Here is a 57,671-nt window from a genome sequence, read left to right on the forward strand (position 1 = left end):
CGTGTCGACACGACCCGCGCACGATGGATCAGCGCCGTGCTGATGCGGTCGGTGCAGTGTTCGGGAAAGGCCTGTTCTTCCTCGCGTGCCAGTGCCCCGATCCGGACTGCAAAGCCAAAATCGATGACGGCCGGGTTTCTTCGATCGTGATCAATGTGATCGCCGAACAGGATTCCCTACACGCTGATCCCGATCCCGAGATGCACGGCGAAGCACCACGCCGTTCCAGGACTTCGGCGAAGCCCGCGACTGCGAAGCCAACCCCGGCCCCGGCCGAGCCCGCGGCCGCCGGGCCAGACTCAGAGCCGGTCAATGGTGAGCCTGCTGCTGCGCAGGCCGAGCCCGCGGCGGAAGCGACCGCCGTTGAGGTTGAGCTCGTCGTCGCGGACGCCGAGTCGGAGGTTGATCCTGTCGTCGACGCCGTGGCAGATTCGCAGGCTGAGGGCGCTGAGCCGTCCAAGCGGTTCAAGGCGGCGCTGATTCCGAGTTTCAAGTCCTCGATCGTGCCGGCCCCGCTGCTGGCCGAATTGATCATCGGCGGCGCCCGCATCCGGGTTGTCGACCCGTCCTGCCTCACAACCGAGCCGGGCTATCGGCCCTCGGCGGCGCTGCAACGCTTCGTCCACGCCCGCGATATCACCTGCCGCTTCCCCGGCTGCAACCGTCCCGCCACCCACGCCGACATCGACCACACCAAGCCCTGGCCCGCCGGAGCTACCCACCCCGCCAACACCAAGGCCTACTGCCGAACCCACCACCTGATCAAAACGTTCGTGCCCGGTTGGAAAGACCGTCAACACCCCGACGGCACCGTGACCGTCACCACCCCCGCCGGGCTCCGCTATACCACAAAACCGTTGAGCACCTTGCTGTTTGCCGACTGGAACATCACCACCCCACCCGCACCGCCACCCCCCACGCAGGCAACACCGTCACCGACCCCGCAGGGCCGGCACCTCAAGATGCCCACCCGCCCAACCAGCCGCGCCCAGAACCGGGCCGCCTACATCGCCACCGAACGACGCCTCAACCGCCTCGACCGCCAAGCCCAAACCGAAACCCCGCCAACAGCCATACCAGAGCACCGCGGACACCCGCCAAGACCAGCCGACCACGACGACGACCCACCACCCTTCTAGCTGAGGTATTCGACTTTGCTGCGTAAGCCTAGAAGCATTTACGGCAGCGACATCAATTTTGCCCAGGAACTCTTTTTGGTGGCCGAGATGCGCAATCGGCAAGCGCCTGTGACGCTGCATCGTTCGCTGTAGCGAATCTTGGCGTGGGCGACCTCGGTGTTCAAAGTTTTGACAATCGGGTGAGTGCCTAGTTCGCTAGGCACACCTGGAGGGCCATTGGGTGGCGAATCGGAGGCGTTCGCCAACCGTGGGGATGGGCCCTGTGTAAAGCAGATTTACACAGGTAAATCGACTAACAATGCATTCTCGGCACCATTTGCACGGGTGTAGTCCGTCCGGCGCGGCCTGTGTCAGTAACCGTTGCTTGACGTGCCGACGAGACTGGTGTTCTATGCATTTCGAAGCCGTCAATTTCACCTTCGCAACCTTGGACGGTATTAGCCACAGCCCCACGGGCCGCGGGCCATGGATGGATGGGAGTGAGTTGCTGATGGGTTATGGAAGATTTGTGGGTCGTGTCGGAGTGTTAGCTGTAGCCCTCGGCATCGGGCTGGCCGGGCCGGCCGTCGCGGCAGCCGACACCTCCGAAGACGCCACCGCAGGTGACTCCCGGTCGGAAACGACCGCCGAGACGCGAGGTACGACCAAGAGGGATGTGTCGCCGTTGGAAACGCGCGATGCCGCAGCGGACGAACAGTCCGAGGACCCAGGCCACGCCGACGACGCCGACGACGAACCCGCGGAATCCCCGGCGGACACAGACGCCGAACCTGAAGCCGAGTCCGAAGCAAGTTATGGCGCAACGGATATGGAAGAACCCGACGGCAGGGTCGTAGAAGACACGGAAGACACGGAAGACACGGAAGACACGGAAGACACGGAAGACACGGAAGACACGGAAGACACGGAAGACACGAGAACCGTCGTCGACGATATCGCTCCCGACGCCGCAGACGCGGAAGTTGAGGCCGAGCCGGAACCCGACGGTTCACCCGCGAAACTCGCCGCGACGGACCCGACCGACGAGCCGACGTACGAACTTGACGACACCGTCGCGGTGTCGTTCCCCGAGTCGGCGCCCATCACGCAGACCACGCAGACCAGCGGAATCGCAAGCATCGTCTCGAAATTCCTGGATCTCCTCGGCATCGGAACGACAGCCGGCAACGGCACAGCACCTCTGCCGGCGTTCGAGTTCGTGACCGCCGTGTTCGGCGCGATCCGCCGCGAAATGGACAAGCTCTTCGCCAACAACGGCCCGTCGGCTGCCCTCGCGTCGACAAGCCAGACCACTCCCGGTGTTGTCACCGGCCTCCTGACTGCGACCGACCCCGAAGGGGACAAGCTCGTCTACTCGATCATTCAGCAGCCCACCCGTGGCACTGTGGAGGTCGACGGCGCCGGAAAGTTCACCTACACCGCCGATCCCCGAATGGGCGCAGGCGCAGACACGTTCGTCATCCAGGTGCGCGACGCCGGCTTCCACCTCATCTCGGTCACACCGACCAAAACCCAGGTGCCCATCACGGTTGCCCTGGACGCCAACGGATTTGTCACACAAACCATGTCGCGGCCGAGCGCGCTCAGGAGCGCGACGGCCACCGCCACCGCCGCCACGACGGGAACGGTCTACCACATAACGACGTCGGGTTCCGACATCGTCGGCTTCGATCCGGCCAAGGACAAACTCGACCTCGGCGACGTGTCCGTCCACAACTTCATCGTCGTCGACACCCCCGAGGGTGTCGGCTTCCGAAACCCGTGGTCCGGCGAAACGGCAGTCCTGCAGGGTGTTTCGTTGAGCCAACTCACCGTCGACAGCTTCACCCCGATCATCAACGACCACCTGCGCCAGGACCTCTCCGGTGCGCTGGCCTGGGAGCAGGGCATCACCCCGAAGTCGAACACCGTGTACGCGCGTTCCCACGAGGTCGGCCAGATCGATCGCGTGACGTTCAATGCGGCCACCGACGTGGTGGATTTCCGTTACTTCGGGACCCGTGAGCAACTCTTCATGAACGACACCCCCGACGGTGTGGTCATTTCCAACGCGGGCACCGGGCAGGCGCTGATCCTGCAGGGCGTCACCACAAGCCGCCTCACCGCCAAGAACTTCATCTTCCACAGCGCTCAGGTCCGCGAGGACCGCCTGCATCAGCAACTCGGCATCGGTACCGTTCCCGACTCCCAGGTGCTACCCCAGGGTGTGGCCATCGCCGGCACCGACAAGTGGCCGACGACCGCAGGCACCGGTCAACCACCGACAGGCCAAACCGGCACCACCACCAAGATCGACTGGTTGTACGGCAGCCACATCGCGCTGAACTTCGACCCCGGCAAGGACAAACTCGACTTCGGCTGGTTCAAAGCGCACGAGTTCGACGTCACCGAGGTCAGCGGCTCGACCAAGATCGCGATCACCGCGAACAACCAGTCCTACACACTCACCGGCGTCGCGATCGGTGAGCTCACGACGAGCAACATCGTGGCGCTCGACGACGGGGCCCGCACCAAGTGGGCCAACCTCATCTACGGTGCAGGACAGACAGTTACGCAGCCGAAGCTCTCCGTCAGCGACGCGAGCGTGTCGGAAGGCAACAGCGGCACGACGTTGATGACGTTCACCGTCACCTTGTCGAAGGCCTCCACCGAACAGGTGACGGTCAGTTACAGCACCAGCAATGGCACCGCCACCGCGGCGGGCGGGGACTACGCGCCGGCGGTCGGGTCGCTGACCTTCACGCCCGGCCAGACCTCGAAGACGGTCAACGTCACGGTCAACGGCGACACCCTCGTCGAACTCGACGAACAGCTCACCCTCATGCTGTCCTCGCCGGTCAACGCCACCATCGCCGACGGCTCGGGCACGGGCACGATCCGCAACGACGACGTCGACCAGATGCCCACCACCCCGCCGAGCATCTCTATCGCCGATCTGTCGGTGGCCGAAGGCAACGGTGAGCACAGCCATTTCATGTTCGTCGCCTCGTTGAGCAAGGCCTCGACGCAGACCGTGACGGTCACCTACACGACCTCCAACGGCACCGCGATCGCCGGGGTCGACTACAGCGCGACCACCGGAACGATCACCTTCGCGCCGGGCGTCACCTCGCAACTGGTGCACGTCGATGTCATCGGCGACAGCGTCGTCGAGCCCAACGAGACATTCTTCGTGACGTTGGCGAACCCCGTAGGAGCGACCATCGGCGACGGCTCCGCGACCGGGACCATCACCAACGACGACACCGTCGTCACCCCGGGCGTCGGCGGCATCAATTCCGGGAACCCGGGCGACGAGCTCTGGGGTGAGGCCTTCTTCGCGCCGTACGTGGACATGGGAGCCTGGCCGGTGCCCAACCTGTTGGCCATCGCGCAGCAGCGCGGAACCTCGCTTCTCACACTGGGTTTCCTGCAGGCGACGCCGGACGGCAGGTTGGCCTGGGCCGGACTGTCGGCGCTGACCCCCGATTCCACGTTCGATCAGGCCAAGGCGATCAACCAATCCATCGCGGCTCTGCAGGCCGCGGGCGGTGATGTGATGATCTCGCTCGGCGGAGCTTCGGGCACCAGCCTGGCGCAGTGGTACGCCGCCCGCGGACTCGGAGCCCAGGCTTTGGCCACCGCGTACGCCGGCATCGTCACCACCTACCGCCTCAACCGCATCGACTTCGACATCGAGGGCTCGGCAGTGGCCGAGCCGGCGTCGATCGCTCTGAACGCCCAGGCGCTCAGGCTGCTCCAGCAACAGATGCCCGAGCTCGAAATCTGGTACACCCTGCCCGTCCTGCCCACCGGGTTGACCGCCGACGGCGTGAACGTCGTCCGCAAAGCTCTCGAAGCGGGGGTGAAGCTCGACGGCGTCAACATCATGGCGATGGACTACGGCGAGTCAGCTGCGCCGACCAGCGGTCCGAACGCAAAGACCATGGGTGCCTACGCGATTCAGGCCGCCGAGTCGACCCAGGCGCAACTGGCCACGCTGTATGCGAGCCATGGTCAGACATTCGGCTGGAACCAGCTCGGCGTCACCCCGATGCTCGGCGTCAACGACGTCCTCACCGAGGTGTTCACCACGGCCGACGCGCAAGCGCTCGAGAACTTCGCCCGCGCCAAAGGCGTGGGCATGCTGTCGATGTGGTCGATCAACCGGGACCAGCCCGGCACTATCGGCCAGGCCACGACGAACACGTCGGGCACGAACACGCCTGCTGGCGGCTACAGCGCGGTTTTCAACGACTACGGGACGGTGAACCCCATCGCGGGTCCGCCGCCTGCGATTTCGATCGCCGACCTCGCGGTGTCCGAGGGCAACGGCGACCATGCCCACTTCATGTTCACCGTCACACTCGACAAGCCCTCCACCGAGGCGGTGACGGTGCGCTACACCACGTCGAACGGAACGGCCCTCGCCGGCACGGATTACACCGCATCGTCGGGTGTCATCGAGTTCGCGCCCGGCGTGACGTCACGTACCGTGCACGTCGACATCATCGGCGACACGCTCGCCGAATCCAATGAGACGTTCATCGTGACGCTGTCGACCCCGATCGGTGCGACGATCGCCGACGGCACCGCCACCGGCACGATCACCGACGACGACCGCACCACGCCGACGCCCGGCGCTGTCGCGGTGAAGTACACCGTGAACGACAACTGGGGCTCGGGCTACACCGCGACGGTCGAGGTGACTGCGGGGACGTCCGGATTCAGCGGCTGGACAGTCGAATTCGACACGCCGGCCCAGATCGGCAACATCTGGAACGCCGAGATCGTGAGCCGGGTCGGCAACCCCACCGGATACCACTATGTGGTCCGCAACGTCGCGTACAACCCGCAGGTCGGAGCCGGACAGACGGTGAGCTTCGGCTTTCAGGCCTCCCCGGGCGGCGGCTCGGCCACGGCCACCAACTTCGTGGTCAACGGTGTGGCGGTCGGACAGAACCCGACGACGGTGCTGCCGAAGGCCTCCGTCGCCGACGCGACGATCACCGAAGGGGCCGGCGGTAGCAAGAATCTGGTGTTCACGGTGACGTTGGACAAGGCCGCCACGACGCCGGTCACCATCGCATACGCGACATCGAACGGAACCGCCACGGCCGGCACTGATTACACGGCCACATCGGGAACGCTGACGTTCGCTGCGGGGGTCACCTCCCAACAGATCTCGGTGGTCATCCTCGGTGACACCGTCGTCGAGCAGAACGAGACGTTCACGCTGACGCTGTCGAATCCCACCGGGGTGACGATCGCCGACGGCTCTGCCACCGGCACGATCACCAACGACGACATCACACCGACACCAGGCAACCCGTCGGCCGCCATGATCGTCAACGACAACTGGGGTTCGGGCTTCACAGCCACCATGACGGTGTCCGCGGGAGCCTCGGCCCTGAACGGATGGACGGTGGAATTCGACACCCCGGCGCAGATCGGCAATATCTGGAACGCCGAGATCGTCAGCCGGGTCGGCAACCCCGCCGGATACCACTATGTGGTGCGCAACGCTACGTGGAACGCCGCAGTCGCAGCGGGCCAGACCGTCACGTTCGGATTCCAGGCGTCTCCTGGAGGCGCCTCGGCGACCGCGACCAACATCAAGGTCAACGGACAGAGCGCCCCCACACCGCCGCCGTCCCTCTCGGTCGCCGACGCCACGGTGAACGAAACCAACAGCGGCACAACTCAAATGACGTTCATCGTCACACTGTCGAAGGCATCGGCCACGCCCGTCACGGTCTCGTACGCGACGTCGAACGGCACCGCCACCGCGGGTGTCGACTACACCGCCAAGTCGGGGACCGTGACGTTCGCCCCCGGCGTGCTGTCACAGCAGATCCAGGTCGCGATCACCGGTGACACCACCGTGGAGTCCAACGAGACGTTCACGCTGACGCTGGCGACGCCCAGCGGTGCGACGATCGCCGACGGGTCCGCCCTCGGAACCATCACCAATGACGACATCCCGCCGAATGTGTCGCTGAGCATCTCCGATGCCTCGGTGACCGAGGGCGCGCCCGGAACCGGTGTCGCTCCGGGCTGGTTCTCGACGTCGGGCAATCAGATCCTCGACTCGGCAGGCAATCCGGTGCAGATCGCCGGCGTCAACTGGTTCGGCATGGAGAGCGAGACGTTCGCACCGCACGGCCTGTGGACGCGCAACTACAAAGACATGATGAACCAGATGGCCGCGCTGGATTTCAACACCATCCGGCTCGCCTACTCCAGCGAGATGCTGCACACCACCGCCGCGCCCAACGGCATCGACTTCGCGAAGAATCCCGACCTGGCCGGTCTCACGCCCGTGCAGATCATGGACAAGATCGTCGCCTACGCCGGTCAGATCGGAATGCGGGTCATCCTCGACCACCACCGCAGCAGCAAGGGCGCAGGCCCGAACAGCAACGGCCTCTGGTACGAGGGCTCCTACACCGAGGCCGCATGGATCAGCGACTGGAAGATGCTCGCGCAACGGTATGCGAACAACCCCACGGTGATCGGAGCGGACCTGCACAACGAACCCCACAGCGGAACGTGGGGCGGCGGGGGCGCCACCGATTGGGCAGCCGCCGCCGAGCGGGCGGGCAACGCCGTGCTGTCGGTGAATCCGAACTGGCTGGTCATCGTCGAGGGCGTCGCAGACTATCAGGGCCAATCCTATTGGTGGGGAGGCAATCTGATGGGTGTCAAAGATCGTCCGATCGTGCTGAACGTGCCCAACCGTGTCGTGTACTCACCACACGACTACCCGAACTCGGTGTACGCACAGCCGTGGTTCCAGCAGGCGAACTTCGGTGCCGCGTTGCCGGACAAGTTCGAGCAGATGTGGGGCTACATCTACGAGCAGAACATCGCCCCGATCTACCTGGGTGAGTTCGGCACCAGGATGGCTGATCCGAAGGACGTCGTCTGGTACGAGGCCATCACGTCATACCTGTCCGGCGATTTCGACAACAACGGCACGGTCGACATCGCGGCCGGCACCCAGGACATGTCGTGGACGTTCTGGTCGTGGAACCCGAACTCCCGTGACACCGGCGGAATCCTCGCCGATGACTGGAACACCGTCAACACGAACAAGTTGGCCTACCTCCAGTCGATCCAGTTCGACTTCGACGACAGCAGCCCCGGCGTGCTCGCACAGTTCGTGGTGTCGCTGGCCGCTCCGTCGACCCAGCCCGTCACCGTCCGGTACGCCACGTCGAACGGCACCGCCACCGGGGGAAGCGATTACGCGTCGACGGCAGGCGCGCTGACCTTCGCACCCGGTGAGACCCGCAAGACGATCACCGTGGTGGTGTTCGGGGACACACAACTCGAAGGCAACGAAAGCTTCTTCGTGACGCTCTCCAGCCCCACCGGTGCCACCATCGCCGACGGCACCGGTGCGGGCACCATCGTCGACAGGCCGACCCCCGTCTAATTTGCGATCCGGTACCGGCGCTCGGGGCGTCCGACTCCATACTGGAGACGGAGCTCCAGGGCGCCGGTACCGAGATAATGCTCGAGATAGCGCCGAGCGCTCACCCGGGAAATCCCCACCAGGTCGGCGCATTCGGCTGCCGAGACCTCACCGGCGTCGCGCACCGCGGCCAGCACCAGATCACCGGTCTCGGCGCCCAGACCTTTGGGCATCACCTTCGCCGGTGTCACGGACGGGCCGCCGAACAGCGAGTCGATCAGATTCTGGTCCGCGCCGCCCGCAGACTGGAGCGCGTCGGCGCGGGACGCGAATGCCAGCAGCTTGGCCTCCAGCTGCGGGAACTCGAAGGGCTTGATGAGGTAATCCGCGGCGCCGCCGTCGAGCGCGCCACGGACGGTGTCGAGCTCACGCGCCGCGGTGATCATGATGACGTCCACGCGATCCGCCTCAGAACGTAAGCGCTGCAACACATCCAGGCCTGTCATATCCGGCAGGTAGACATCGAGCAAGATGAGGTGCGGGCGCAGGTCCCGTGCCGCCGACAGCGCCTCCTCGCCGGTGCGGGCGACACCGACCGCCTGGAAACCGTCGACGCGGTCCACGAACCGGCGGTGGATCTCGGCGACCATGAAGTCATCGTCGACGACGAGCACGTCACGCATGGCCCGGCACCGCGCTCAACCGCACCAGGAACTGGGCGCCGCCATCCGGGGTGTCGCTGACGTCGATGGTGCCGCCGTGTTGCGCCGTCACCAACCGCACCAGTGCCAGACCTATGCCGCGCCCGCCGGGAACCTCCGGCTTGGAGGTGACCCCGCGGGCGAAAATGGCCTCCCGAAGATGTTCTGGCACACCGGGTCCGGTGTCGACAACCGATATCGTGAGTCCGTGCCGGTCGTCGATGCAGACGGTGACGGACGCGTCCGGCGCGCCCACGGAGACGTCCACCGCGTTGTCGATCAGATTGCCCAGCAGGGTGATCACGTCGGTGGCCATTGCCGGGTCGAGAGCTGCCAGGTGCGAGTCCGGGTCCAGCCGCAGCACGACGCCGCTCTCGGCAGCCAGCGATGTTTTCGCGATCAGCAGGGCCGCGACAGCGGGATCGGAAATCCGTTGCGTCACCGCATCACTGATCTCGGCACGCCTACGCGTCAACGTGCCCACCAGATCACGCACCGAATCGTACTCGCCGAGCTGTACCAGACCCGAGATGGTGTGCAGCTGATTGGCGAACTCGTGGGTCTGGGCGCGCAACGTGTCGGTGACGCTCTTGTGTGACGACAGCTGGCTCTGCAGTGCCGCGAGTTCGGTGCTGTCGCGCATCGTGGTCACGGTCCCGATCCGCATGCCCTGACTGGTGGCGGCGCGACGGCTCAGCGCCAGCACTCGTGTGCGGGTCGCAATCACCGTGTCCTTCGCGGCATGGGCGTCATCGGAGGACATCAGCAGCGACACCACCGCCGGGTCGATGCCCACCGCGTCCACCCGGCGCCCGACCGCGCTTCCCGGCACCCCGAGCAGATCCTGGGCGCTGTCGTTGAGAAGCGTGATCTCGCCGTCGTTGTTCACGGCGATCACCCCTTCCCTGATGCTGTGCAGCAGTGCTTCCCGGTGATCGGCGAGGCTTGCGATCTCGGCGACCTCCAGGCCGCGCGTATGACGCTTGATGCGCCGCGACAGCAGCCATGACGCCACCAGCCCGAGGGCTGCGCCGAGCCCCAGGTAGACCAGAAGCCCTTCGCCCGCGCCGCTGAGCAAGGCCCACACCGACGGGTACTGCTCGCTGACCGAGGCGACCGCCAGGACGTCGCCGTCGATGGAGAGGATGGGCACCTGGCCGACGAGGCTGTGGAGCCCGTCGATGTCGGAGTCGCCGTACCAGGCGCGGCCCTCGTCGGCCCGGCTCGCATCCAGATCGGCGGTGGCGCCGACACGGGACGGATCCGACGACGCGCGCACGCTGCCGTCGGGACCGAGAATCTCGGCGAGGCTGGCACCCGACAGTGCGACGGCGCGGTCGACCTCCGGAGCCAGCGTCCGAGATGCGAACGGATCGTTGTACCGCTCGCGCACGATCGGCGTCGACGCCATGTTCTCGGCGACGGTGATCATCCGCTGCCCGCGTACCTCGCGGAATTCGCCCTCGGACTGCGCCACCGACACCGCAGCCACGGCAATTAGGACCACGGCGACGACGACGAGCTGGAACACCAGGAACTGGCCGGCCAGGCTCCGTCCCCGCAGCAGGCCGACCACCGCGTTCCGCATGTTCTTAATGACCAATATTTCCTTTGCGTCCACATGGGTGACGTAGGTCACTGCTCGGGTCCAGTATTGCTGAGCATCACAACCAAGTGATTGGGGACGACATGTTCGCATCCGGCAGAGGGCGCGCGATCATCGGCTTGACCATAGCGATCATCACCGCGCTGCTGCTCTCGGCCTGCGGGGTCACCCGCGGCGAAGAATCCGGTCTGCACCGCCTGCGCATGATGGTGCCCAACAGTCCAGGCGGGGGCTACGACCTCACCGCGCGCACCGGCGTCAAGATCATGGAAGACGACGACATCACCGGCCGCATCGAGGTGTTCAACGTCATCGGGGCCGGCGGAACCGTCGCCATGGCGCGGTTGATCAACGAACGCGGCAACGGCGACCTGATGATGATGATGGGTCTCGGCGTCGTCGGCGCCACCTACACGAACGGATCCAAGGCCCGCGCGTCCGATGCGACGCCGCTGGCCAAGATGGTCGAGGATCCCGAAGGCATCATCGTGCCCGCGGACTCACCGTTCAAGACGGTTCAGGATTTCGTCGCGGCGTGGAAGGCCGATCCGGCCACGGTCACCATCGGCGGCGGTTCGAGCCCGGGCGGCCCGGACCACCTGTTCCCGATGGAGACCGCCAAGGTCGTCGGCGTGGATCCCAAGCAGGTCAACTTCGTCTCCTACGACGGCGGCGGCGATCTGCTCACCGCGCTGCTCGGCAACAAGATCGCCGCGGCGACCTCAAGCCCCGGTGAGTTGCGCGATCAGATCGACACGGGCCAGGTACGCGTGCTGGCGGTGTCCGGCGAGGAGCGTGTCGAGGGCATCGACGCACCGACCCTGACAGAGTCCGGCATCGACCTCACATTCACCAACTGGCGCGGAATCCTTGCGCCACCAGATATTTCGGAGGAGGACAAGGCTGCGATGGTGAAAGCGCTCGAAGAGCTGCACGCGACCGACGCGTGGAAGGAGGCGCTGGTGAAGAACAGCTGGACGGATGCCTTCATGACCGGCGAGGCGTTCGAGAAGTTCCTCGAAGAACAGGATCAGCGCGTCGAGACGACGCTGACGGATCTGGGGCTGGTATGAGCACCCACACCGAAAAGCCCGAAGCCCCGGCCCGCCCGGATTATGCGCAGTACGTCGTCTGCGCGGTCATGGTCGCCGTCGGCGCCTTCCTCATCGTCGATGCGTTGCGTATTGCCGACGGCTTCGCCAAGGTGGATCCTGTTGGGCCGCGGCTGTTCCCGTTGGTCATCGGCATCGGTCTGCTGGTGATGGCCGTCGTACTCGCCGTCGCGATCCCGCGCGGGTCGAGAGGCGAGGCCGACGCGGGGGAGGACATCGACCCTGACATGCCCAGCGACTGGCGCACCGTCGGCATGCTCGTCGGGCTCTTCATCCTGCTGATCGTGCTCGTTGTCCCGCTGGGCTGGGCCATCGCGGGGGCGCTGTTCTTCGCCGGCTGCGCCACCGTGCTCGGCAGCAAGCACTACGTGCGCAACATCGTCATCGGTGTCGTGCTGGCCCTCGGCAGCTTCTACGCGTTCTACTCCGGGCTCGGGATCCCGCTGCCCGCAGGCATTCTCGATGGGATTCTGTGATGGAAAATCTCGACTGGCTTCTGCAGGGGTTCTCCGAGGCGGCCACCCCGATGAATCTGCTGTACGCCGTCATCGGCGTGCTGCTCGGTACCGCCGTCGGCGTGCTGCCCGGCATCGGTCCCGCGATGACCGTCGCCCTACTGCTGCCCATCACCTACAACGTCAGCCCCAGCGCGGCGTTCATCATGTTCGCCGGAATCTTCTACGGCGGTATGTACGGAGGGTCGACAACTTCGATCCTGCTCAACACGCCGGGTGAATCCTCGTCGGTCATCACCGCGATCGAGGGCAACAAGATGGCCAAGGCGGGTCGTGCGGCCCAGGCTCTGGCCACCGCGGCGATCGGATCGTTCGTGGCCGGCTCCATCGGCACGGCGCTCCTCGCGGCGTTCGCCCCGGCCATATCCCGGTTCGCGGTCACCCTGGGGGCACCGTCGTATCTGGCGATCATGCTGTTCGCGCTGGTCGCCGTCACCGCGGTGCTGGGCTCGTCGAAGATGCGCGGAATGATCTCGCTGCTGCTGGGTCTCGCGATCGGCATCGTCGGCATCGACTCGCTGACCGGACAGCCGCGCGCCACGTTCGGTATCCCGCTGCTGAGCGACGGCATCGACATCGTCGTGATCGCCGTCGCCGTGTTCGCGGTCGGCGAAGCACTCTGGGTCGCCGCCCACCTGCGCCGCCGACCGGCCGACGTCATCCCGGTGGGACGCCCGTGGATGAGCAAGCAGGACTGGGGGCGGTCGTGGAAGCCGTGGCTGCGCGGCACCGCGTTCGGATTCCCGTTCGGTGCGTTGCCCGCGGGCGGTGCCGAGCTCCCCACGTTCCTCAGCTACATCACCGAGAAGAGGCTGTCCAAGCACCCCGAGGAGTTCGGCAAGGGTGCCATCGAAGGTGTCGCCGGCCCGGAGGCCGCCAACAATGCCTCGGCCGCAGGCACTTTGGTGCCGATGCTGTCGCTGGGCTTACCGACCAATGCGACCGCGGCGGTGATTCTGACCGCGTTCGTCTCCTACGGCATCCAGCCCGGGCCCACGCTGTTCGACAAGGAACCGCTGCTGATCTGGACGCTGATCGCGAGCCTGTTCATCGGCAACTTCCTGCTGCTGGTGCTGAACCTGCCGCTGGCGCCGCTGTGGGCCAAGCTGCTGCGTACCCCGCGGCCTTACCTCTACGCGGGCATCCTGTTCTTCGCCACCCTGGGCGCGTTCGCAGTGAATCTGCAGCCGCTCGATCTCGCCCTGCTGCTGATCTTCGGTTTGATGGGCCTGATGATGCGCCGCTTCGGACTTCCCGTGCTGCCGTTGATCATCGGCGTCATCCTCGGTCCCCGCATCGAGCGTCAGCTGCGACAGAGCCTGCAGCTCGGCGGCGGTGACTGGGGCAGCCTGTTCACCGAGCCCGTCGCGATCGTCACCTATGTGCTGATGGCTCTGCTGCTGCTGGCTCCGCTGATCCTGCGGTTGATGAACCGCAGCGAGGAGACGCTGCTCGTGGTCGAGGACGACAAGGATCAGAGGGAAAAGGCGGCACAGCAGTGATCGACGGGCGCTTGCGCGAGGAGCAGACATGATCGTCATCGGATACACCGCCGACGCGTTCGGCCACGCGGCGCTCGAACACGGCATTGCTGAGGCGAAGTTGCGTGGCACAGACCTTCTGGTCATCAATGCCACGTCGGGAGAGTCCTACGTCGACGCGCGATTCGCAGGCCAGGCCGAGGTCGGTGACGTCGAGGCGCGGCTTGCCGAATGCGGCGTGGCGTTCGAACTGCGCCAGCCGGTCGGGGTCGATCCCGCTTCGGAGCTGCTGGCCGCGATGAACGGCGACGAAGCGCAGCTGCTGGTGGTCGGAATCCGGCATCGCAACCCGGTCGGGAAGCTCATGCTCGGCAGCGTCGCGCAGAAGGTGATCCTGGAGTGCCCGAAGCCGGTGCTCGCCGTGAAGCCCGACGACATGTGATTCAGGTGTGACAGCCTGGTGAGATGGGACGGTACGCAGGCGCCTTCGGGCCGCACGCTCCAGAAGCCACCTATGTCCAGCACGGCTACCCGGAGCAGTTTTTCGACACCGGGGAAGTCCGGCTGAACTATGCCGTCGCCGGCGACGAGTCCAGACCACCGCTGCTGCTGATTCCCGGACAGTCCGAGTCGTGGTGGGGCTACGAGGCCGCGATGCCGCTGCTGGCCGAGCACTTCCACGTGCACGCGGTGGATCTACGCGGGCAGGGCCGGTCCACGCGCACCCCGCACCGGTACACGCTCGACAACGTCGGCAACGACCTCGTGCGTTTCCTCGACGGTGTGATCGGCAGGCCCGCGTTCGTCAGCGGGCTGTCCTCCGGCGGACTGGCCGGCGCGTGGCTGTCGGCCTACGCCAAACCCGGCCAGCTGGTCGCGGCGTGCTGGGAGGATCCGCCGTTCTTCAGCTCGGAGACCGCTCCGGTCGTGGGGCCGCCGATCACCGAGAGCATCGGTCCGCTGTTCGGGATGTGGGCGCGCTACCTCGGCGACCAGTGGAGCGTCGGTGACTGGGACGGCTTCGTCGCCGCCGTTCCCCACGAGCTGGCGGACTGGCAGGCGCACGTCGCGCTCGTCGTGGGTACGGCCGAGCCCGCGCAGAACCTTCGCGAGTACGACCCGGAATGGGGAAAGGCGTTCATCACAGGCACTTTCGCGGCGAACTGCCCCCACCACGTGATGCTGAGCAGCATCAAGGTGCCCGTCCTGTTCACCCACCACTTCCGCATGATCGACGAGACCTCTGGCGGGTTGATCGGCGCGTGCTCCGACGTGCAGGCGGGCCGCGTGACCCAGCTCGTCAAGGGCTGCGGCCAATCGCTGACGTACAAGTCGTTCCCGATGATGGGTCACTCGATGCACGGTCAGGACCCGAAGTTGTTCTCCGAGACGCTCGTCGAATGGTTCACCGGATTCACGCCGTCAGAAGAGGCACGGGTCTGAGTTCTGACCGCAGCGGCCAGGCTCAGCCCCGCGATGGCGAAGCACACGACGGTGTACCAGAGGCTCCCGACGGGATCGCCCGCGGCGGTGACGCCGTCGGCGGCATCCAGGTACGCGGGCAGCGCGGTGGCCCACAGCACGGCCATCACCACCAGGTACACCGCCGCGTACCCGAGGATGATCCGATTGGAACCGGCTGAGGGATCCGGCTTTTCGTGGCGCCACTGCCGGCAGAGGACCGGAATCGCGATGACGGCGATGACGACCAGCTCCAACGCGTAGACCACACCGCCGACCGTCGTGCTGCCCGAGATGGCCGCCGCGGCCGTCGCCGGAAGGGGCAGGATTGCGGTACCGATCGAAGCCAGGACGCCGATCACGATGGTGCGCAACACGACCTGAGTCCCGGTGAAGGACCGACCCCCGTCGACATGGCGACCGACGAAGAACTGCACGCACAGCGCCAGCGACATCGGCCACAGCGCCGCGAACACCACGACACTGGGCAGCGGCACCGAATTGAAAAAGGGCTGGTTCATCGGGTGGTCCAGCGTCCACTCCCACCACCGCAGCTGCGGTCCGAGGTGGTCGAAGATCTCGTAGAACGCATGATGGACGAAGCCGACGCAGATCGCGCCGACCACTGTGCCGTACCTGCGGAAGACGCCGAGGTTGCGGACGATCTCGAACGCTATCGTCGCCATCGCCGGGTAGATCGCGACGATGTACAGCGGCAGTCGGCCCCACAGGAAGTCGACGGTGAACACGTTGTGGGCGAACATCGTGTCGACGTATTCGGAGATGCCGAATGCGCCCGGGAAATACAGGGGGGGTTCGATGATGAGCAGGTAGGCGATCGCGCCGAACCACAGCACGATGTTCGTCGGGTCGTTGTATCGGCGCAGTCGCACGATCGCATACCAGAATGCCAGCACGGCGCCGACGATCACCGTGATCTCCAGGACGGGGAGTGTCCAGTTCTCGAGCGCGAACGGGTTGCGGAATTCGACGAGTCCGCCCGCGGTCTCACACGAAAAGCCCAGTCGGGCAGCGAGATCGGCGAAAGTGGGGGTGCAGAGGTCAGACATGGGCGGCGCTTTCAGCTGTATACCATTGGGTCACGTCGTATCCGGCGTCGTAGCGATCGAACCACTCCTGCGCCAGCGCGGGGAGCTTTTCGTGTGCCGGGTCGTGCCCGGGGATCTGGCTGCGCACGATGCCGCTGAGGGCAACGAGCTGTTCACGCAGCGGAAGGTGGCTGAACGCGTTGGCGAACGGGCCGTCATACGGTGCGTCGATGAACGGAAGACGTTGCAGCAGAGCCTTTTTACGGCGATGGATGCGGAACGTGGACATCGCGTCGACTTTGCGCTCGGCCAGCGGAATGTGCCTGTTGAAGTCCTCGGACGCCATCCGGATGATGCCCATGACGTGTTTGAAGATCGACGGGGCGACGCGCATCCGATACCACGGGTCGTCGACGACGGCGTCGTAGATGGTCAGAGCCGAACTGCGGTGTTCGACCTCTTCGACGAAGTGCCACAGGAACAGTGACGCCACGCGGTCGTCGCCCGTCGCGAACAGCGTGTCGTCGTGGTCGAGCATCAGCTTGAACACCGGCGTGAACGTCGCCTCCAGATCGGCGGTGTAGGCCAGGCGGTACTTCAGCGGCGTGTTCGCCGTCATGTCGTCGAACGCGTCGATGACCTTGTCGAGCGTCCCTTTCAGCGCCGGGTAGGCCTTGATCAGGCCCTTGGCGTGCTGCCGGTGCGCCATCGAGTGCTGGCCCTCCTGGCGGACGAATGCTTCGGCCTCTCCGGCGATTGCCGGGTCCTTGATGTGGGGCATGGCCTCCGGGATCATGCTGCCGATCATCTTCTCGAAGCCGATGGCCAGGAACGACACCGCGTTGGCCATCGACGAGAACGCCGGGTTGGCCTCGTTCCACACGAACGGTACGGGGTGGCTGGCGAAGGCGAAGCGCAATTTGCGCACGATCAATTCGGTCATGTCGAAAGAATCCCGATCGCTAGTAATCATACAAGATGTCCTACCTGCGTATGACTACTGCATCGCCGGGTCCGAGTCAACGGCTGTGCTAGCGTTCGGGGCACGATGGCACGTAAACGCCGAGGTTGGGGCGGTGATCCGCCCGCCAACGACGACGAGGCCGCAGAGCGCATCGTCGCAGCCGCCGTGAATCTCATCGCCGAAACGGGTTCGGCCATCACGATTGCCGACGTCGCCGAATCACTCGGGGTGATAAGGCAGACCGTGTACCGCTATTTCCCGACCGCTGACGACCTGATGCGCGCGGCCGCCATCGCATCGGTGGACGGGTTTCTCGACCGTCTCGCCAAACATGTCAGCGGAATGGGTGACCCCGCAGACGCGATGACCGAGGGTGTCCTGTTCACCCTCGACGCAGTGGCCACCACGCCGCATCTGGGCATCGTGCTGTCTGCACCGAGTGCGGCCGCGGGGCCCAGCGAGGTGGCGTCGCCGCTCGCGAAAGATTTCGGCATGCGCATGGTCACACGCTTCGACGTGGATTGGGCAAGCTATGGCTACGACGACGCCGCGCTGCGGGATCTCGTCGAGTTCACGCTACGCACCATGCTGTCGTTCTTCGTCGCACCCAACGATCCCTCGCGCTCACGCGACGAGCTGCGCACGTTCCTGCGGCGTTGGCTCGGTGGCGCAATCATCGCGCAGCGAGATCCATCTCGGCGGGATTCGCGCCGCTGATCGCCTGGGAGACGAAGCTCTTCGTCGTCAACGGTCCGCCGAACTGCTGGAGGAGACCGCCCTCGGCGTTGCGTCCGAGATCGACCGGCTCGAAGCCGAACCGGGAGATCAACTGTGCTACTTGGTCGTTGGCGGTGGGATGGTTGCCGGACACGAACAGCACCCGGCGGCCACCGTGTCCGTCACCCGGTTCGTGAGCCAGCACCTTGGCCCACGTGTGACCGAACGCTTTTACCACGCGGGCTCCGTTGGCCCATTCGCCCACGAGATCCGACGAGGGCCGGCCGCCGAGATCGGCAGGGGAGAAGGTGGAGTAGTCGATGGCGTTGGTGGCGTCGACGACGATCCGGCCCTCCCAGTCGGTGACCCGCGCGACGAGATCCCGGACCGCCTCGAACGGTACGGCGAGGATGACGACGTCGGCCTGCAGCGCGTCCGCGACCTCGACCGCCGTGACGTGCGGCCCGATCTTCTCGGCGACGGGACGCACCGCGTCGACGCCGCGCGAGGCCGCCAAGCCGACCTCGATGCCCGTCCGGGCGAACTGACCGGCGACCGCCGTGCCGATGTTTCCCGCTCCGATGATGGCGTACCGCATGACGGGCTCCTTCTGTCTGGTGCATTGGATGACATGTCACCAAACTGTGCGGGGCGCGCCCCTATTCCCGAGGCGAAGACACGATCAGCCGGACCGTCCCGTCCACGTCCTCGACCGGATAACTGCGCACCGACAGGTCTGCACCGGATACCTCACTGCCCGAACTCAAGTCGAAGGCATGGCCGTGCAGCGGGCACACGATCACGCAGTCGTCGGCGAGCCCATCGGCCAGCGGGCCGCCCCTGTGCGGGCAGACCGCATCCACCGCCCGCAGCGAGCCGTCCCGCAGGCGGAACACCGCGACCTGGACGCCGTCGACCACCATGGTGCGGCCCTCGCCGACCGGGATCTCGTCGACCCTCATCGCAGCCCTCGGCTCTTCGCGCAAGCGCTCATCGCAGCCCTCGGCTCTTCGCGCAAGCGCTCATCGCAGCCCTCGGCTCTTCGCGCAAGCGCTCATCGCACCGGCACCTGGGGCAGCGGCAGCAACGGCAGGCTCGGTCGGAACTGTCCGACCGAGGCCGGTTCGCGGCCGTCCTGCCACGGGTCCCGGTACGCGTCGACGGACTTCTGCATCCTGGCATCCAGGCCGGCGAGAAAGTCGTCATCAGGGCTGTCGACGAGCACCTCGCGCAGGTGCTCGATGGTCACCCGTGGCACCCACTTGTAGGTACGCTCAAGCCAATTCGCGCTCTCCCGGTAGTACTGCAGAAACCGTCCGGTCAACGTGATCACGGTCTGTGCGTCGTCGACGGTCGCCAGCAGGTCGCCCTTGCGAATATGGGCACCCGCTGCGCCGCCGACGTAGATCTCCCAGCGTCCGCCGTCGACCGCGACGACACCGAGATCCTTGCACAGTGCCTCGGCACAGTTGCGCGGACAACCGGTGACGGCGAGCTTCATCTTCGCCGGGCTCGCCAGCCCTTTGTAGCGCTCCTCGATCGCGATGCCCAGCGCCGTCGAATCGCCAACGCCGTAGCGGCAGAAGTCGCTGCCCACACAGGTTTTGACGGTCCGAAAGCTCTTGCCGTAGGCGTACCCCGACGGCATGTCCAGATCCGCCCACACCGAGGGCAGATCTTCTTTGCGCACACCCAGCAGGTCGATGCGCTGCCCGCCGGTGAGTTTGATCATCGGGATCTCGTACTTCTCGGCGACGTCGGCGATCTTGCGTAGCTGCGCGACGTTCGTCACGCCGCCCTTCATCTGCGGCACCACCGAGAACGTGCCGTCGCGCTGGATGTTCGCGTGCACCCGGTCGTTGATGAACCGTGCGTCACGCTCGTCGACGAACTCGTCGGCCCACATCATGTCCAGCAGTGACGCCAGCGCCATCTTCGAGCCGGCGTCCTCTTTGCCGTCCGGCGCCAGCGCGGCGAACACCGAGGACACCGAATGCAATTCGAGGTCGCGGATGTGCCGCATCAGCGTCGGCTTGTCGTACGGGACACCCGGGACGTACCACGACGCCGACGGGTCCTCGGTGACAGCGCCGCCCGCCGCCCACTCGACCACCTGGCAGACCAGCTCTTTGCACGAACCGCAGCCCTTGCCCGCCTTCGTCTTCGCCATCACGCCCGCGACGGACGTCTCACCACTGTGGACGCAGGAAACCAACGCGCCCTTGGACACGCCGTTGCAATTGCACACCTGGGCATCGTCGGCGAGCTCTGCCACACCCACTCCGACCTCGGGTGTGCCGATGTCGAACATCAGCGCCACCCGCTCGTCGGGCAGCGGCAACCCGCTGTCGAAGGCCTGCGTCAGGAACGACACCTTCGACACATCCCCGACGAGGGTGGCGCCCACCAGCTTTCCGTCACGAATGACGATCGTCTTGTAGACACCGTGTTTCGGTTCCGAGTACTGCACGAACTCATCGTCGGGATGCTCGGGCGCCTTGACGCCCATCGACGCGACGTCGACGCCCGCGACCTTCAGTTTCGTTGCCACCCTTGACCCGTGATACGCGGACGTCAGATCGGTTCCGGTCAGATGGTCGGCCAGCACCTTGGCCTGCTCCCACAGCGGCGCGACGAGCCCGTAGACCTGGCCGCGGTGCTGGGCGCACTCACCGACGACGTACACATCGTCGTCGTCGATCGAGCGCATGTGGTCGTCGGTGACGATGGCGCGTTCCACGGTCAGTCCCGCGCGTTGGGCCAGGCCGACATTGGGCCGGATACCCGCCGCGATCACCAGCATGTCGCAGTCGGTCCGGGTGCCGTCGGAGAACAGGATCCCGGCCAGCCGGCCGTCGTCGCCGACGATCACCTCGGTGGTGCGCTTCTCCGTGTAAACACCGATACCGAGGTCCTCCACAGACTTCCGCAGGATGGCGCCGGCCGGGTCGTCGAGCTGGGCGTTCATGAGCGTCGGCCCCGCATGGACCACGTCGACGGCCATCCCGCGGCTCTGTAGGCCGCGGGCCGCCTCCAAACCCAGCAGCCCGCCGCCGATCACGACGGCCTTGGTGCGGTTGGCTGCCTCCGCGATCATCGCCGCCGTGTCGTCGAGCGTGCGGAACCCGAACACGCCGTCGGCCAAAGTCTTGTTGTCCGACCACAACCCGGCCATCGGCGGGAAGAACGAGCGGCTGCCCGTGGCCAGGATCAGCTTGTCGTAATGCAGCGTGGTGCCGTCGTCGGCGTGCACCAGATGGGCGAACGTGTCGAGCCGGACCACCCGCACCCCGGCGCGCAGGTCGATGCCGTTGTCGGTGTACCAGTCGAGCGCGTTGAGAAAAAGGTCCGACGCGTCGGCTTCGACGTCCTGGCTACCGGCAAGCACATTCGACAGCAGGATGCGGTTGTAGTTTCCGTAGGGTTCGTCACCGAACACGGTGATCTGAAAGTGGTCGAGCCCGCCGCGGGCGATGACCTCCTCCAATGCGCGGATGCCGGCCATACCGTTGCCGACGACGACCAGACGCTGTGCCATGGCTACACCTCCACCAGGCCCAGGTCGACGATCACCGTTCCCTTCACGCCGTCGGGCGCCGCGACGTAGAGCTCCAGCACGGTGTCACCGAGAAGGTCCTCCACCACGCGCAACGCGACGTGCGTGGCGCCCTTGGCGGCGATGGGGAAGTACCGCATCGGCGCGCCGTCGCGGAACAACACGACGGTGACCATCTGCTTGGTGGAGTTTCCGCCCCGGAAGTACACCGGCTGGGTGGTGGCGCCCGCAGGCACCACATACCGCAATGCCTCGTCCAGCGGCACCGGCTTGTCGTAGCCGGCGCCGTCGAACTCGTAGGCGCCCTGCAGGAAACGGGGGCTGCTTCCGTCTGTCATAAACAGACGCTAGGAGCAGCGTGTTTCCGGTTCGTTTCCCCTGCAAGTCGCGCGTGGATCTCGGCCATCACAGTTCGGGCGCCTCACGGTGAGCTGACCTGCTGTGTGAGGGCGAGTTTTCACAGGGGTCATCGACGTGCAACCGATAGGGAATGACCTGGCCTTTCACTTGAGCCATGGCAAAACGCGACATCGAAACCTGGGACCCCGAGGACGTCGAGGCCTGGGACGCGGGAGGCAAAGCGGTTGCGAAGCGCAACCTGATCTGGTCGATCGTGGCCGAGCACGTCGGGTTCTCGGTGTGGTCGATCTGGTCGGTGATGGTGCTGTTCATGCCGCAGGACGTCTACGGCATCGACGCGGCAGGCAAGTTCTACCTGGTCGCGGTGCCCACCCTGGTCGGTGCGTTCATGCGGATCCCCTACACGATCGCCCCCGCCAAGTTCGGCGGCCGCAACTGGACGATCGTCAGCGCGCTGCTCCTGCTCATCCCGACGGTGCTGACGCTGTATTACATGAAGAATCCGGCCTCCTACACCACGTACATGGTGATCGCGGCGTTCGCGGGTCTCGGCGGCGGCAACTTCGCGTCCTCGATGACCAACATCAACGCGTTCTACCCGCAGCGGCTCAAAGGCTGGGCGCTGGGCCTCAACGCAGGCGGCGGCAACATCGGTGTGCCCGTCATTCAGCTCATCGGCCTGCTGGTCATCGCAACGCTGGGCAACGCGCGTCCTGAAATCGTTTGCGCCATCTACCTTGTCGCGATCAGCGTCGCCGCCGTCGGCGCCGCGCTGTTCATGGACAACCTGCGTAACCAGAAGTCGAACCTCGGCGCGCTCGTCGAGGCCATGCGGTTCAAGCACTCCTGGGTGATGAGCTTCCTGTATATCGGCACCTTCGGCTCGTTCATCGGCTTCTCGTTCGCATTCGGCCAGGTACTCCAGATCAACTACCTCGCAGGTGGGGACACCCCGGCGCAGGCGTCCCTGCACGCCGCCCAGATCGCCTTCCTGGGGCCGCTTCTGGGATCGATCTCGCGCCCGTTCGGCGGCAAGCTCGCCGACCGCATCGGCGGCGGCAAGATCACGCTGTACGTGTTCGTGGCGATGATGTTCGCCGCCGGTGTGCTCGTCACGACGGGCGTGCTGGATGACGGGGCTGCGGGAGCGCCGACGGGCGCCCAAATGATCGGCTACGTCGCCGGATTCATCCTGCTGTTCGTCCTGTCGGGCCTGGGCAACGGCTCCACCTACAAGATGATCCCGTCGATCTTCGAGGCCAAGGCCCAGGACCGCGACGACCTCAGCCGTGACGAGAAGGCGGCCTGGTCGCGGGCCATGTCGGGGGCGCTGATCGGATTCGCTGGTGCGGTCGGCGCTCTGGGCGGTGTCTTCATCAACATCGTGTTGCGGGCGTCCTACGTCAGCGACGCGAAGTCGGCCACCATGGCGTTCTGGGTGTTCCTTGGCTTCTATGTGATCTGCGCCTTCGTGACGTGGTTCGTGTTCCTGCGACTGCAGGAACACCGGGCACACAGCGGTGAGCACATCGGCCGCGCCTCCGATGCGGTCCCCGTCGGGTAACCGTGACGCGAACCGCCTGTTCCTATTGCGGGGTCGGGTGCGGGATCTCGGTCGAGACCCGCACCGACCCCGCTTCGGGTGCCCCGGTCATCGCCCGGGTCTCCGGAGACAAGCTGCACCCCACCAATTTCGGGCGCCTGTGTACGAAAGGCGCGACGCACGCCGAGATGATGGCGGCCACCGACGGCAGGCTCACGACGGCGCTGCTGCGGCCGTCCCGCGACGCGGACCCCGTGGCCGTCGACGTCGATGACGCACTCGCCGAGGCGGGTGCGAGGCTGCGTGCGATCGTCGACGAACACGGCCCGGACGCGGTCGCGCTCTACGTCTCAGGTCAGATGTCGATCGAGGCGCAGTATCTGTCGACCAAGCTGGCCAAGGGTTTTCTGCGCACCGTCCACATCGAGTCGAACTCCCGGCTGTGCATGGCCAGTGCAGGCACCGGCTTCAAACAGTCGCTGGGCTCCGATGGTCCCCCCGGGTCGTACACCGACTTCGACTGCACCAACCTCTTCTTCGTCATCGGTTCCAACATGGCCGATTGCCACCCGATCCTGTACCTGCGGATGGCCGACCGACTCAAGGCGGGCGCCAAGCTCATCGTCGTCGACCCGCGCAGGACCACCACCGCAGACAAGGCCGACCTCTACTTGCCTATCCGGCCGGGCACCGATCTCGCGCTGCTGAACGGCATTCTGCACCTGCTTGTCGAAGACGGGGCCATCGACGGGGAGTTCATCGCCGACCACACCGAAGGCTGGGAGGCGATGCCGGAATTCCTCGCCGACTATCCGCCCGCGCGGGTCGCGGAGATCACCGGCCTCCCTGAGTCCGACATCCGCACCGCCGCCGACATGATCGCCGAGGCGGAGGACTGGGTGTCGTGCTGGACGATGGGTCTCAATCAGAGCACCCACGGCACGTGGAACACCAACGCGATCTGCAACCTGCACCTGGCCACCGGAGCCATCTGTCGCCCGGGCAGCGGACCGATGTCGCTCACGGGCCAGCCCAACGCCATGGGTGGACGCGAAATGGGTTACATGGGGCCGGGTCTACCCGGCCAGCGTGCGGTGCTCTCGGCCGACGACCGCGCGTTCGTCGAGACGCAGTGGAACCTCGAACCCGGCACCATCCGTTCCGAGGTCGGTCCCGGGACCGTCGAGATGTTCCGCCGAATGGGCGACGGTGACATCAAGGCCGCCTGGATCATCTGCACCAATCCTGTTGCCAGCGTGGCCAACAGGGATACTGTGATCGCCGGCCTGGAGTCCGCCGAGCTGGTCATCACGCAGGACACCTACGCCGAGACGGCCACCAATCGGTACGCCGACATCGTGCTGCCCGCCACCCTGTGGGCTGAGACCGACGCGGTGATGGTCAATTCCGACCGCACCCTCACACTGCTGCAGCAGTCCATCCCGCCCGTCGGGGACGCCCGCCCGGACTGGGAGCTGATCTGCGGGGTCGCCCGGCACCTCGGGTTCGGCGACGACTTCGACTTCAAGTCCAGCGAAGAAATCTTCGACGAGATCCGCCGGTTCCACAACCCGAGAACCGGATACGACCTGCGTGGTATCAGCTATGAGCGGCTACGTGGGACGCCGGTGCAGTGGCCGTGCGCCTCGGACGAACAGCCGGACCGCAACCCGATCCGCTACGTCAACGACGGTGTCTCCCAGGAGCTCCATACCGACGCCGACGGGCGCACACCCCGTTTGGCGTTCGCGACCCCGTCACGGCGCGCAGTGTTCCACGCGCGTCCGCACATGGATGCCGCCGAACTGCCCGACGCGGACTACCCGATCGTCCTCAATACCGGCCGCCTGCAACATCAGTGGCACACGATGACCAAGACTGGCAGGGTCGACAAGCTGAACAAGCTCAACCCCGGACCGTTCGTCGAGGTGAACCCCGACGACGCTGCGGTGCTGACTATTTCGGACGGCGCACAGGTCGAGCTGGTCACGCGGCGCGGCAGGGCGGTGTTGCCCGCGGTCGTCACCGACCGGGTCAGGCCCGGGAACACGTGGGTGCCGTTCCACTGGAACGATGAGCACGGCGCCGATCTGACAATCAACGCCCTCACCAACGACGCCGTCGACCCCGACTCGCTGCAGCCGGAGTTCAAGGTGTGCGCGGTGCGGTTGACCCCGGTCCGGGCCGCGTCGGGCGAACCGGAGCTGTCTGATGACGAAAAGCTGTACCTGGCCGGCTTTTTCGCCGGGATCGAGGAGGGGCGTCCCGGGGTGCCCGTGCTGCCGGCGAGCGCTCCGGTCAGTGCTCGGGCCAGGCTGTGGGTCGACGGCATGCTCGCAGGGCGATACTCCCGGCTCGGCCAGACCGACTCAGAACCCGGGACCGGGCCGCTCGTGCTGTGGGCCTCCCAGACGGGCAACGCCGAGGAGTTCGCGGGCAAGCTGGGCGGACGCCTCACCGGTGCCCGCCTGCGAGCGATGGACGACGTCGACCTGGCGGACCTGTCCGATGCCGGTGAGATCGTCATGGTCACCAGCACATTCGGCGACGGCGGGCCACCGGACAACGGCGCGGACTTCTGGGAGCGCCTCGAATCGCCGGACGCGCCGGCGCTGGACGGCGTGCGGTACACGGTGCTCGGCATCGGCGACAGGTCCTACGACAACTTCTGCGGCCACGCGAAGTCTCTGGATGCCCGGTTCGCCGACCTCGGCGCGACACGGATGCTCGACCGCGCCGACTGCGAGGCCTACGACGACGAGCCGATGACCCGGTGGGCTGACACCGTTGCGGACCTGATGGCCTCGCCGTCACGCGTGCCCGCACGGGAACCGGTCTCGCCGGCACGATTCACCCGAGCCAACCCCCTCGATGCCCCGCTGTGCCGCAATACCCGGCTCACGCCGCAGGATGCCGTCAAAGAGGTGCGGCAGTTCGGGTTCGACATCAGCGGTCACGACGTCAGCTACTCCGTCGGCGACTCCCTCGGTGTCTCCGTGGTCAATTCGAGCTTCGCAGTCGAGAGCTGGCTGTCCGCAACGGGATGCACCGGCTCCGAAGCCGTCCTTGTCGACGGTGCGCAGATCTCCCTGCGCGAGGCGCTGACATGGCACTACGACATCTGCAAGGTCACGTCGAACCTCGTCACGTTCGTCGCCGAGCACTGCCCCGACGCCGGAACCGCCAAGCGGCTGCGCAACGATCGCGGGGAACTCGACAAGTGGCTCGTCAACCGCAACGGGGTGGATGTGGTGCGCGAGTTCCCTGTTCGCGCCGATGCCGAGCTGTGGCAGGAAGTCCTGGTGCGGCTCACGCCTCGCCAGTATTCGATTTCCTCCAGTCCGCTGGTCAGCCCGCACGAAGTGCAACTCACCGTGTCCGTCGTGCGCTACCGGGGAGCGGACGGCGGTCCGCGCGGCGGCGTCGCGTCGACGTATCTGGCCGACCTGCCCGACGGCACCCCGGTTCCCGTATTCCTGCAGCGGTCCCCGCACTTCCGTCCGCCGGCGGACTCCGAAACGCCGATGATCATGGTGGGGCCGGGAACCGGGATCGCACCGTTCCGCGGTTTCCTGCAGGAACGGCGGGCGCTCGGTCACCGCGGACCCAACTGGCTGTTCTTCGGCGATCAACACCGGGCGCAGAACTTCTACTACCAGGACGACCTGCAGGACATGGTCGACGACGGGTTCCTCAACCGGCTCGACCTCGCCTTCTCCCGAGATCAGCGCAAACGGGTGTACGTACAGCACAAGATGCACGACTACGGCGCCGACGTGTGGCGCTGGCTCGACGACGGCGCCCACTTCTACGTCTGCGGGGATGCCACCAGGATGGCCAAGGACGTCGACGACACCCTCACCGACATCATCCGCACGCACGGCAAGATGAGCGCGGACGCCGCCCGCGACTACAAGCGCGCGATGGTTGCCGAGAAGCGCTACGTCCGCGACGTGTACTGATCGACCGACGGCACCTTTGGCCGCGCTGCCACCAGCAGCGCGCCCGCCGCGAACAACACCACCGTCGTCACCGGGAATCTGCCATGCGGCGCGAAACCGTTGGCGGACAACAGACTCAGCGCGAGGGCGCACGCACCCGTCCCGGCATAGAGCATGACCTCGGCCGCCGCAGCAGGCACCGGGACGGCGAACGTCGGCACCGGCGCGGCGAAAATGCGCCGCTGCCAGAACAACAGACACAGCAGCGCCGCCGTCACGACGGCCAGCACCAGCTCCCATTCCAGCCGCGCCAGCCACCACATGCCAGAGCCCAGCGGCGGCTGAGGCAGTAATCCGGCGGGGTAGGCGATAACTGTCACGACGATGACGGGCAGCATGTGCCAGAGGTAGAGCGCCATTACGTTGTTGTTCGCGACCGCGATGACCCGCCGCCATGCGCCCCGCGACAGTGCGCGATTCAACAGCGGCACGATAGCGAACAGCACGCCGATCTGCGCGGTGGCCAACGCGAGCAGCGCCAGCGACGGGGGAGCGGAATTCTCCACGCGGTCGCCCGGCACCCCGATCATCGCGATCGGGTAAGGGCCCCACGTCACGAGCATCGGCAGCGCCGCCGCGGCCGCGGCTGCCATGCCGACCAGTGCGCGTCGGCCGAGAAGCCCGCCATGCCAGGCGATTCCGAGCTGGTAGATCGTGGCCCAGCAGAAGAAATAGTTGGCCATCCGGATCTCCTGATGGCCGGTGCTGATGCCCACCACGTCGACGACGATGAGGCAGGCGGCCAGCACTGCGGGCACGGCGATTCCCCAGCGTTCATGTGCCGCAACCGCGATCGGCGTCAAGGCGACGACCATCAGGTACACGGCCAGAAACCACAGATGCATCGCGACGGCCCAGCCGCCGAGCTCGAGCACCTGACCGTCGATACCGGCGAGGTGCAGCACACCCATCACGACGAGCACGAATCCGGCATAGACCGCAGTGGGCCCCAGTACGCGTGCCACCCGGCGACGGATCCATTCCTGGCGTGACGTCGCCGGGTCGTGGCGGCTCCACGAGACCGCGCTCGCATATCCGGCGACGGCGAAGAAGACGGGCACCACCTGGAAGCCCCACGTGAGCCACTGCGTCCACGGCATCAGCTCAAGCGGATTGTCGCGTCCGAACTCGCCGTCGCGGTATGTCATGACCGACAGCAGCCAGTGCCCGATGACGACGAGCATCACCGCGGCGGACCGGTAGAGGTCGAGCGCGATCTCGCGGGAAGGTGAGGAGGCGGCACCGGTGGTATTCATCGGTGCCATTGTGGAGTGTCCGAGGGGGGACTTGTCCGTCTACGACACGGGTCGTGGTCTGGCGATTGGGGCGCTGACCGCTTCGGTCAAGCACCGGTCCACGTTTTTCGCTCAATCGCAACCCTGAGGAGCTCGCCCATCGGGCGGCCAGCCGTCGGTACCGGACTCAAGCGGAATATTCAGAGATCGAAGCAGGATCGAAAAGAGCCGCCAATTGGCGATTGCTCCGACAAGTTCGACCAAAACGGCGTGATCGCTATTGAATGCCTTCTGGCACCCAGCCCAGTTTTCCTCGGAGATGACCCCGTCGCGTACCACATCATCGGTCGCTGCGAGGACCGCACGCTCGACTGGCCCGAGGCTTTCGGAATTCTGCCAGTCGCGCACCGCCAGGAGATCATGCTCAGGCACGCCGAGCAGTGTGGCGATTCGCCAATGTTGAGTCCATTCGTATTCGGAGCCAGTAATCCAGCCGATGCGCATGATGACCAGCTCGCGTAGCCGCGCGTCAAGGGAACCGCGGAAGAGTAACGCGTCTAGCAGCCCATACAGCGCAACCGCCACACGCGGCTGATGAAGTGCCACGCGGAATACCGACAGGTCTGCCAACTCTTCGGGCAACCCACATTCGGCAGCTCGCAGCTGGGCCTGCTCACGGTCGAGCATCGGTACGCGTTCCGCCATGGTCACGGGTGGCCCTCTCTGTTGAACCTCTGCCCACGCCGTTAGGGCGTGGGCAAAAAGACGTTGTGCAGCGCCCCACTTGATCGGGCACTTTCATCTGCAAGCGAAGTGAGCAGCTGCGCGAGCCCAGCGAATCCGGTTGATTCTCTGGTGATCCGGTCGAACGGCCAGCGGCCCAGGGCGAGAATCTCGAGGGCTGCCCGGTGGGCGGGATACTCCACGCCGAGTGCGCCTACGACGTGTAATTCTTTATAGACCAACAAGTCTGGTTCAAACCGGGGCGCGCCGCCTCCTCCACGGGTGCCGGCCACCACAATTGTGCCGCCGGGCCTGGCAAGGCCGACGGCATCGGCGAACGCGGAGGGTGCTTTAGCGGTGACGTCGACGACCACGTCGGCAAGCCGTCCGCCTGTCTCACGCTGGAGCGCGGTCACTGCATCGTCCTGCGATACATCGATGGGCAGGTCGACACCGAATGATCTGGCTATGGCCAGTCGTTGTTCGTCGCGTGGGCCTACGCCGGTCATCGCGACGAACGCGGCTCCCGCCTCTTTGGCCGCCACCGCCGCACAGATTCCGCGGATGCCGGGCCCCAGGATCGCTACGACGTCCCCGGCCTTGGTGTCGGGAAGAGTCGCCCCCCACTGGATACCGGCCCCGAGAGGGTTGAACAACGTGGCGAGAACGGGGTCCATGTCTTCGGCAATCGGGAGCAGCATCGCGTCCCACGGAAGCTCCACATGGGTGGCGTATCCGCCCCATAAGCCCGCGCCGACCTCCACGTCGACAAACCCGAACATGGTGGCGATGCCGTTCACCGCGCACCGCCGGTATTCGCCGCGGCGGCACTCGGGGCAGTCTCGGCAGGACCGGAACACCTCAACGGCCACGCGCTGGCCGGCTTGTACACCCCAGCGTTGGCCAGCCGCAGCGCCAACATGTTCGACGATGCCGACGATTTCGTGCCCTGGAACGAATGAGAAGCCGGCAGGCAGGTGTCCGGTGAATTGTTCGTGATCTGTTCCGCACAGACCGCATGCTTCAACTCGCAGGATCGCACCCCGGTCGCCGACGTCGGGGATGGTCATCTGGCGCCGCTGCAGACTCCGCGGTCCGGTCAGCACCATCGCCTCGGCGATCATGGAAGCTCGAACCCGGTGAACGACCCTGTGTTTCGGAGGCACACCGTTTTACCTACGTACATTTCCGCGCCCATCGCCTCGGCGATCTGCGGATCGTCGCTGCGTGCGACGACTCTTTGCCCGTCGGACAGGTGCGCGATGATCGGAGTCCATCGAGGTTGGCCGTCTCGGTCGTAGACGACGGTGTATCCGTCGACTGTCGCGCAACCGGTCGCCTCGTCGGCGCCTGCGACGGCCAGCCGCGATGAATCGATTTGAGCTTGTTCGACCGCCGTGTCGAGCAGTCGCCACCCGGCTGGTGGCGGGGTGGCCGACCACACACCGACCGAATGCTTCGTCGAATACCACCCGAGGCCGGTGACGAGTCCGGCATCGGTTGGGTCGCGTCGGCACCGTCGGACCATCTCCACGATCGAGTGGCTGACGTAATTGTTTCCGGGACCGCCGTGATAAGGCAGGCCTCCGGTTACTGTGAGGCCTCTGTCGTCGAGGGGGTCCAAGTCGAGAGCCTCGGCAGCCATCTCAATTGCCGACGGGAAGCAGGAGTAGAGGTCGAACCACCGGATGTCGTCGGTGGTCAACCGGCCCGCATCGAGAGCCTTCCGTGCCGCTACCTCGATACCCGATGAGCGGCTGAGGTCCGGCCGTTCCACGGGGAAGTACACGTCGTTGCAAGTCGCTGCTGACCAGGGAAAGACCCAACGATCGCGCGCGACGCCTAATTCGTCCGCCACCTCGGCCGCCATGAGAATGAAGGCGGCAGCCATGTCGACGGACATGATGCTGTTGAGCAGCTTGGGATAGGGCAAGCAGACCATGCGGTTTTCCGCGGTGACTTCGCTGAGTTCGGTGGCACTTCGTGCGCGTGGGAACCAGGCCTGTTCCGGATGGCGTGCCGCCTCGGCTGTGAACGGGGCCATCAGCGTGCCCAGCCACTCCCGTTGAGCATCGAAGTCGCGGCCGTGGCGCGCGGCGATCGCGGACTCGAAGATGGGATACACCTCGTGCGGCCAACTCAGACCCACCGACAATTCGGCTTGACTCAGCCCGGGGCGGGCGTCGCCCAGGGATTCGTCGTCGGAGCGGGGTGGGGGCGGCGAGTCGAGAAGTGCCCCGCCCTGAAGCTTGCGTGCGGAATGCCCGCTCTCCGCCCCGACGACCAGGACGACATCTGCACGGCCTTCGCCTATTTCGCCACCCAACACTTCGACGAGATACTGCGGGGTGTTTCCGCCGACGGGACAGCTGATGCGGCGGGCGGGACTGATGTGCATCGCTTCGGCGATCCTGCTGGCGGGATTGTCGCGCGGTATGACCAGGATGCCCGGAGTCGCGACGGTGTCGATGCGCCGCTCGACCGGGCGACTTGCGTCTTTGACCGCGCGGCGTGCGGCTTCTACCGCCAAGTCGATCGGGTCCACGAAGTCGTTCCCGCGATGGGTAACTTCGCCCACGCCGACGACAACCGGGGTACGCGCTTCTACCAACATCGGCATCGGCATCCGCTCAGGGCCACGGGGCTGACTTGAGACATAACTGCGATGGTGTCATGTGCGTGGGCAAGTCACAATGGTGTGCGCTCGCGGCATACTGGCTGTGTGTCGACGAGGTTGTTGAGATGGGGCGCCGCCGCGCCGACAGATCGTGGGTCCGCTCGCGACCGGTTGCTCGATGCTGCCGAGCGGTGCCTCGAGAGTTGCGGTGTGGTGGGCACGACCATGGAGGACATCGGCAGAACAGCGGGTGTGTCCAGGGCAACGGTGTATCGCTACTTCCCCAGTCGGGAGGCGGTGATGTCGGGTGTCATCATTCGCGCCGCCGAGCGCTATCTCGACCGCATCAGCCCGCGGATCGCGGCGCACGCCGACCTGGGCTCCGCGCTCGTCGATTTCGTGGAATACACGGTTGAGGCCGCGCGCCGCGAAGAGATCATCGGATTGTTGTTCGGCAGCGACGAGGAACTCGCCGGCGTGGGTCTCGCGGCGGGGACCTCGACGTCCCTCTTCGAAATCGTCACCGAATTTCTGCGTCCCATCTTCACCAGACACTGGAGTTGCGTGGAACCGGGCGTCTCCGTCGACGACGCCGCCGAGTGGGTTGTCCGCACGATATTGAGCCTGCTGACTGTTCGAGGGCCGCGGGAGCGCAGTCGTGACGGACTCCGGGCGTTTCTGTCGAGGTTTCTCCTTCCGGCGATCCTGGCGGGTGACCACGCTCGACCGATGTGACATCTATGGCGTAATGTCTCGACGGCAGATGAGGTAGGAGGGCCTGTGCAATTCACCACGTTCAACGAACAGGTCGCTGAGCAACTAAAGAGCGCAGCAGAAACCACGGGCGGGTTGGCCGGTTACCTCGGCTTCCGTCACACCGAATTCACTGCGGGACGGCTCGTCGCGGAGATGGACGCACGCGACGACCTGAAGACGCCTTTCGGGAACCTGCATGGGGGCTGCTTATCGGCCATGGTCGACCACTGCCTCGGAGTGGTGTTTTATCCCGTGATTCCACTGGGATCTTGGGTCGCGACAACGGAGTTCAAACTGAATCTGCTTCGTCCGGTCTCTAGCGGCACCTGTGTAGCCACAGCCGAGATCATCTCGCTGGGCAGAACCAGCGGTGTGGCGCGTATCGACATCTGCAACGACGGCAGAGCGGTGTGTGCGGCCCAGGGAACCGTCACCGTCGTCGCACCGAAGACGAGCTCCTGATGTCGGCAAAGAGAACAGGCGATTCGTCGGCTCCTGTGGTCGAGCGCGTGCCCACGGCGGACGGGCTGACGCTGGCGGTCGACCTCTACCGCTGTGATGCGCCGCGGGCGGTCGTGTTGCTCCTTCACGGCGGAGGTCAAAGCCGACACGCCTGGGACGTCACCGCCCAACGCCTGCACCAGCGGGGCTACACGGTGGCCGCGTACGACACCAGGGGACACGGGGACAGCGACTGGGACCCCGACGGACGCTACGACGGGGACCGGCTTGGATCCGACCTATTGGCCGTGCGCTCATACGCCGATTCCGGCCGCCCCGTCGCCGCGATCGGCGCCTCTCTGGGCGGCTTGACCATTCTCGGAACACACTTGCTCGCCCCGCCGGACCTATGGCAGGCCGTCGTCCTGGTTGACGTCACTCCGCGAATGGAGATGGAAGGCGCCCGACGAGTCGTAGCGTTCATGTCGGCACACCCCGAAGGTTTCGACAGCCTAGAGTCGGCCGCTGACGTGATCGCCGCCTACAACCCGCACCGCCCTCGCCCCGAAAACCTCGACGGCCTCCGAAAAGTCCTCGCCCGTCGCGAAGACGGTCGCTGGGCCTGGCGATGGGATCCAGCTTTCGTGACGTCGAATTTCCAGTTCCTGCAGGGTGATCCAGACGAAGGCGCTAAAGACTTCGACATGATGAGCGCGTTCCTTCTTGATGGTGCGAGGCAGGTGTCCGCGCCAACGCTGCTGGTCCGGGGCCTACTATCTGACATGGTCTCCGAAGAGACAGTAAAGCATTTCCTGACCGTCGTTCCGCACGCGCAAACCGTTGACGTATCGGGCGCGGGACACATGATTGCCGGCGACAACAACGACGCATTCTCGACGGCGGTCGTCGAATTCCTCGACAGGACCACATGAACCCTGCTGTCGGTTGACTGCCCATGTAGGGCTGGCGCCTATCCTGCTCCTATGCCAACTGAACCAGCGCGGGTGTCTTTCCGCCGGCATGTGCGCGAAAAGGTTTTGAGGGCGACACGAGAACTCGCCATCGAGAAGGGCTGGGATCAGGTCCGGATGAGCGAGGTTGCCGAATCGGTCGGCGTCTCCCGCCCGACGTTGTACAAAGAGTTCGGCGACAAACAGGGGCTCGGCGACGCGCTTGTGGTGTCGGAGGGCCAGCGCTTTATGGAAGGCATTCTTGCCGTCCTTGCCGAACACGTGGGCGACGTGCGGGGCGGCATCACCGCAGCGGTGCAATTCACCCTCTGTGAAGCAGAAGACAGCCCGCTCCTCAAGGCAGTTCTGACGTCCAACCCTTCGGGGAATGATCGCGGTGGCTCGTCGTCTACTGGAGTCCTACCTCTTCTGCCGACGTCGGCTTCCCTGCTTCAGCTCTGCTCCGCGGCTCTGATCACGTGGTTTAACGACCACTTCGACGATCTCGATCCCGAAGACGTTGAGGAGGTCGCAGATGTTCTGGTGCGACTGACAGTGAGTCATGTTGTACTCCCAGCCGCGGACATCGCCACCACCGGTGAGCGGATCTCCCGCGTAGCACTCAGGTACCTGGGAGTTGTCCACAGTTTGTAACTAGCAAGCTCTCGTGTCAGATCGAGCCGGCGAGGAGCTCTGAGCGGTCAACTCGGAGCTGCTGGCTGATGGCCCGCTTACTGAACATGAAATCGCGAGGACGGTTGACGCAGTCGGCGGCGATGAGTTCACGATCGCGGAAGTAGAAGCAGCTGAAGTCACGGTCACGCGACGGGTCGCCGCTGAAGACCACTTCGTCGTATCCGGTGTTGAGACCGGCGATCTGGAGTTTGAGATCGTACTGGTCGGACCAGAACCACGGAAGCGCAGCGATTGCGCTGTGTTTTCCGCAGATTGTCGCCGCAGCGATCTTGGCCTGCTCGCCGGCGCTCGATACGGATTCCAAACGAATACGCGAGCCGTATCGAGCCATGGTGTGGCTGGTGCAGTCGCCGGCGGCCACGATGTCGGGGTCGCTGGTGCGGGCCTGGTCGTCGATCACGATGCCGTTGTCGACGGATAATCCTGCGGCCGAGGCGAGCTCGGTGTTCGGCACCACACCGACGCCGACGATGACCAAGTCGGCGGGGATCGGTTCGCCGCCTGCCAGCACGACCTCCTGCACTCTGCCGTTGCCGGAGAAGGCTTCGACGAGAGCGTGTGTTCGGATCTCCACTCCCTCGCCGTTGTGGATTCGGGTGTAAAACGCGGAAACCTCCGGCGCGGTGACCCGTTCGAGTACACGCTCGGTTGCCTCGAGGACGGTGACGTTCATGCCGAGCGAACACAGCGAGGCCGCCGTTTCCAACCCGATGTAACCGCCGCCCACGATCACAACCCTCCGACCCGGTGTAGCGGCGGCACGGATCAACTCGACGTCTGCAGCGGTACGCAGGTAGTGAATTCCGGGAAGATCCACCCCTGGTGTGGGGAGTCGTCTGGCCCTTGCGCCGGTGCACAACGCGAGCTTGGTGTACGTCAGCGTGTCGCCGGTGCTCAGAGACACACGCTTGGCACTCCGGTGGATCGCCTCCACGGTCGCATTCAAGAGTCGAATGTGCTGCTTTTCGTAGAAATCAGCGCCGCGAATCAGGAGGTCGTCGAGGCCGTTCTTGCCGGCCAGGTATCCCTTCGACAACGGAGGCCGGTGGTAGGGCAGTCCCCCCTCGTCGCCGATGAGCACGACCTCCCCAGACCACCCCTCCCTTCGAAGATTAGCTGCCAACTGCGCGCCGGCGTGGCTCGCGCCGACGATCACCGCTCGTTCGGGAGTCACGCACTTGGCCTGGGAGTGAGGCGAACCATCAGCTTGCTGATACCCCTGACGAAATTCGATTGCACATACTCGGGTTCGCCGACCACCTCGATGTTCTCAAAGCGAGGGAGCAATTCCTCCCACAGGATTCGAAGCTGCAACTCAGCAAGTCGGTTTCCCATGCACCTGTGCACGCCGAACCCGAACGAGATGTGATTGCGGGCGTTGCTCCTATCGATGATCAACTCATCGGCCCGCTCGAAGACACGCTCATCGCGGTTACCAGAGGCGTACCACATCACGACCTTGTCGCCCTTGCGGATGAATTGCCCGTTCAACATGATGTCTTTTTTCGCGACTCGGCGCATGTACGCCAACGGGGTCTGCCAGCGAATGATCTCGGATACCATGTTGGGAATCAGGTCAGGGTTCGCCTTCAACTTCTCGAACTGATCGGGGAACTGGTTCAAGGCGAGAACCCCTCCGCTCATCGAGTTGCGAGTCGTGTCGTTTCCCCCGACGATCAGCAGTACCAAATTGCCGAGGAATTCCATCGGGCGGTCGATGAGATCCTTAGTGTCCTCGTTGGCCTGCAGCATCGTGATCAGATCGAAGCCCGGTCGCTCCCCGTTGGCGGTACGGGCCGCCTTGTCATGCCAGAGAGCGCTGAGACCCTTCGCCATGTCGACCATGCCACGAAACACTCTGTCGTTGTCGGAAGGACCACCATTGGCTTGCTCCATGGAGGTGGCGAGGTCCGACCATTCCACGAGCTTGTGCCGCTGCTCGTACGGGAAGTCCAGCAGGGTCGCGAGCATGCGCGCTGTCAGTTCGATGGAGACGTGGTGCACCCAATTGAACGGCTGATCCACCGGTAGATCGTCCAGCACTTCCTGGACACGCGAGCGGATCAGCCCCTCCATCTCGCGCAGGTTCTTCGGCGCGACAACCCCTTGGACGGAAGCGCGCTGCAAGTCGTGTTGTGGCGGATCCATCGCGATGAACATGGCGATGTCCATGAAGCGGGGCGGTCTCCCGATGATGATGAACGGCTCTGCGGAGAAAGCCTCGTGGTTCTTGTCGACGGCGATGATGTCCGCGTGGCGGGTCACCGACCAGAACGGGCCGAACGCACTGTGAGCCTGGTAGTGCACCGGCGCCTCGTTGCGCACGCGTTCGAAGTAGGACTTCCAGCGGCCTTGGCGGTAGAGGAACGGGTTGCTGAGATCGATGTCGGCGATATCAACGTCCTCGACCGGAGGAATGGGCGTCTCGGTGAAGATCTTCTTACCATTGGTTCCGGTTACCCACCGGCGTGTCTTGTCGTAGAGGTGTGCGCCGCGGATTTGCAGCTCCAGAGGCACGGCAGACTGGGCTTTGGCGGCCACTGCCGCGGGAATACTCATTATTGTTTCCTCCAAATCCATGACGTTGTTTCAGAGCTGGAACTCAGGTAGCTCGACCGTCAAGCCATCCCATGCCTCGGAGGCGGACATCTGGCAAGACAGCCTCGACGTCCGCTGACGCTCGGGGTTCATCGCGAGCATCTCCTCTTCGTTGGCGCCGCAGAGTCCCACCGTGTCCGACCACTCGGGAGCGACGATCACGTGGCACGTTCCGCATGCGGCTTCCCCTCCACAATCGCCGTCGATGCCGGGCACCGCGTTGTTGACCGCAACCTGCATCAAGGACTGCCCTTCGGCCAAGGGGGCTTCGTACTTCTCGCCGTCGTGAGAGACGAAGGTGACGACTGCCATGATTAACTCTCCTCAATTTGGAACTCCTCTATTTAGCGTTGTCGCGCGTGACCAGCGTCGCTAGGCTCGCAGGAGTCAAAAAGTTGTGTTTTTAGCTCACGCGCAGGGAGGCACGTGAAACTCGACGACTCGGGTATGCCAGCGCTGGCTTTCCTGCAGATGCTGGACAGTGAGGCGCTGGGGCATGACGCCAGCATTGCGCTCCGCAGCATCATGGTTCGCGAGCACGTTACCGAGTCGATGTTGGTGGGTCGCGACGCGCAGGTCCCCTTACGGTGGTTCAGGGAGATATATTCCGATTTCGATTGTGATCAGGGAACCCGTCTGGGTTTCGCGTTCGCTGAACACGCCAAACTGACGTCCTTTGGGGCACTCAGTGTTCCCTTGGTCAGCGCGGGCTCGGTAGCCGAGGTTGTCGAGTTGCTTGCTTATCTGCCGGTGATCACCACAGCCCTCAGCCCGACGTTCCATTCGACGGAACGCGGCCTCACGATCGGGCTCACCGGTCGCACCGGTGACGCGGGCCTGAACTGCCTGGCCGTCACCTACGGTGGGCTGGCGCTGTTGCGTCTGCTCGACATGCTCGCGGGTGCCGTACCGAATATTGAACTGCATTTAAGTCATTCAGCGCCGGAGTCGTGGGTTCTTCATGACGAAGTGTTGGCGGGTCGGATCTTCTTCGACGCCCCCAGCTCGTTCGTCCACGTTCCCGCGGCTTCGCTCGAGGAGGTCTGTCGATTCTCCGATCCTGTGGCGTACCGGATTGCCGTCACCGATTTGCAGCGAACTCTCGATCAACGACGTGACACGTCGGTCTCCGAAAAAGTAAGGGACCTGCTCGAAAAAGATCCCGGAAAAACGAACATCAGCCGGACGGCGGGCGAGCTTTCGATATCCCCGAGCACGTTGAAGCGGCGCCTCCGCGAAGAGGGGACCACCTTTCGCGAATTGCGTCAGTCGTTCTTGCGGGAGCGAGCAATTCTGCGACTTCTCGACAGATCGTTGTCTGTAAGCGAGATCGCGGCAGAACTCGGGTACGCGGAGCTCACGAACTTCACACATGCCTTCAAACGGTGGACCGGTCGTTCACCGCGCCACTTCAGAAAAACGCGCGACTGAGGGCTATAGATCCGCCCCGGCGTGTGCCGGGCGACCATCGGAACCAGCGGGCTTCACGATCGGCCTCATCTGTCACCTGGACATCGTCGAGAAACGACACGATCGGCGCGGGTTTCGGTCATCGCAGCACCCTCTTGGGAAGAGGCGCAAGGACATTCCAGAGAATCCATACCGCGCTAGCGGCGGGTGCGGGCGGGGGTGACGCGGACCTCTAGGCACGCTATGCTAACCGTCGTTCACGTCGGGACCGGCGTTGGACGCGTGGTCGAGAGGAGTCCGGATGCCACACGACCAGCCGGCCATCATCGGTGCCGCCGAACTCGCTCCAGGGAGAAACGTTCCGTACACCTCCACTGAATTGCATGTGCGCGCCGCGGTCGCGGCTCTCGCCGACGCAGGGGTGGTCCCAGACGAGGTCGACGGTCTGGTGTGCGCCGGGCCGATGACGAACGAGGGTTCGATCTTCCTGTCCGAGGACCTCATGGACTATCTCGGGCTGCACAATCTGAAACTTCAGATGACCTGTCAGCTTGGCGGCGGGACCCATCTCGCCATGACGCGCATGGCGAGTAACGTCATCGCCCGGGGCGAGGCCGAGACGGTGCTGGTCGTGTCGGCGGGCAAGTTTCCACCGATCCGCGATGGCGGGCGCGAACTGATGGCGCTGGTGTGTGACCACGCGTTCGAGATGCCCTATGGACCGTCCGTGCCGGCGCTCTACGGTTTGATCGCGCAGGCCTGGATGCACGAGACGGGACAGGGCAAGGCGGACATCGCCGAGGTCACCGTGTCGCAGGACCGTTGGGCCGCACTGAACCCCGCGGCTATCGCGCACGGCGCTCAACGCCTGACTGTGGAGGACGTGCTGGCGTCCCGGCCGATCGCCGGGCCGTTCCACTTCTACCACTGCTCGATTCCCTGCGAGGGCGGTGGCGCGCTGGTGCTGGGCTCGGCCCGCCGGGCTCGCGCGGGCAAGCACCGGCCGGTGCATTTGCTGGGCTTTGGAGAGGGTCACACCCACGGTTTTCTGACCTCGCTGGCCCGGCCGGGTCGTACCGGGGCCGCCCGTTCGGGTCCGATGGCCTTTGAGCGCTCCGGACGGGCGCCGGCCGACGTCGACATCGCTTTGCTCTACGACGCCTTCGCCTCCAACCCGGCGATGATCCTTGAGGAGGCGGGTTTCGTGAAGCCCGGTGGGGCAGGCGATTTCTACCGTGACGGCTGCGCCGATCCGGGGGGCGACCTTCCGGTGAACACCGACGGCGGCCTAATCCGGTTCGGGCACACCGGGACCTCCTCTGGCATTTCGCAGATCCTTGAGGGTTACTGGCAGTTGTCCGGTCGCGCCGAGGGCCGTCAGGTGCCCGGGGCGGATACCGCGTTCGTGCACAGCTACGGCTCGATGCTGTGCAGTCACGTCAGCATGGTGATGGAGGGAGCGTCATGACCGCAGCTTCGAGTTCTCTCGACGGTCTGCACGATCCTGAGGCGCTGCCGCCGCTGACCGATGTCAACCGTCCCTACTTCGCAGCAGCGGCCCGCGGTGTACTCGTCTTCCAGCGGTGCGCGAACGACCACCCTTTCCTCTACCCGCGGCTGGTGTGTCCCGTCTGCCATGACGGTGAGTTGGCCTGGGAGACCGCGGCGGGTACTGGTGAGATCGTCAGTTTCGCGCCGGTGTACCGCCCCCCGTGGGACTCGTTCCCGCGCAGCGAGCCGTACGTCGTCGTGCTCGTTCGTCTGGACGAGGGGCCGCAGTTGTTGGCCAGTCTCGAGGGCGTGGCCCCAGATGAAGTTGCGATCGGGGCGAGAGTGCGCGCAGTGTTCGAGCGGGTGAACGAGGACCTTGGGCTGGTCCGATTCAGGCTGGCGGCGTCGTGACCACGTACGGGGTCTCGGTGCTCGGCGCGGACTTGGCCACCCTTGTCGAGACCGCCGAGGCTACCGACCTCGCCGGCTTCGACGCCGCCTGGGCCTCGGAGTTCTACTCGCGCTCCGGCTCGATCTCGATGGCCGCGATGGCCGCGCGCACAAAGCGCTGCCGCATCGGGTCGTCGATCCTGTATGGCGTCGGGCGCAGCCCGCTCGTGCTCGCCACCGAGGCGCGTGACCTCGACGAGCTTTCAGGCGGGCGCGTCGTACTCGGGCTCGGCAACGGTACACGCCGCATGATGAGCGACTGGCACGGCGTGGAGGACACCTCCGCTCCCGCTCTGCGCATGGAGGAGCTGGTCCCGCTCGTGCGTCGGATCTGGAACCTGCACGAGGGCCCCGTGCGCCATGAGGGGCGCTTCTACCGGATGAATCTCGTCCCAACCGGCGACGTCGCGCCGCCGAAGCGAGCGATCCCGATCATCACCGCGGGCGTGCGTCCGCGGATGTGCGAGGTGGCAGGGCGCGTAGCCGACGGGTTGGCTGGTCATCCGCTGTTCACCACGACTTACGTCGAGGAGGTCGCCCGCCCAGCCGTCGTGCGCGGTGCGGAGCGGGCCGGACGCGATCCCGCCGACATTGAGATCGTCTCGATGGTCATCTGCGCGGTGCACGACGACCCACAGATCGCACGTCGTGAGGCCGCGCAGCAGATCGCGTTCTACTCCTCGGTGAAGACCTACGAGCACGTGCTCGACGTCAGCGGTTTCGCCAGGCAGGCAGCGGCCATCCGCGACGCGTTCGCACGGCGTGACCTGCCGGCCATGTTCGCCGCGGTCACCGACGACATGATCGACGCGATGGCGGTGGCCGGCACCGCCGCCGAGGTCCGAGAAGGGCTGCGCCGCTACGAGGGCGTGCTGGACCACATCGTTCTCTACTCACCCTCGATTGGTCTCGCGCCCGAGCGCATCGCCGAGAACCTCGGCAGCCTCATTCGCGATTGTGCGCCGGCCTTCGCCGGCGGGAAAGGTGACCAGAGTGGCTGACGCATCGCTCATCGGGACGCAACTCGGGAGGACCACGTTTCCCGTCGACCGGTCCAAAGTGCGCGAGTTCGCACTTTCGCTCGGCGACCGCGACCCGATCTACCAGGACGTCGCGGCCGCCCGCGCCGCCGGCTTCGGCGCGATCCCCGCTCCTCCGACCTTCGTCGTCTCCTCGGCTCACTGGCGCGCCGACGACGACATGTTCGGCGCCCTCGGGCTCGACCTGCGACGCGTACTGCACGGTGAGTGCGGCTGGGAGTATTTCGCGCCGGTGTTCGTCGGCGACGAGCTCACCGAGACTCGTCGGGTGTCGAACGTGACCAGCCGCGAGGGGAAGCGCGGCGGCATCATGACAATCGTGACGATCGAGACCGACTTCACCAACCAGCGCGACGAACTCGTCGTGCGCCAGACCGACGTCTTGATCGAAACCGGAGGCTCCACCCAATGACGACATCCCCCGCGCCGGTGGCGTTGGCCATCGGCGACGAGATGCCGACCTCACAGTTCGGCCCGCTGACGCGCTCGCACATCGTTCGCTACGCCGGCTCCGGCGGCGACTTCAACCCGATCCACCACGACGAAGAGTTCGCCCGCGCGGCCGGCATGCCCGGTGTGTTCGGCATGGGACTGCTGCACGGCGGTGTGCTCGCGCAGCGGCTGACCGCCTGGGTGGGGCTGGCCAACATCCGCTCGTTCCGCATCCGGTTCACCGGTCAGGTATGGCCCGGTGACCTGCTCAGCTTCGGCGGCAGGGTCACCGGCGTGCGCGAGGCCGGAGGGCAGCAGGTGGCAGACCTCGAACTCGTGGTCACGCGCCAGACCGGCGAACCCGCGATAAAGGGGAGCGCCGTCGTGCAGGTGACCCGGTGAGCGCGCCAACGAGCGACGTCACCGGCCTCGGGATGACGTTCGGGACCTTCGACGAAGGCCGGGCGTGGGTCGGTCATCGCTCCGAACCGCGGCATGCGTGGTTCCCGATCGACCGCTCGATGGTGTTGTACTACTGCTCGCTCGTCGAGGACGCGAACCCCCGTTACTGGGAGGGTGAGGACTGCCCGCCCGGGCTGCTGATGAGCCTCGGCTTCGCGCCGCAGTGGGTGCCCGGGTACCTAGCGCGTGCCGACATGATGTTCGCGCTCAGCGTCCCGTTGCCGGGCCACCACATCATCAACGCCTCGACGACGACGGAGTTCGAACGCCGGCCCCGGGTAGGCGATCACGTGTCGATCGTGGAGGAGATCGCCTCGATCTCCGAGCCCAAGACGACGCGGGTGGGCACCGGTGTGTTCATCACCACGGTGAGCACCTTCTCCGACCAGCACGGTGAGGTCATCGGCCGCAACACCAACGTGCTCTTCCGATACGACACCGCCGATAGTGAAGGCGCATCATGAACGACTCCACCGAGCGCAGCATGGTCCGCGTCCCCGTGCGGTTCGAGGACATCGCCGTCGGCGACACCCTGACGCCCGTCTCGATCGAGATCAGCTACAAGCGCATCTGCATGAACGCGGCTTCGACATGGGACTGGTTCCCCGGTCACCACGACCCCGACTACGCGCGCAGCCAGGGCCAGCGCACGATCTACCTGTCAACCCTCTTCTTCCATGGCTTCATCGACCGCGGCCTCAACGAATGGGCCGGACCCGACGCGCTCATCCGGCGCCGCAGAATCTCAATGATCCGGTCGATCTATCCGGGCCAGACCGCAACCCTGAGCGGCAAGGTCGTGGCCAAACGCGACGATGGCGGACGGCGCCTCGTCGATCTCGAGTTGCTCGTCTCGAGCGAAGATGGTCCGTGCGTGCCGAGTGAAGCCACCGTTGAGCTGGCCGACCCGTTTGTCGAGGTGCCGGGGTGAGCTGCCACTCACATGCGAGGCGACGGTGAGGGACGGAGGCTCGGTGGCCGAGCAACCGGTTCGCTACGAGGTCGTCGACAGCGTGGCCTGGCTGACGATCAACCGGCCCGAGGCGCGCAACGCGCTGAACAACGCTGTGCGCACGGGGCTTTTCGACGCGGTACGCCGCTTCAATGACGACGACGCGGCGAAGGTGCTCGTCCTCACCGGCGTGGGCGATAAGGCGTTCTGCGCCGGCGGGGACTTGAAGGAGATGGCGCAGAACGCGCTCAAGGTGCCCCCGAAGGACTTCGCTCCGCAGTTCGGCCGCAACATCGATGTCGCGAAGCCGACGATCGCGGCCGTCAACGGTGTCGCGTTCGCCGGGGGCTTCCTGCTCGCGCAGCAGTGCGACCTGGTCGTGGCTGCCGAACACGCGACCTTCGCCGTCAGCGAGGTCAAAGTCGGCCGCGGGTCGCCGTGGGCGGCACCGCTATCGTGGCTGGTGCCCCCACGCGTTGCCATGCAGATCCTGCTGACCGGCGACCCGATCACCGCCGAGCGCGCCCACCAGGTCGGCTTAGTCAATGAGGTGGTGCCGGCCGATCAGTTGCGCGAGCGTACCCGGCAGTTGGCGCTCAGCATCGCCGCGAACGCACCGCTATCGGTGCTTGCGTCCAAGCGCACCGTGTACCTCTCGGCACAGCACCACCTCGCCGCCGCCTACGACCTGGCCGACGAGATATGGGAGCCGGTCTATCTGAGCGACGACGCGCAGGAAGGCCCGACGGCGTTCCGCGAGAAGCGCGCACCACAGTGGAAGGGACGCTGACATGGCGGTGACCATGCAGTCGGTAATCGCCGACATCGAAGCCGAAACGGCCGCGTTGCGCGAACTCATCGCACCGCTGCCCGAAGGTCCGCGCGGCTGGGACGCGCCGACTCCGGCCGTGGGCTGGGCGATCCGCGACCAGATCAGCCATCTGGCGTTCTTCGACGACGTGGCGGTGCGCTCGGCCACCGACCCCGACGGTTTCAGCAGCGACTACCTGCCGATGATGGCCGACGGAAGCATCTCACCCGACGTCATCGCTGAGCGCTACCGTCAAATGCCGGCTGCCGACCTGCTCGCGTGGTTCGACACGTCGCGTGCAGCCCTCGTTGCGGCGTTCGCGGACATTGCCCCGGCGACCCGCCTGCCGTGGTTCGGGCCGACGATGAGCGCGGTCTCGTCGCTGACAGCGCGACTCATGGAGACCTGGGCGCACGGCCAGGACATCGTCGACGCGCTCGGCGCGACCCGCGAGGCCACGGCACGGCTGCGGCACGTGGCCCACATCGGGGTGGGTGCGCGCGCTTTCAGCTACCTGGCCAACGGTCTGGACCTCCCCGCGGACCCGGTACGCGTCGAGCTGACCGCTCCGGACGGCAGCGTCTGGACGTGGGGGCCAGCCGACGCCGCCAACCGCGTGAGCGGGCCGGCGCTGGACTTTTGCCTGTTGGTGACCCAACGCCGCCACCGCGACGACACCGCTTTGGTCGCCGACGGACCGCTGGCCGACCAGTGGCTCGCGATCGCCCAGGCCTTCGCGGGGCCCCCTGGCGGCGGGCGCGTGGCGGGCCAGTTCGCAGGGGGTCAGCGGTGAGCGTCCCGGTCCGCATCGGCAACTGCTCCGGCTTTTACGGCGACCGCATCGCCGCAGCCCGCGAGATGGTCGAGGGCGGACCGATCGACGTCCTGTGCGGTGACTATCTGGCCGAGCTGACCATGCTCATCCTGGCCAAGGCCCAGGCCAAAGACCCGTCCGGCGGGTACGCGCGGACTTTCCTCACCCAAATGGAACAGGTGCTGGGCACCTGTCTCGATCGTGGCATCAAGGTCGTCGCGAACGCGGGCGGGCTGAATCCCGCCGGCTTGGCCGCCGCGTTGCGCGAGCTGTCCGCACGTCTCGGCCTCACCGCGCGCGTCGCGCACGTCGAGGGCGACGACCTACGTGGCGACCTCCACGCAATCACGCCGCCCGTCGGCGACATCAAACCGGTGTCGGCCAACGCCTACCTCGGCGCCTGGGGCATCACCGAGGCGCTGCATTCGGGCGCCGACGTCGTCGTGACCGGCCGGGTCACCGACGCATCCCTCGTGGTCGGTCCCGCGGCCTGGTGGCACGCCTGGGCACGCGCCGACTGGGATCGGCTCGCGGGTGCGGTCGTCGCCGGGCACGTGATCGAGTGCGGCCCTCAGGCGACGGGCGGCAACTACGCGTTCCTCGACGAGATCACCGACCGCCGCTACCCGGGGTTTCCGATCGCCGAGGTCGCCGAGGACGGCTCTTCGGTGATCACGAAGCATCCCGGCACCGGGGGACTGGTCTCAGTCGGCACGGTCACCGCCCAGCTGCTCTACGAGATCGCTGAACCTGCCTACCTCGGCCCCGACGTCGTCGCCCACTTCGACACCATTCGCCTGGCTCAACAGGGTGAGCACCGTGTCGCGATCAGCGGTACGAAAGGCAGTCCGCCGCCGGACACGTTGAAGGTGGCGCTGAACGAGGTGGGCGGCTTCCGCAACACGATGACCATGGTGCTCACCGGCCTCGACATCGAGGCCAAGGCGGCCTTCGCCGAACAGCAGCTCTTCGACGTTCTCGGCGGACGCGACGCCTTCGACGAAGTCGACGTGCGACTGTTGCGTTTCGACGTCTCCGATGCGCCGACGAACGAGCAAGCCTGCGCGCACCTGCGTGTGACGGTGAAGGACGCCGACCCGCGAAAGGTGGGCCGAGCCTTCTCCGGCGGGGTCATGGAGATCGCCCTGGCTGGTTTCGCCGGCTTCCACACCACCACGCCACCGTCCTCGGAGACCGCGTTCGGCGTCTACCGGCCGGCCTACGTTCCGCGCTCGGCCCTCACGCACGTGCTCGTCGACGCCGACGGCAATCGGCACGTGATCCCTGACCCGCCGACCGGTGCGGTCCCGCCGGCTGGGATCGCCCCGCCCGCGAAGCTGCCGGCGCCATCCGGGCCGACGCGGCTCGCGCCGCTCGGGTCGGTACTCGGTGCGCGGTCCGGAGATAAGGGCGGCAACGCCAACCTCGGACTGTGGGCACGCGACGACCCCGGTTACGCGTGGGCGCGCGAGTACCTGAGCGTCGAGCGGCTGCGCACACTGCTCGGGCCGGAGACGGCGCACCTGCGCATCGAGCGCTTCGAACTGCCGAACCTGCGCGCGCTCAACGTGGTGGTGCACGGCTTGCTCGGTGACGGGGTGGCCTCCTCGACCCGGCCGGACGCGCAGGCCAAGGGGCTCGGGGAGTACGTGCGATCCCGAGTGGTGGACGTTCCCGAATCGCTGCTCGACACACACTAAATCCGGTGCGGGGCGCCGTCTACCTGCTGTGTAACCGCGCGGCTGAACAGCGCCGCAACGGCCGCGGCGGCCAGCATCGCCTCAATCGTCGCGTCGTCCAGCGACGCCGGCATGTACGCGGACGCGTTGAGCAATGACAGCACGGCGGCGACCAGGCCCTGTGCGCGCTCACGGTCCAGATCGCCCCGTGCTCGTACGAGCGCGTCGACCCAGAAGGACTCGTACCTGTGCTGTCGGCGTCGCAGGGCACGGGTCGCCAGCGGCGACAGCGAGCGGTGCTCGCGGGCGTAGACGGCCAACAGGCCGCGTCGTCGCGCGCCGAAGGCCGCGTGTAGGTCGACAAGGGCGTGCAGGACCTCCGTCGGTGTGCCGGCGTTGGTGGCGCGCCGGGCGCCGGCCAGCAGCTCAGTCATGGCGGCGTCGCATAACTCGCGCAGGATCGCGTCCTTGTTCTGAAAGTGCCGGTAGACGGCCGGCCCGCTCACCCCTGCTGCGGCACCGATGTCGTCGATGCCCACGGCGTGAAAGCCTTGCCGCGCGAACAGGTCGGCGGCGGCCTCGAGGAGCAGTTTGCGGCGCAAACCGGCCACTTTCAGGCCTCCTGTCGATTTGTGGTTACGTTGTTCGCCGTCCGATCCGCTGGGCCGGGCTGGGATCCTACCGGCGCTGGGGTTGCCTGCGTCGGCACCCGCCGCACCAAATCAAGGGAGGTGAACGAAACCGCTAGCCCCCGCCGATGCTGTCGCATCCTCTTCTCAGTTCATGATTTAGGGGCCCTGCTTCGAACCCGCGATGTGCAGCGGCACGACTCAGCGCAAAACGACTCCGCCCTCGATGCCCGTGAACTGCGCGCGCAGCTCGGTCTTGAGCAGCTTGCCGGTGGCATTGCGCGGCAGTTCGGCGACGAAGTGCACGTCACGCGGACACTTGAAGTGTGCCAGCCGCTCCCGGCACCACGCTACGATCTCCTCGGCGCTCGGCGCCTGTGTCGCCGGGTCGGCGACCACGACCGCGACGACGCGTTCGCCCCACTTCGCGTCCTTACCGCCGATCACGGCGGCGTCGAACACCGCCGGGTGGCGGAAGAGAACCTGCTCGACCTCGATCGGGTAGACGTTCTCGCCGCCGGAGATGATCATGTCCTTCTTGCGGTCGACGAGGGTGATGAAGCCCTCGGCGTCCATGCGCCCGAGGTCGCCCGTGTGGAACCAGCCCCCGCGTAACGCCTCGGCGCTCGCCTCGGCCTTCATCCAGTAGCCGGTGAACACATTCGGGCCGCGCACGATCAGTTCGCCCACGGTGTCGGTCGCGACGTCGCGGTCGTCGTCGTCGACGATGCGGGCGTCGACATGCATTGCGACGCGGCCGATCGACCCGGCCCGCGTGCTGACGTTCTCGGCGTCGAGGACGGTCACCAAGGGAGCGGTCTCGGTCATGCCGAAGCCCTCGGTGAAGGGCACGCCTCGCTCGCGCATGAAGTCGATGACCGTGAGGGGGACGGGCGACCCGCCGCCCATGGCGAAACGCAGCGCAGACAGGTTGAAGGAGTCGAAGTCGGGCACCTGTGTGAGTGCGGTCCACATGGCCGGCACCATGAACTGGACCGTGACGTGGTGGTCGGCCATCGCCTGTAACGTCGCTCGCGGCTCGAAGGACGGCATGATCACGCTGGTGCCGCCGACGTACAACAGCGGCAGGGTGTGTACTCCCAGCCCGCCGATGTGGAACATCGGCGCCACCGCGACGGTGACGTCCTCGCCCCGCAGGCCGATGTCGGTGCCGAGGACGTTGATCGCGTTCCATAGCAGGTTGTCGTGGGTGAGGATCGCGCCCTTGGGTCGGCCCGTCGTCCCCGACGTGTACATGATGAACGCGGGGTCGCGGCCGTCGACGTCACCGTTGAGCGGTTCGGGCGCGGCGCCCGAGACGACGTCTTCGTAGCCGAGCTCGCCCGGCGCCGGCACCCCACCGGCGCGCACGACATGGCGCACGCGGACTCCGGACTCGGTGACGGCGCTCCTGGCCTGCGCGGCGAACGGCTCGTGGAAGACCAGAACATCGGCGCCTGAGTCGGCCAGGATGTAGCCGATCTCGGGTCCGGCAAGGCGCACGTTGAGCGGAACTGCAAGTGCGCCGATTTTGGCGCAGCCCAGCAGCACCTCGATGAACTCGGTCGAATTGACCAGCAGCATCGCGACCCGATCGCCCTTGCGCACGCCGAGGGCGATGAGTGCGGCGGCGACCTGGTTGGTGCGCCGATCGAGGTCGGCGTAGGTGATGTGCGCGCCGTTGCTGATCAACGCGGTGCGCCCGCCGTTGAGGAAGGCGCGCCGGCTCACCCACTGACCGATGCCGAGTTGCATTCGATTCCCTTTCATTCCGCGGCGACTCAGTAGGACGCGGGCAGTTTCAGGCTGTGCTGCGCCACGAAGTTGAGGATCATTTCGCGGCTGATCGGCGCGGTGCGCATGAGCCGGGCCGGACCCCACAACGTGGCGAGGCCGTACTCGGTGGCCATGCCGTTGCCGCCGTGGGTTTGAATCGCCTGGTCGAGCGCCAGGATGCCCGCCTCGGCTGCGGCATATTTCGCCATGTTCGACGCCTCACCCGACCCCGGATCGCCGGCGTCGTGCAGGGAGGCGGCACGCTGAGTCATCAACCGGGCCAGCTCAACCTGGATCTTGGCGTGGGCGAGCGGGTGCGATACGCCTTGGTGCGAGCCGATCGGCGTTCCCCACACGTGGCGGTTGCGGGCGTAATCGGCGGCTTTATCCAGCGCGTAGCGACCGATGCCGTTGCCGAGCGCCGCCCCCATGATTCGCTCCGGGTTCAGGCCCATGAAGACCTGGCGCAGGCCCTCGTTCTCCGCGCCGATAAGGTTGGCGGCCGGCACGCGGACGTCATCGAAGAATAGAGTGAACTGCTTCTCTGGAGTGACCGCCTGCACCGGGATGAGTGACTTGGTGAGCCCGGGGACATCGGTGGGCACGACGAGCAAGCTGAGTAGTCCGCGACCACTGTCGTTGGTAGACGTTCGGGTGACGACCAGGATCGCTTCGGCTTCGTCGACACCAGAAATGTAGTACTTGGTGCCGTTGATGACCCAGTCGTCGCCGTCGCGTTTCGCGGTCGTGGAGATGTTGTGCGAGTTCGAGCCCGCGTCCGGCTCGGTGATCGCGAATGCCATGATCGTCTCGCCGCTGGCGATGCCCGGCAGCCACTGCTGCTTGAGTTCCTCACTGCCGAATGCCTGGATGATCGTGCCGCAGATGGTCGGCGAGACGACGGTCATCAGCAGCGGGCAGCCCGCCGCGGCGAGCTCCTCACCGACGATCTGCATGTCGTAGATGCCGCCGCCGCCGCCGCCGTACTGCTCGGAAAGGTTCACCCCGAGGAAGCCCTGTTTGCCCACGGCCTGCCACAGCTCGGTGCTCTTCCCGCCGGCCAGCGACTTTTCCAGGTAGTACTCGTGTCCGAAGTCCTTGGCGATCTCGGCGACCGCCTTGCGCAGGTCCTGACGTTCCTCTGTCTCGTGCAATTCCATGACACTCCTCACATCGGTATCGACGCGCCACCGATCGGGAGCGCGCCGGCTTCATTAGAGCTCCGTGGCGTCCGACGCCACTTCACCGCCGTCCACCGCCTCGACCACGGCGAGGACGTCACCGCTCGAGACCTGATGGCCGACCTGGACCGGCAGGGCGCTCAGCACCCCGTCGATCGGGCTCGCGACGGTGTGCTCCATCTTCATCGCCTCCAGGACGACGAGCGTTTGACCGGCTGACACCGTCTCGCCCTCGGCGACCGGTAGTCGGATCACCGAGCCCGGCATCGGCGCGGTGAGCGACCCGGGCGGGTTCAGAGTGCTCGGGTCGACGAAGCGTGGCGCCAGCCGCAGGGCGGAGTAGCCGGCGACCGAGTCGAGGTGGGCAACATCGCCGTCGAGGACGACATCATAAGTGCGGCGCACCCCGTCGACGCGCAGCACCACCCGCTCGCTACTGCCCTCGACAACCTCGACGTCGGCCAACGGCTCGTCGTCGACCTGCAGGCAGGTCCCTGTCGAACCTAACGTGTACCCGACGCGCACTTCGCGCCCGCCCTGGGTCTGCCAGGTTGTGGTCTGCGGCTGCGAAGGGTTGTTGCGCCAGCCGGCGGGCAACGTGGCCTGCAGAGTTGCGACGGCACGCCGCGCGGCCACCCCGGCCACGGTCGCCGCGACGGCGTGCAGGCGCTCGGACTGCGTGTCTGGGAGGGCAGCGCCGAGTTGGGCGACGTCGTGTCGGTCAAGGAACCCAGTGTCGGTGCCCCGCCCGGCGAACTCGTCATGGCGCAGGACGCGAACAAGCAGGTTGCGATTGGTGGTCACGCCGTGAATACGGGCGCCGGCCAGCGCCGCCGAGAGGCTGGCAAGTGCCTCGTCGCGCGTTGGTGCCCACGCGATGACCTTGGCCAGCAGCGAATCGTAGTAATGACTGATGACCGAACCGGCACGAAAACCCGAGTCAACCCGCACGCCGGCAAGCGCCGGGACATCCAAGGTGCGCAGGGTGCCGGTACAGGGCCGGTAGTCATCGGCCGGATCCTCGGCGCACAGCCGGGCCTCGACCGCGTGACCGCGAATTCGCGGGTTGTGCATCTCCTCAGGCAGCGGGCGGCCCATGGCTACGAGCAGCTGGGCACGCACCAGGTCGAGGCCGGTGATCAGCTCGGTAACCGGGTGCTCGACCTGCAGCCGGGTGTTCATCTCTAGGAAGGCGAAGGAGTCGGCTTTGCCATCCTGAGCGGCGTCGTAGACGAACTCGACCGTCCCGGCGCCTACGTAGCCGACGGCGCGCGCGGCGGCGATGGCGGCCTCGCTCATCCGAGCGCGCAACGCGTCGTCGACGACCGGTGACGGCGCCTCCTCGATCACCTTCTGGTGTCGACGCTGCACGGAGCACTCGCGCTCGAACAGAGAGACGACGTTTCCGTGCGTGTCGGCCATGATCTGGATCTCGACGTGGCGTGGGCGCTGGACGTAACGCTCGAGGAAGACGGTGCCGTCGGCGAACGCGGCGGCGGCCTCACGCGAAGCGGAGGTGACCGCTTCGTCGAGCTCGTCCGGCGACGCGACAATGCGCATGCCTCGGCCACCGCCGCCGGCGCTGGCCTTGACCAGCACGGGGTAGCCGACGTCGGCGGCCAGCTTCGCCAGCTGCTCGGCCGATAGCCCCGTCGTGTCGCCACCGGGCAGCACAGGCACCCCCGCGTCGGACATCGTCTTCTTGGCCTGCAGCTTCGAGCCCATCGCGTCGATCGCCCCGGGCGGCGGACCGATGAAGACGAGGTCGGCGGCGGCACAGGCGCGCGCGAACCCGGCGTTTTCCGAAAGGAAGCCGTAGCCGGGGTGTACTGCGTCCGCGCCGGTGAGCGAGGCAGCGGCGATGATCCGGTGGATGTCGAGGTAGGTCTCGGCGGCAGACGAGCCGGGAAGGTGCACGGCCTCGTCGGCGTCGGCGACGTGCCACGCGTCGGCGTCGGCGTCGGAATAGACCGCGACGGTGGCGATCCCGAGATCGCGGCAAGTGCGGAACACCCGCCGCGCGATCTCGCCACGGTTGGCGACCAGGACCTTGCGGATCTTGGGCATCGCCATCACATCCGGAACACGCCGTAGCCACGCTGGCCACGGACCTCGCCGTTGTGGATCACCGACAGGCAGAACCCGAGAACGGTCCGCGTATCGCGGGGATCGATGATCCCGTCGTCGTAAAGTCGGCCGCTGTTGGCCAGTGCGACGGATTCGCGCTCGATCTGTTCCTCGACGGCGGCGCGCATCTGGGCGTCGGCCTGCTCGTCGAAGGGCAGCCCGCGGTCGGCGGCGGACTCGCGCGCCACGATGGACAGCACTCCGGCCAGTTGCGCCGGACCCATCACGGCCGACTTCGAGTTAGGCCAAGCGAATAGGAAACGCGGTGAGTACGATCGCCCGCACATGCCGTAGTTCCCGGCACCGTAGGACGCACCCATGGTGATGGTCACGTGGGGGACCGTGCTGTTTGATACGGCGTTGATCATCTTGGCGCCGTCCTTGATGATGCCGCCCTGTTCGTACTCGGCACCGACCATGAAACCGGTGGTGTTCTGCAGGAAGATGAGGGGGGTGTCGATCTGATTTGCCAGTTGGATGAACTGCGAACCTTTCTCGGCCTCCTCACTGAACAGGATGCCCCGTGCGTTTGCGAGGATGCCGACCGGGAAGCCGTGGATCGAGGCCCAGCCGGTGACGAGTGACGTGCCGTAGAGAGGTTTGAACTCGTCGAAGGCCGAGCCGTCGACCACTCGGGCGATGACGTCGCGGGGGTCGAAGGGCACCTTCGGATCGACCGACGCGATGCCGAGCAGCTGATCGGGGTCGTGCACCGGTGGGTGCGGCGGCGTGGTGGGTCCGGGGCCGTTCTTCCGCCAGTTGAGCCGCGCCATGATGCGACGGCCGATGCGGATCGCATCCTGCTCGTCCTCGGCCATGTAATCGGCCAGCCCCGAGGTGCGGGCGTGCATGTCGGCGCCGCCGAGCGACTCGTCATCGGAGACCTCGCCCGTGGCCATCTTGACCAGCGGCGGACCGCCGAGGAACACCTTGGAACGGTTGCGCACCATCACGACGTAGTCGCACATGCCCGGGACGTACGCACCTCCCGCGGTCGAGTTGCCGAAGACCAGGGCCAGTGTCGGCAGCCCCGCTGCGCTGTGCTGGGTCAAGTCGTGGAACAGCTGTCCGCCGGGCACGAAGATCTCTGCCTGTGTGGGCAGGTCGGCGCCGCCAGATTCGACGATGTTGATGATGGGCAGTCGGTTCTCCCGCGCGATGGCCATGCCGCGGAACACCTTGCGGAAGGTATAAGGGTTCGATGCGCCGCCGCGGACGGTGGGGTCGTGGGCGATGATCATCGACTCGATGCCCTCGACCACGCCGATGCCTACCACCACGCTACCGCCGACGGGGAACTTACTGCCCCAGGCGGCGAAGGGGCATAGTTCGAGGAACGCCGTGTCGGGGTCGAGCATCAGCTCGATGCGCTCGCGGACAAGCAGCTTGCCCCGCTTACGGTGGCGCGCAACGTATTTCGCGCCGCCGCCGCCGTTGACCAGCGCCAGTTGCTCCGCGATGGTGTCGAGTTGCGCGCTCAGTCCTTCGCGGTTCTTGAGATAGCCGGGCGCGGTGTCGTCGACCCGATCGGGCAGGACCTGTACCAAAGTTTTCCTTCCGGGCGAGCATCGACGTCGATCTACTAGGCGCTGATGTTAGCCGCAATTAACATCAGGTGACAACGGCGCAGGCGGGCGTCGGATTTGTTCCGCGCCGTGGTTCCGTCGAATGGCGAGGATCGAAGCGGTGCGTTCGCTGCAGATCGAGCGATCGAAGGAATTGACTGGGGAGGGACGGCACACAGGGCCCGTGCGAGGTCGTATCGAGTTCCTCGTCCGGCGCGCGTGGAGTCTACGGTTCGCGATCTCGGGTGAACACCCGCAGCGATTGTCAGTGTCGCGCCATGCCCTTCAGCCAACCGAGTAGTGCATAACGCCGGTCGGCCAGAATCTATCGGGTCTCCTCGGCTTTGGCCAGCGGCGGAGCGGCCTGATCAGGCGCCTGTCCGAGGGTATACAGGCCGAGAATGCCGAGAAAACCCGCACAGTGCTCGATGAGCATTTCAGTCGAGAGGTTCAGTTGTCCATCTATCCAGCGACGGAGTATCTCGAACAGGCCCCCGACACCGTAGGTAGCGGCGAGATCTGCGACTTGGAGCACATCGCTGGGTATATCGAGGTGCAAGCGGGCCTCTCTGAGCACCAGCTCCGCAAAATCGGTCATCAGATCGCTTCGCAGCTGCCGAAGGAGGGGTTCTGCGCCCGACTCGACAAACAGTATGCGGGCCATGCGGGGATCGTTCTCGATCACCTGAACCAGGGCCTTGATCGGAGCGTAAGCCAGTTCTTGAGGAGCAACCGTGTCGTCCGGAATGGCGCTGGTTATCACCGCTTGGAAGGTAGTGGAGATCTTGGCAAATACCGCACGCAAGAGCGCGTCTCGATCGCGAAACTGTTGGTAGAAGTACCGGCTCGTCACTCCTGATTTCGCACACACGGCGGTCACGGTGCACGCGGTAGCTCCGTGGGTGCCCATGATTGAGACCGCGGCATCAATCAACATCACGCGACGCTGTGCATCGCGTTGAGTTGCGGACAGCCCGCCATAGACACGTGCTGGACTCATGTCCTACAGTCTGGCAGTCTTATCTGACAAGGCATAAAGTCAGATCCAAACTTCGAGGAAGGACCTCAAATGTCGGACGATCAAGCCCCGACCCCGACCCGGGTGCTGCCAAAACCCAGGCGCGTTCGGTTTCCGATGCCGACCTCCACGAAGCGGCAACATTTTGTCGATGGCGACCTGGTGATGAGCCATTTCATCTCGGTGCTTTCTGCGACGTTCCCGGAAGGCGAGGATTTCTTCATCCGCTCGGTCAGGAACTTCCAGAGTTCCATCGACGATCCCCAACTAGAGACAGCGGTCAAGGGTTTCATCGGACAAGAGGCCACACATCGACACCAGCATCGTCTCCTAAACGAGCGACTCCAGGTCATGGGTTATCCGACCGCGCGAATCGACCGTCATGTCGGACGCTTGATCAAGCGATTGGAACGGCGCTTTTCGCCGGAAATGCGGCTGTCCATGACCTCCGCGTTGGAGCACTACACCGCTACGCTGGCAGAAATCATTCTTACCAGCGAAGACGCCCAGAAGCTCATCGGCCAGACAGAGGTTCGACCGATTCTGCTGTGGCATGCCTTCGAGGAGTCGGAGCACAAAGCGGTTGCCTTTGATGTCTATCGGCTGGTGGGAGCAACCGAGCGCACCCGTGTACGGGGCATGCGGATCGCTTCAGTAATTCTGTTCGGCGAGCTCATTCTGCAGACTGCCTTGTCTATGGCCGCTGATAGAGCCTCATATAACCCGGTCACCCTGGTGCGCAGTCTGTACCGCTTTAGTCGCACCCCGATGTTCACCGCCGATGCGCTGCGGCGTTTCCGTTCCTACAATCGCCCGGGTTTCCATCCTGATGATTGGGACAGCGCCGCGGTCCTGGAGCATTGGAGCAAAGAACTGTTCGACCAAGACGGTTCACAGCGAGTTATCGCTTCGTCGGGATAGCAAAGATGCGGAAGTGCGGCGACGCAGGAGCACCGTTCCTGCGTCGCTCCTTCCGAACAGGGTGCGACGCGTCGGTGACTCACGGATTCGGTGCTCGGTGGCCGGTGAAGGTGGCGGTCGGACCCGCAAATGCGGTTCGCAGCGATCGCCACGGGGCTGGCTGGCCTGTTGTGAGCCTCGATCAGTCGCTGATGACATAGCGTTGAGCCAGGGTTTCAGCAAGTCTGCTGGTGTGCGCGACCACTTCTTTCTCGGTCACCGCAAGCAAACCGGAGTGCCAGGCGGTGATGACTTCGACGAATCCCCCGACAGCGATCAGGGTGTCCATGCGAAGGGCTATCTCGTCGGCATCTTGTCGGAGGTGTGGCCGGCTTGCCTCAACGACCAACTGCGTTGCTTCCTGTAGCGCCACGGCGCGGCGGTCTTGTAGCGGTGAGCTACCGACATGCTGAGCGAGGAGGATGCGTGCCCGGCCGGGATCGCGTGCGATCCGGTCGACCACGATGGTGATCGCCGCGGTGATGGTTTCGATCGGCGGCCGATTCGCACGCTCGTTGAAGAGCGCGGCGACCTCGCCGAGCATGTCATTGCGGACGCCATCCCACGCAGCAACGAGCAGCTCATCGCGCGTCTTGAAGCCCTCGTAGAAGTATCGATCGTTCAGGCCTGTGCGGGCGCATACGCCGCGCATAGTGACCGCGGCCCAACCGCTCTCACTCCAAATCTCGGTTGCGGCCTCGATCAATTGCTGCCGTCGCTCGGCACGACGCTCGGCCCCGGTCCGACCACCCCAGCGCTTGTTTCTCGACCGCACCTCTCCATCTTGACAAGGTGCTCGTTCCACCACCAAACTGGTGGCATGCGACACCAATGGTGGCTGGTGCCCCCAGATGAGAGTTTCCCCACAGCAGACGTCCATGTCGCGACCCGAAAGGCAGACGGATGAGATTGCTGCCCTTCGGCGGCGCACCAGGCAGAACGCACCGCGCCGATGCAGTCGTCACGGGCGCAGGAAGCGGTATCGGCCGCGCATTCGCCGTGGAGCTTGCGCGCCGAGGTGGACGCGTGGTGTGCGCCGACAAAGATCCCGTCACTGCAAAAGAGTCGGCAGAGTTGGTGAGGCAGGCTGGCGGCGAGGGCTTCGACATCGAATGCGATGTCACCGATCTTGAGCAGGTCCGCAACCTCGCTGATGTGAGCGAAGACTGGTTCGAGAAGGCTGCGAGCCTCGTCATCAACAACGCCGGAATCGGTGCGGGCGGCAACCGCATCGGCGCGACGTCGATCGAGGAC

General features: G+C 65.7%; 49 protein-coding genes (1 of these 49 running past the window's edge). 27 read left to right on the forward strand and 22 right to left on the reverse strand.

All coding sequences use genetic code 11. The features are described 5' to 3' along the window. Nucleotides 1-1,139, forward strand: a 1,139-nt coding sequence (locus tag ACAG24_RS21445; RefSeq protein WP_370474604.1) for an HNH endonuclease signature motif containing protein, incomplete at its 5' end; no start/stop codon positions are given. Between the two features lie 523 nt (nucleotides 1,140-1,662). Then, entirely contained in the window at nucleotides 1,663-8,559 is a 6,897-nt protein-coding gene (locus tag ACAG24_RS21450; RefSeq protein ID WP_370474603.1) for a Calx-beta domain-containing protein, read from the forward strand. On the opposite strand, the gene ACAG24_RS21455 is transcribed toward ACAG24_RS21450, so the two are convergent. Continuing rightward, nucleotides 8,556-9,221 (reverse strand): response regulator, encoded by a 666-nt coding sequence (locus ACAG24_RS21455; RefSeq protein ID WP_370474602.1) that lies wholly within the window; start codon nucleotides 9,219-9,221, stop codon nucleotides 8,556-8,558. The genes ACAG24_RS21450 and ACAG24_RS21455 overlap by 4 nt on opposite strands. Continuing rightward, the gene (locus ACAG24_RS21460; RefSeq protein ID WP_370474600.1) at nucleotides 9,214-10,827 is read right to left on the reverse strand and encodes a sensor histidine kinase; all 1,614 of its coding nucleotides are present in this window, start codon (nucleotides 10,825-10,827) and stop codon (nucleotides 9,214-9,216) included. The genes ACAG24_RS21455 and ACAG24_RS21460 overlap by 8 nt, the downstream gene beginning before the upstream one ends. A gap of 101 nt (nucleotides 10,828-10,928) precedes the next feature. On the opposite strand from ACAG24_RS21460, the gene ACAG24_RS21465 reads away from it, so the two are divergent. Genes ACAG24_RS21465 through ACAG24_RS21485 form a run of 5 tightly spaced genes read left to right on the forward strand, consistent with a single transcriptional unit; the run spans nucleotide 10,929 to nucleotide 15,396 of the window. Then, entirely contained in the window at nucleotides 10,929-11,918 is a 990-nt protein-coding gene (locus tag ACAG24_RS21465) for a Bug family tripartite tricarboxylate transporter substrate binding protein (RefSeq protein WP_370474617.1), read from the forward strand. After that, a complete protein-coding gene (locus ACAG24_RS21470; protein WP_370474599.1) occupies nucleotides 11,915-12,433 on the forward strand; it encodes a tripartite tricarboxylate transporter TctB family protein in 519 nt (172 codons plus the stop codon). Before ACAG24_RS21465 ends, ACAG24_RS21470 begins: the two co-directional genes overlap by 4 nt. Next, nucleotides 12,433-13,974, forward strand: a complete 1,542-nt coding sequence (locus ACAG24_RS21475) for a tripartite tricarboxylate transporter permease (protein ID WP_370474597.1) — start codon at nucleotides 12,433-12,435, stop codon at nucleotides 13,972-13,974. Before ACAG24_RS21470 ends, ACAG24_RS21475 begins: the two co-directional genes overlap by 1 nt. A 28-nt stretch (nucleotides 13,975-14,002) precedes the next feature. Further along, nucleotides 14,003-14,395, forward strand: a complete 393-nt coding sequence (locus tag ACAG24_RS21480) for a universal stress protein (RefSeq protein ID WP_370474596.1) — start codon at nucleotides 14,003-14,005, stop codon at nucleotides 14,393-14,395. A gap of 23 nt (nucleotides 14,396-14,418) precedes the next feature. Continuing rightward, entirely contained in the window at nucleotides 14,419-15,396 is a 978-nt protein-coding gene (locus ACAG24_RS21485; protein WP_370474595.1) for an alpha/beta hydrolase, read from the forward strand. On the opposite strand, the gene ACAG24_RS21490 is transcribed toward ACAG24_RS21485, so the two are convergent. After that, complete coding sequence (locus tag ACAG24_RS21490) at nucleotides 15,318-16,484, reverse strand: hypothetical protein (protein ID WP_370474594.1); 1,167 nt, start codon at nucleotides 16,482-16,484, stop codon at nucleotides 15,318-15,320. The genes ACAG24_RS21485 and ACAG24_RS21490 overlap by 79 nt on opposite strands. Further along, entirely contained in the window at nucleotides 16,477-17,406 is a 930-nt protein-coding gene (locus ACAG24_RS21495) for a metal-dependent hydrolase (protein ID WP_370474593.1), read from the reverse strand. Before ACAG24_RS21495 ends, ACAG24_RS21490 begins: the two co-directional genes overlap by 8 nt. Before the next feature lie 105 nt (nucleotides 17,407-17,511). Here ACAG24_RS21495 and ACAG24_RS21500 point away from each other — a divergent pair, with 105 nt between their 5' ends. Continuing rightward, a complete protein-coding gene (locus tag ACAG24_RS21500; RefSeq protein WP_370474592.1) occupies nucleotides 17,512-18,144 on the forward strand; it encodes a TetR/AcrR family transcriptional regulator in 633 nt (210 codons plus the stop codon). Here the strand turns inward: ACAG24_RS21500 and ACAG24_RS21505 are convergent. The 4 genes from ACAG24_RS21505 to ACAG24_RS21520 form a co-directional block, all read right to left on the reverse strand. After that, a complete protein-coding gene (locus ACAG24_RS21505; RefSeq protein ID WP_374150793.1) occupies nucleotides 18,101-18,742 on the reverse strand; it encodes an NADPH-dependent F420 reductase in 642 nt (213 codons plus the stop codon). The genes ACAG24_RS21500 and ACAG24_RS21505 overlap by 44 nt on opposite strands. Before the next feature lie 61 nt (nucleotides 18,743-18,803). Next, the gene (locus tag ACAG24_RS21510) at nucleotides 18,804-19,106 is read right to left on the reverse strand and encodes a Rieske (2Fe-2S) protein (protein ID WP_370474590.1); all 303 of its coding nucleotides are present in this window, start codon (nucleotides 19,104-19,106) and stop codon (nucleotides 18,804-18,806) included. Nucleotides 19,107-19,198: 92 nt separating this feature from the next. Continuing rightward, a complete protein-coding gene (gene nirB / locus ACAG24_RS21515) occupies nucleotides 19,199-21,682 on the reverse strand; it encodes a nitrite reductase large subunit NirB (RefSeq protein ID WP_370474589.1) in 2,484 nt (827 codons plus the stop codon). 2 nt (nucleotides 21,683-21,684) lie between these two features. Next, complete coding sequence (locus tag ACAG24_RS21520; RefSeq protein ID WP_370474588.1) at nucleotides 21,685-22,038, reverse strand: molybdopterin oxidoreductase; 354 nt, start codon at nucleotides 22,036-22,038, stop codon at nucleotides 21,685-21,687. Nucleotides 22,039-22,214: 176 nt separating this feature from the next. Between ACAG24_RS21520 and ACAG24_RS21525 the strand changes: the two genes are divergently transcribed. Continuing rightward, complete coding sequence (locus tag ACAG24_RS21525; RefSeq protein WP_370474587.1) at nucleotides 22,215-23,624, forward strand: nitrate/nitrite transporter; 1,410 nt, start codon at nucleotides 22,215-22,217, stop codon at nucleotides 23,622-23,624. Between the two features lie 2 nt (nucleotides 23,625-23,626). Beyond that, on the forward strand, nucleotides 23,627-27,565 hold the full coding sequence (locus ACAG24_RS21530; RefSeq protein ID WP_370474586.1) for a bifunctional nitrate reductase/sulfite reductase flavoprotein subunit alpha: 3,939 nt from the start codon (nucleotides 23,627-23,629) through the stop codon (nucleotides 27,563-27,565). Here the strand turns inward: ACAG24_RS21530 and ACAG24_RS21535 are convergent. From ACAG24_RS21535 to ACAG24_RS21550, 4 genes are all read right to left on the reverse strand, one after another. Beyond that, nucleotides 27,544-28,869: an acyltransferase family protein gene (locus tag ACAG24_RS21535; protein WP_370474584.1), complete on the reverse strand. Its 1,326-nt coding sequence runs from the start codon at nucleotides 28,867-28,869 to the stop codon at nucleotides 27,544-27,546. The two genes, ACAG24_RS21530 and ACAG24_RS21535, sit on opposite strands and share 22 nt — an antisense overlap. A gap of 102 nt (nucleotides 28,870-28,971) precedes the next feature. Beyond that, complete coding sequence (locus ACAG24_RS21540) at nucleotides 28,972-29,550, reverse strand: carboxymuconolactone decarboxylase family protein (protein WP_014382408.1); 579 nt, start codon at nucleotides 29,548-29,550, stop codon at nucleotides 28,972-28,974. Between the two features lie 35 nt (nucleotides 29,551-29,585). Next, nucleotides 29,586-30,686 carry a zinc-dependent alcohol dehydrogenase gene (locus ACAG24_RS21545; protein ID WP_011560608.1) on the reverse strand — a complete coding sequence of 367 codons (1,101 nt, stop codon included), beginning with the start codon at nucleotides 30,684-30,686 and terminating at the stop codon, nucleotides 29,586-29,588. After that, nucleotides 30,683-32,176, reverse strand: a complete 1,494-nt coding sequence (locus ACAG24_RS21550; protein WP_024445489.1) for an acetyl-CoA acetyltransferase — start codon at nucleotides 32,174-32,176, stop codon at nucleotides 30,683-30,685. The genes ACAG24_RS21545 and ACAG24_RS21550 overlap by 4 nt, the downstream gene beginning before the upstream one ends. Before the next feature lie 84 nt (nucleotides 32,177-32,260). On the opposite strand from ACAG24_RS21550, the gene ACAG24_RS21555 reads away from it, so the two are divergent. The 4 genes from ACAG24_RS21555 (at nucleotide 32,261) to ACAG24_RS21570 (ending at nucleotide 34,980) form a co-directional block, all read left to right on the forward strand. Next, on the forward strand, nucleotides 32,261-32,914 hold the full coding sequence (locus tag ACAG24_RS21555; protein ID WP_370474583.1) for a TetR/AcrR family transcriptional regulator: 654 nt from the start codon (nucleotides 32,261-32,263) through the stop codon (nucleotides 32,912-32,914). A 45-nt stretch (nucleotides 32,915-32,959) separates the two neighbouring features. After that, nucleotides 32,960-33,397, forward strand: a complete 438-nt coding sequence (locus ACAG24_RS21560) for a PaaI family thioesterase (protein ID WP_011560605.1) — start codon at nucleotides 32,960-32,962, stop codon at nucleotides 33,395-33,397. Next, a complete protein-coding gene (locus ACAG24_RS21565) occupies nucleotides 33,397-34,308 on the forward strand; it encodes an alpha/beta fold hydrolase (protein WP_011560604.1) in 912 nt (303 codons plus the stop codon). Before ACAG24_RS21560 ends, ACAG24_RS21565 begins: the two co-directional genes overlap by 1 nt. 90 nt (nucleotides 34,309-34,398) lie before the next feature. Further along, nucleotides 34,399-34,980, forward strand: a complete 582-nt coding sequence (locus ACAG24_RS21570) for a TetR/AcrR family transcriptional regulator (protein WP_005110548.1) — start codon at nucleotides 34,399-34,401, stop codon at nucleotides 34,978-34,980. Between the two features lie 16 nt (nucleotides 34,981-34,996). Here ACAG24_RS21570 and ACAG24_RS21575 read toward each other — a convergent pair whose 3' ends face one another. Genes ACAG24_RS21575 through ACAG24_RS21585 form a run of 3 tightly spaced genes read right to left on the reverse strand, consistent with a single transcriptional unit; the run spans nucleotide 34,997 to nucleotide 37,932 of the window. Continuing rightward, nucleotides 34,997-36,196, reverse strand: coding sequence for an NAD(P)/FAD-dependent oxidoreductase (locus ACAG24_RS21575; protein WP_011560602.1), 1,200 nt, complete (start codon nucleotides 36,194-36,196; stop codon nucleotides 34,997-34,999). Next, a complete protein-coding gene (locus ACAG24_RS21580) occupies nucleotides 36,193-37,581 on the reverse strand; it encodes a cytochrome P450 (protein ID WP_011560601.1) in 1,389 nt (462 codons plus the stop codon). The genes ACAG24_RS21575 and ACAG24_RS21580 overlap by 4 nt, the downstream gene beginning before the upstream one ends. A 30-nt stretch (nucleotides 37,582-37,611) precedes the next feature. Next, complete coding sequence (locus ACAG24_RS21585; RefSeq protein WP_011560600.1) at nucleotides 37,612-37,932, reverse strand: 2Fe-2S iron-sulfur cluster-binding protein; 321 nt, start codon at nucleotides 37,930-37,932, stop codon at nucleotides 37,612-37,614. Between the two features lie 114 nt (nucleotides 37,933-38,046). On the opposite strand from ACAG24_RS21585, the gene ACAG24_RS21590 reads away from it, so the two are divergent. The 11 genes from ACAG24_RS21590 to ACAG24_RS21640 all read left to right on the forward strand — a co-directional run bounded on the left by ACAG24_RS21590 (nucleotide 38,047) and on the right by ACAG24_RS21640 (nucleotide 47,182). Further along, entirely contained in the window at nucleotides 38,047-39,051 is a 1,005-nt protein-coding gene (locus tag ACAG24_RS21590) for a helix-turn-helix domain-containing protein (protein WP_011560599.1), read from the forward strand. 280 nt (nucleotides 39,052-39,331) lie between these two features. Continuing rightward, nucleotides 39,332-40,498: a thiolase family protein gene (locus ACAG24_RS21595; RefSeq protein ID WP_011560598.1), complete on the forward strand. Its 1,167-nt coding sequence runs from the start codon at nucleotides 39,332-39,334 to the stop codon at nucleotides 40,496-40,498. Continuing rightward, entirely contained in the window at nucleotides 40,495-40,932 is a 438-nt protein-coding gene (locus tag ACAG24_RS21600) for a Zn-ribbon domain-containing OB-fold protein (protein WP_011560597.1), read from the forward strand. Before ACAG24_RS21595 ends, ACAG24_RS21600 begins: the two co-directional genes overlap by 4 nt. Then, nucleotides 40,929-41,972, forward strand: coding sequence for an LLM class flavin-dependent oxidoreductase (locus tag ACAG24_RS21605; protein WP_014382413.1), 1,044 nt, complete (start codon nucleotides 40,929-40,931; stop codon nucleotides 41,970-41,972). Before ACAG24_RS21600 ends, ACAG24_RS21605 begins: the two co-directional genes overlap by 4 nt. Next, a complete protein-coding gene (locus ACAG24_RS21610) occupies nucleotides 41,965-42,423 on the forward strand; it encodes an FAS1-like dehydratase domain-containing protein (protein ID WP_011560595.1) in 459 nt (152 codons plus the stop codon). The genes ACAG24_RS21605 and ACAG24_RS21610 overlap by 8 nt, the downstream gene beginning before the upstream one ends. Then, a complete protein-coding gene (locus ACAG24_RS21615) occupies nucleotides 42,420-42,845 on the forward strand; it encodes a dihydroxy-acid dehydratase (protein ID WP_011560594.1) in 426 nt (141 codons plus the stop codon). Before ACAG24_RS21610 ends, ACAG24_RS21615 begins: the two co-directional genes overlap by 4 nt. Before the next feature lie 32 nt (nucleotides 42,846-42,877). Beyond that, the gene (locus ACAG24_RS21620; protein ID WP_017205330.1) at nucleotides 42,878-43,369 is read left to right on the forward strand and encodes an FAS1-like dehydratase domain-containing protein; all 492 of its coding nucleotides are present in this window, start codon (nucleotides 42,878-42,880) and stop codon (nucleotides 43,367-43,369) included. Then, nucleotides 43,366-43,836 (forward strand): hotdog family protein, encoded by a 471-nt coding sequence (locus ACAG24_RS21625; RefSeq protein ID WP_011560592.1) that lies wholly within the window; start codon nucleotides 43,366-43,368, stop codon nucleotides 43,834-43,836. The genes ACAG24_RS21620 and ACAG24_RS21625 overlap by 4 nt, the downstream gene beginning before the upstream one ends. Nucleotides 43,837-43,879: 43 nt before the next feature. Continuing rightward, nucleotides 43,880-44,647 carry an enoyl-CoA hydratase/isomerase family protein gene (locus ACAG24_RS21630; protein ID WP_011560591.1) on the forward strand — a complete coding sequence of 256 codons (768 nt, stop codon included), beginning with the start codon at nucleotides 43,880-43,882 and terminating at the stop codon, nucleotides 44,645-44,647. A 1-nt stretch (nucleotide 44,648) separates the two neighbouring features. Then, the gene (locus tag ACAG24_RS21635; protein ID WP_011560590.1) at nucleotides 44,649-45,461 is read left to right on the forward strand and encodes a TIGR03084 family metal-binding protein; all 813 of its coding nucleotides are present in this window, start codon (nucleotides 44,649-44,651) and stop codon (nucleotides 45,459-45,461) included. Beyond that, the gene (locus ACAG24_RS21640) at nucleotides 45,458-47,182 is read left to right on the forward strand and encodes an acyclic terpene utilization AtuA family protein (protein WP_011560589.1); all 1,725 of its coding nucleotides are present in this window, start codon (nucleotides 45,458-45,460) and stop codon (nucleotides 47,180-47,182) included. The genes ACAG24_RS21635 and ACAG24_RS21640 overlap by 4 nt, the downstream gene beginning before the upstream one ends. Here the strand turns inward: ACAG24_RS21640 and ACAG24_RS21645 are convergent. The 6 genes from ACAG24_RS21645 to ACAG24_RS21670 all read right to left on the reverse strand — a co-directional run bounded on the left by ACAG24_RS21645 (nucleotide 47,179) and on the right by ACAG24_RS21670 (nucleotide 55,439). Next, the gene (locus ACAG24_RS21645) at nucleotides 47,179-47,772 is read right to left on the reverse strand and encodes a TetR/AcrR family transcriptional regulator (RefSeq protein WP_011560588.1); all 594 of its coding nucleotides are present in this window, start codon (nucleotides 47,770-47,772) and stop codon (nucleotides 47,179-47,181) included. The two genes, ACAG24_RS21640 and ACAG24_RS21645, sit on opposite strands and share 4 nt — an antisense overlap. 219 nt (nucleotides 47,773-47,991) lie before the next feature. After that, nucleotides 47,992-49,545: an acyl-CoA synthetase gene (locus ACAG24_RS21650; protein WP_011560587.1), complete on the reverse strand. Its 1,554-nt coding sequence runs from the start codon at nucleotides 49,543-49,545 to the stop codon at nucleotides 47,992-47,994. A 26-nt stretch (nucleotides 49,546-49,571) separates the two neighbouring features. After that, the gene (locus tag ACAG24_RS21655; RefSeq protein ID WP_011560586.1) at nucleotides 49,572-50,726 is read right to left on the reverse strand and encodes an acyl-CoA dehydrogenase family protein; all 1,155 of its coding nucleotides are present in this window, start codon (nucleotides 50,724-50,726) and stop codon (nucleotides 49,572-49,574) included. 54 nt (nucleotides 50,727-50,780) lie between these two features. After that, entirely contained in the window at nucleotides 50,781-52,814 is a 2,034-nt protein-coding gene (locus ACAG24_RS21660) for an ATP-binding protein (protein WP_005116476.1), read from the reverse strand. 5 nt (nucleotides 52,815-52,819) lie between these two features. Next, nucleotides 52,820-54,421 carry an acyl-CoA carboxylase subunit beta gene (locus ACAG24_RS21665; RefSeq protein ID WP_011560585.1) on the reverse strand — a complete coding sequence of 534 codons (1,602 nt, stop codon included), beginning with the start codon at nucleotides 54,419-54,421 and terminating at the stop codon, nucleotides 52,820-52,822. Between the two features lie 343 nt (nucleotides 54,422-54,764). Further along, the gene (locus ACAG24_RS21670; RefSeq protein ID WP_011560584.1) at nucleotides 54,765-55,439 is read right to left on the reverse strand and encodes a TetR/AcrR family transcriptional regulator; all 675 of its coding nucleotides are present in this window, start codon (nucleotides 55,437-55,439) and stop codon (nucleotides 54,765-54,767) included. Between the two features lie 69 nt (nucleotides 55,440-55,508). Between ACAG24_RS21670 and ACAG24_RS21675 the strand changes: the two genes are divergently transcribed. Further along, nucleotides 55,509-56,378, forward strand: a complete 870-nt coding sequence (locus ACAG24_RS21675) for a metal-dependent hydrolase (RefSeq protein WP_011560583.1) — start codon at nucleotides 55,509-55,511, stop codon at nucleotides 56,376-56,378. Nucleotides 56,379-56,559: 181 nt separating this feature from the next. On the opposite strand, the gene ACAG24_RS21680 is transcribed toward ACAG24_RS21675, so the two are convergent. Further along, nucleotides 56,560-57,192 carry a TetR/AcrR family transcriptional regulator gene (locus tag ACAG24_RS21680; protein ID WP_005086596.1) on the reverse strand — a complete coding sequence of 211 codons (633 nt, stop codon included), beginning with the start codon at nucleotides 57,190-57,192 and terminating at the stop codon, nucleotides 56,560-56,562. A 128-nt stretch (nucleotides 57,193-57,320) separates the two neighbouring features. Between ACAG24_RS21680 and ACAG24_RS21685 the strand changes: the two genes are divergently transcribed. After that, nucleotides 57,321-57,671 carry the 5' end (the start) of an SDR family NAD(P)-dependent oxidoreductase gene (locus ACAG24_RS21685; protein WP_011560581.1) on the forward strand. It continues 504 nt past the right edge of the window, so the window shows 351 of its 855 coding nt (coding positions 1-351); it begins with the start codon at nucleotides 57,321-57,323; its stop codon lies off the right edge, out of view.

The organism is Mycobacterium bulgaricum, from assembly GCF_041287165.2.
Lineage (GTDB): Bacteria > Actinomycetota > Actinomycetes > Mycobacteriales > Mycobacteriaceae > Mycobacterium > Mycobacterium bulgaricum.

Bases quoted from the DNA above. Each gene is read 5' to 3' on its own strand.
- ACAG24_RS21455 (WP_370474602.1), bottom strand. From the start codon at position 9,221: ATGCGTGACGTGCTCGTCGTCGACGATGACTTCATGGTCGCCGAGATC.
- ACAG24_RS21460 (WP_370474600.1), bottom strand. From the start codon at position 10,827: ATGCGGAACGCGGTGGTCGGCCTGCTGCGGGGACGGAGCCTGGCCGGC.
- ACAG24_RS21465 (WP_370474617.1), top strand. From the start codon at position 10,929: ATGTTCGCATCCGGCAGAGGGCGCGCGATCATCGGCTTGACCATAGCG.
- ACAG24_RS21470 (WP_370474599.1), top strand. From the start codon at position 11,915: ATGAGCACCCACACCGAAAAGCCCGAAGCCCCGGCCCGCCCGGATTAT.
- ACAG24_RS21475 (WP_370474597.1), top strand. From the start codon at position 12,433: ATGGAAAATCTCGACTGGCTTCTGCAGGGGTTCTCCGAGGCGGCCACC.
- ACAG24_RS21480 (WP_370474596.1), top strand. From the start codon at position 14,003: ATGATCGTCATCGGATACACCGCCGACGCGTTCGGCCACGCGGCGCTC.
- ACAG24_RS21485 (WP_370474595.1), top strand. From the start codon at position 14,419: ATGGGACGGTACGCAGGCGCCTTCGGGCCGCACGCTCCAGAAGCCACC.
- ACAG24_RS21490 (WP_370474594.1), bottom strand. From the start codon at position 16,484: ATGTCTGACCTCTGCACCCCCACTTTCGCCGATCTCGCTGCCCGACTG.
- ACAG24_RS21495 (WP_370474593.1), bottom strand. From the start codon at position 17,406: ATGACCGAATTGATCGTGCGCAAATTGCGCTTCGCCTTCGCCAGCCAC.
- ACAG24_RS21500 (WP_370474592.1), top strand. From the start codon at position 17,512: ATGGCACGTAAACGCCGAGGTTGGGGCGGTGATCCGCCCGCCAACGAC.
- ACAG24_RS21505 (WP_374150793.1), bottom strand. From the start codon at position 18,742: ATGCGGTACGCCATCATCGGAGCGGGAAACATCGGCACGGCGGTCGCC.
- ACAG24_RS21510 (WP_370474590.1), bottom strand. From the start codon at position 19,106: ATGAGGGTCGACGAGATCCCGGTCGGCGAGGGCCGCACCATGGTGGTC.
- nirB (WP_370474589.1), bottom strand. From the start codon at position 21,682: ATGGCACAGCGTCTGGTCGTCGTCGGCAACGGTATGGCCGGCATCCGC.
- ACAG24_RS21520 (WP_370474588.1), bottom strand. From the start codon at position 22,038: ATGACAGACGGAAGCAGCCCCCGTTTCCTGCAGGGCGCCTACGAGTTC.
- ACAG24_RS21525 (WP_370474587.1), top strand. From the start codon at position 22,215: ATGGCAAAACGCGACATCGAAACCTGGGACCCCGAGGACGTCGAGGCC.
- ACAG24_RS21535 (WP_370474584.1), bottom strand. From the start codon at position 28,869: ATGGCACCGATGAATACCACCGGTGCCGCCTCCTCACCTTCCCGCGAG.
- ACAG24_RS21545 (WP_011560608.1), bottom strand. From the start codon at position 30,686: ATGATCGCCGAGGCGATGGTGCTGACCGGACCGCGGAGTCTGCAGCGG.
- ACAG24_RS21550 (WP_024445489.1), bottom strand. From the start codon at position 32,176: ATGTTGGTAGAAGCGCGTACCCCGGTTGTCGTCGGCGTGGGCGAAGTT.
- ACAG24_RS21565 (WP_011560604.1), top strand. From the start codon at position 33,397: ATGTCGGCAAAGAGAACAGGCGATTCGTCGGCTCCTGTGGTCGAGCGC.
- ACAG24_RS21580 (WP_011560601.1), bottom strand. From the start codon at position 37,581: ATGAGTATTCCCGCGGCAGTGGCCGCCAAAGCCCAGTCTGCCGTGCCT.
- ACAG24_RS21585 (WP_011560600.1), bottom strand. From the start codon at position 37,932: ATGGCAGTCGTCACCTTCGTCTCTCACGACGGCGAGAAGTACGAAGCC.
- ACAG24_RS21595 (WP_011560598.1), top strand. From the start codon at position 39,332: ATGCCACACGACCAGCCGGCCATCATCGGTGCCGCCGAACTCGCTCCA.
- ACAG24_RS21600 (WP_011560597.1), top strand. From the start codon at position 40,495: ATGACCGCAGCTTCGAGTTCTCTCGACGGTCTGCACGATCCTGAGGCG.
- ACAG24_RS21615 (WP_011560594.1), top strand. From the start codon at position 42,420: ATGACGACATCCCCCGCGCCGGTGGCGTTGGCCATCGGCGACGAGATG.
- ACAG24_RS21620 (WP_017205330.1), top strand. From the start codon at position 42,878: ATGACGTTCGGGACCTTCGACGAAGGCCGGGCGTGGGTCGGTCATCGC.
- ACAG24_RS21625 (WP_011560592.1), top strand. From the start codon at position 43,366: ATGAACGACTCCACCGAGCGCAGCATGGTCCGCGTCCCCGTGCGGTTC.
- ACAG24_RS21635 (WP_011560590.1), top strand. From the start codon at position 44,649: ATGGCGGTGACCATGCAGTCGGTAATCGCCGACATCGAAGCCGAAACG.
- ACAG24_RS21650 (WP_011560587.1), bottom strand. From the start codon at position 49,545: ATGCAACTCGGCATCGGTCAGTGGGTGAGCCGGCGCGCCTTCCTCAAC.
- ACAG24_RS21655 (WP_011560586.1), bottom strand. From the start codon at position 50,726: ATGGAATTGCACGAGACAGAGGAACGTCAGGACCTGCGCAAGGCGGTC.
- ACAG24_RS21660 (WP_005116476.1), bottom strand. From the start codon at position 52,814: ATGCCCAAGATCCGCAAGGTCCTGGTCGCCAACCGTGGCGAGATCGCG.
- ACAG24_RS21670 (WP_011560584.1), bottom strand. From the start codon at position 55,439: ATGAGTCCAGCACGTGTCTATGGCGGGCTGTCCGCAACTCAACGCGAT.
- ACAG24_RS21675 (WP_011560583.1), top strand. From the start codon at position 55,509: ATGTCGGACGATCAAGCCCCGACCCCGACCCGGGTGCTGCCAAAACCC.